Annotated in this window: 49 protein-coding genes and 3 pseudogenes (1 of these 52 only partly in view); 16 read left to right on the top strand and 36 right to left on the bottom strand. The window is 40.0% G+C overall.

The genetic code is table 11. From position 1 onward, the window contains the following. The 4 genes from NCWK1_RS11145 to NCWK1_RS11130 form a co-directional block, all read right to left on the bottom strand. On the bottom strand, positions 1 to 1,102 hold the start of the coding sequence (locus tag NCWK1_RS11145; protein ID WP_245894879.1) for a CHAT domain-containing tetratricopeptide repeat protein. It extends 1,709 nt beyond the left edge of the window; only the first 1,102 of its 2,811 coding nucleotides appear in the window; the start codon lies at positions 1,100 to 1,102; its stop codon lies beyond the left edge, outside the window. Between the two features lie 7 nt (positions 1,103 to 1,109). Then, positions 1,110 to 1,472, bottom strand: coding sequence for a hypothetical protein (locus NCWK1_RS11140; RefSeq protein WP_103124752.1), 363 nt, complete (start codon positions 1,470 to 1,472; stop codon positions 1,110 to 1,112). 172 nt (positions 1,473 to 1,644) lie between these two features. After that, entirely contained in the window at positions 1,645 to 2,385 is a 741-nt protein-coding gene (gene rph / locus NCWK1_RS11135) for a ribonuclease PH (protein WP_096584761.1), read from the bottom strand. A 64-nt stretch (positions 2,386 to 2,449) separates the two neighbouring features. Next, positions 2,450 to 3,016 carry an adenylate kinase family protein gene (locus NCWK1_RS11130; RefSeq protein ID WP_096575625.1) on the bottom strand — a complete coding sequence of 189 codons (567 nt, stop codon included), beginning with the start codon at positions 3,014 to 3,016 and terminating at the stop codon, positions 2,450 to 2,452. A 352-nt stretch (positions 3,017 to 3,368) separates the two neighbouring features. On the opposite strand from NCWK1_RS11130, the gene NCWK1_RS11125 reads away from it, so the two are divergent. Continuing rightward, entirely contained in the window at positions 3,369 to 3,905 is a 537-nt protein-coding gene (locus tag NCWK1_RS11125; RefSeq protein WP_096575623.1) for a P-loop NTPase family protein, read from the top strand. Positions 3,906 to 3,987: 82 nt separating this feature from the next. Next, positions 3,988 to 4,557, top strand: a complete 570-nt coding sequence (gene dcd, locus NCWK1_RS11120) for a dCTP deaminase (protein WP_222838781.1) — start codon at positions 3,988 to 3,990, stop codon at positions 4,555 to 4,557. A gap of 122 nt (positions 4,558 to 4,679) precedes the next feature. Here the strand turns inward: dcd and crtC are convergent, their stop codons facing one another. The 3 genes from crtC to NCWK1_RS11105 form a co-directional block, all read right to left on the bottom strand. Next, positions 4,680 to 5,603: a cyanoexosortase C gene (gene crtC / locus NCWK1_RS11115; RefSeq protein WP_187308119.1), complete on the bottom strand. Its 924-nt coding sequence runs from the start codon at positions 5,601 to 5,603 to the stop codon at positions 4,680 to 4,682. Positions 5,604 to 5,876: 273 nt separating this feature from the next. After that, positions 5,877 to 6,305 (bottom strand): hypothetical protein, encoded by a 429-nt coding sequence (locus tag NCWK1_RS11110; protein ID WP_096575617.1) that lies wholly within the window; start codon positions 6,303 to 6,305, stop codon positions 5,877 to 5,879. Between the two features lie 490 nt (positions 6,306 to 6,795). Then, the gene (locus tag NCWK1_RS11105; RefSeq protein WP_103124750.1) at positions 6,796 to 7,461 is read right to left on the bottom strand and encodes a helix-turn-helix transcriptional regulator; all 666 of its coding nucleotides are present in this window, start codon (positions 7,459 to 7,461) and stop codon (positions 6,796 to 6,798) included. 113 nt (positions 7,462 to 7,574) lie between these two features. Here NCWK1_RS11105 and NCWK1_RS11100 point away from each other — a divergent pair, with 113 nt between their 5' ends. Beyond that, positions 7,575 to 8,228, top strand: coding sequence for a DUF3386 domain-containing protein (locus tag NCWK1_RS11100; RefSeq protein ID WP_103124749.1), 654 nt, complete (start codon positions 7,575 to 7,577; stop codon positions 8,226 to 8,228). A gap of 528 nt (positions 8,229 to 8,756) precedes the next feature. On the opposite strand, the gene NCWK1_RS11095 is transcribed toward NCWK1_RS11100, so the two are convergent. After that, positions 8,757 to 9,434 (bottom strand): response regulator transcription factor, encoded by a 678-nt coding sequence (locus NCWK1_RS11095; RefSeq protein WP_015113911.1) that lies wholly within the window; start codon positions 9,432 to 9,434, stop codon positions 8,757 to 8,759. 1,186 nt (positions 9,435 to 10,620) lie between these two features. On the opposite strand from NCWK1_RS11095, the gene groES reads away from it, so the two are divergent. From groES to NCWK1_RS11070, 5 genes and pseudogenes are all read left to right on the top strand, one after another. Beyond that, positions 10,621 to 10,932 (top strand): co-chaperone GroES, encoded by a 312-nt coding sequence (gene groES / locus NCWK1_RS11090; protein WP_096575611.1) that lies wholly within the window; start codon positions 10,621 to 10,623, stop codon positions 10,930 to 10,932. Positions 10,933 to 11,030: 98 nt separating this feature from the next. Continuing rightward, positions 11,031 to 12,668 carry a chaperonin GroEL gene (gene groL / locus NCWK1_RS11085; RefSeq protein ID WP_096575609.1) on the top strand — a complete coding sequence of 546 codons (1,638 nt, stop codon included), beginning with the start codon at positions 11,031 to 11,033 and terminating at the stop codon, positions 12,666 to 12,668. 155 nt (positions 12,669 to 12,823) lie between these two features. Then, positions 12,824 to 14,833 (top strand): DEAD/DEAH box helicase, encoded by a 2,010-nt coding sequence (locus NCWK1_RS11080; RefSeq protein WP_096575607.1) that lies wholly within the window; start codon positions 12,824 to 12,826, stop codon positions 14,831 to 14,833. Positions 14,834 to 14,870: 37 nt separating this feature from the next. Further along, positions 14,871 to 15,677: pseudogene (locus NCWK1_RS11075) on the top strand (Rpn family recombination-promoting nuclease/putative transposase). A 133-nt stretch (positions 15,678 to 15,810) separates the two neighbouring features. Beyond that, entirely contained in the window at positions 15,811 to 16,665 is an 855-nt protein-coding gene (locus NCWK1_RS11070; RefSeq protein ID WP_103124748.1) for an SMI1/KNR4 family protein, read from the top strand. Here NCWK1_RS11070 and NCWK1_RS11065 read toward each other — a convergent pair. The 4 genes and pseudogenes from NCWK1_RS11065 to NCWK1_RS11050 all read right to left on the bottom strand — a co-directional run bounded on the left by NCWK1_RS11065 (position 16,655) and on the right by NCWK1_RS11050 (position 20,234). Then, positions 16,655 to 17,713: pseudogene (locus tag NCWK1_RS11065) on the bottom strand (IS630 family transposase). The gene NCWK1_RS11070 and the pseudogene NCWK1_RS11065 overlap by 11 nt on opposite strands. 277 nt (positions 17,714 to 17,990) lie before the next feature. Next, positions 17,991 to 18,518 carry a hypothetical protein gene (locus NCWK1_RS11060; protein ID WP_103124747.1) on the bottom strand — a complete coding sequence of 176 codons (528 nt, stop codon included), beginning with the start codon at positions 18,516 to 18,518 and terminating at the stop codon, positions 17,991 to 17,993. Between the two features lie 26 nt (positions 18,519 to 18,544). Next, on the bottom strand, positions 18,545 to 18,991 hold the full coding sequence (locus NCWK1_RS11055; protein ID WP_096575599.1) for a Tse2 family ADP-ribosyltransferase toxin: 447 nt from the start codon (positions 18,989 to 18,991) through the stop codon (positions 18,545 to 18,547). A 166-nt stretch (positions 18,992 to 19,157) separates the two neighbouring features. After that, entirely contained in the window at positions 19,158 to 20,234 is a 1,077-nt protein-coding gene (locus tag NCWK1_RS11050; RefSeq protein ID WP_103124746.1) for a PIN/TRAM domain-containing protein, read from the bottom strand. A gap of 249 nt (positions 20,235 to 20,483) precedes the next feature. Between NCWK1_RS11050 and hemW the strand changes: the two genes are divergently transcribed. Beyond that, positions 20,484 to 21,665 (top strand): radical SAM family heme chaperone HemW, encoded by a 1,182-nt coding sequence (hemW, locus tag NCWK1_RS11045; protein WP_103124745.1) that lies wholly within the window; start codon positions 20,484 to 20,486, stop codon positions 21,663 to 21,665. 53 nt (positions 21,666 to 21,718) lie between these two features. Here hemW and NCWK1_RS11040 read toward each other — a convergent pair whose 3' ends face one another. Continuing rightward, positions 21,719 to 22,276: a DUF2808 domain-containing protein gene (locus tag NCWK1_RS11040; RefSeq protein ID WP_187308118.1), complete on the bottom strand. Its 558-nt coding sequence runs from the start codon at positions 22,274 to 22,276 to the stop codon at positions 21,719 to 21,721. 618 nt (positions 22,277 to 22,894) lie between these two features. Between NCWK1_RS11040 and NCWK1_RS11035 the strand changes: the two genes are divergently transcribed. Then, the gene (locus NCWK1_RS11035; protein WP_096575593.1) at positions 22,895 to 24,484 is read left to right on the top strand and encodes a glycoside hydrolase family 57 protein; all 1,590 of its coding nucleotides are present in this window, start codon (positions 22,895 to 22,897) and stop codon (positions 24,482 to 24,484) included. Between the two features lie 56 nt (positions 24,485 to 24,540). Here NCWK1_RS11035 and NCWK1_RS11030 read toward each other — a convergent pair whose 3' ends face one another. The 4 genes from NCWK1_RS11030 to NCWK1_RS11015 form a co-directional block, all read right to left on the bottom strand. After that, a complete protein-coding gene (locus NCWK1_RS11030) occupies positions 24,541 to 25,365 on the bottom strand; it encodes an SDR family oxidoreductase (protein ID WP_096575591.1) in 825 nt (274 codons plus the stop codon). Between the two features lie 130 nt (positions 25,366 to 25,495). Continuing rightward, positions 25,496 to 27,283 carry a sensor histidine kinase gene (locus NCWK1_RS11025; RefSeq protein WP_103124744.1) on the bottom strand — a complete coding sequence of 596 codons (1,788 nt, stop codon included), beginning with the start codon at positions 27,281 to 27,283 and terminating at the stop codon, positions 25,496 to 25,498. A 348-nt stretch (positions 27,284 to 27,631) separates the two neighbouring features. Further along, entirely contained in the window at positions 27,632 to 28,384 is a 753-nt protein-coding gene (locus NCWK1_RS11020) for a pentapeptide repeat-containing protein (protein ID WP_103124743.1), read from the bottom strand. Between the two features lie 72 nt (positions 28,385 to 28,456). After that, positions 28,457 to 28,951, bottom strand: coding sequence for a hypothetical protein (locus NCWK1_RS11015; RefSeq protein WP_096575585.1), 495 nt, complete (start codon positions 28,949 to 28,951; stop codon positions 28,457 to 28,459). Between the two features lie 602 nt (positions 28,952 to 29,553). On the opposite strand from NCWK1_RS11015, the gene aroF reads away from it, so the two are divergent. Both aroF and NCWK1_RS11005 read left to right on the top strand, forming a co-directional pair. After that, a complete protein-coding gene (gene aroF / locus NCWK1_RS11010; RefSeq protein ID WP_096575583.1) occupies positions 29,554 to 30,426 on the top strand; it encodes a 3-deoxy-7-phosphoheptulonate synthase in 873 nt (290 codons plus the stop codon). A 532-nt stretch (positions 30,427 to 30,958) separates the two neighbouring features. After that, positions 30,959 to 32,452, top strand: a pseudogene (locus tag NCWK1_RS11005) (ISNCY family transposase). Positions 32,453 to 32,488: 36 nt separating this feature from the next. On the opposite strand, the gene NCWK1_RS11000 reads toward NCWK1_RS11005, so the two are convergent. Next, on the bottom strand, positions 32,489 to 33,064 hold the full coding sequence (locus NCWK1_RS11000) for a Uma2 family endonuclease (protein ID WP_103124742.1): 576 nt from the start codon (positions 33,062 to 33,064) through the stop codon (positions 32,489 to 32,491). 120 nt (positions 33,065 to 33,184) lie between these two features. Between NCWK1_RS11000 and NCWK1_RS10995 the strand changes: the two genes are divergently transcribed. Next, positions 33,185 to 34,696, top strand: a complete 1,512-nt coding sequence (locus NCWK1_RS10995; protein ID WP_103124741.1) for a hydroxysqualene dehydroxylase — start codon at positions 33,185 to 33,187, stop codon at positions 34,694 to 34,696. A 151-nt stretch (positions 34,697 to 34,847) separates the two neighbouring features. Then, on the top strand, positions 34,848 to 35,654 hold the full coding sequence (locus NCWK1_RS10990; protein WP_103124740.1) for a carbonic anhydrase: 807 nt from the start codon (positions 34,848 to 34,850) through the stop codon (positions 35,652 to 35,654). A 154-nt stretch (positions 35,655 to 35,808) separates the two neighbouring features. Here NCWK1_RS10990 and NCWK1_RS10985 read toward each other — a convergent pair whose 3' ends face one another. The 17 genes from NCWK1_RS10985 to NCWK1_RS10905 form a co-directional block, all read right to left on the bottom strand. Beyond that, positions 35,809 to 36,270: an orange carotenoid protein N-terminal domain-containing protein gene (locus tag NCWK1_RS10985; RefSeq protein ID WP_103124739.1), complete on the bottom strand. Its 462-nt coding sequence runs from the start codon at positions 36,268 to 36,270 to the stop codon at positions 35,809 to 35,811. A 548-nt stretch (positions 36,271 to 36,818) separates the two neighbouring features. Continuing rightward, positions 36,819 to 37,586, bottom strand: coding sequence for a phycobilisome rod-core linker polypeptide (locus NCWK1_RS10980; RefSeq protein WP_096575571.1), 768 nt, complete (start codon positions 37,584 to 37,586; stop codon positions 36,819 to 36,821). 111 nt (positions 37,587 to 37,697) lie between these two features. Continuing rightward, positions 37,698 to 38,411, bottom strand: coding sequence for a phycobilisome rod-core linker polypeptide (locus NCWK1_RS10975; RefSeq protein ID WP_096575569.1), 714 nt, complete (start codon positions 38,409 to 38,411; stop codon positions 37,698 to 37,700). Between the two features lie 253 nt (positions 38,412 to 38,664). Further along, complete coding sequence (locus NCWK1_RS10970) at positions 38,665 to 39,408, bottom strand: phycobilisome rod-core linker polypeptide (protein ID WP_103124738.1); 744 nt, start codon at positions 39,406 to 39,408, stop codon at positions 38,665 to 38,667. Positions 39,409 to 39,559: 151 nt separating this feature from the next. Continuing rightward, positions 39,560 to 40,399: a phycobilisome rod-core linker polypeptide gene (locus tag NCWK1_RS10965; protein WP_103124737.1), complete on the bottom strand. Its 840-nt coding sequence runs from the start codon at positions 40,397 to 40,399 to the stop codon at positions 39,560 to 39,562. Positions 40,400 to 40,439: 40 nt separating this feature from the next. Then, complete coding sequence (locus NCWK1_RS10960; protein ID WP_096575563.1) at positions 40,440 to 41,039, bottom strand: HEAT repeat domain-containing protein; 600 nt, start codon at positions 41,037 to 41,039, stop codon at positions 40,440 to 40,442. A 72-nt stretch (positions 41,040 to 41,111) separates the two neighbouring features. Further along, a complete protein-coding gene (locus NCWK1_RS10955; RefSeq protein WP_096575561.1) occupies positions 41,112 to 41,942 on the bottom strand; it encodes a HEAT repeat domain-containing protein in 831 nt (276 codons plus the stop codon). A 10-nt stretch (positions 41,943 to 41,952) separates the two neighbouring features. Beyond that, positions 41,953 to 42,195 (bottom strand): phycobilisome linker polypeptide, encoded by a 243-nt coding sequence (locus NCWK1_RS10950; protein ID WP_015113941.1) that lies wholly within the window; start codon positions 42,193 to 42,195, stop codon positions 41,953 to 41,955. Between the two features lie 50 nt (positions 42,196 to 42,245). Further along, positions 42,246 to 43,106, bottom strand: a complete 861-nt coding sequence (locus NCWK1_RS10945) for a phycobilisome linker polypeptide (protein WP_096575559.1) — start codon at positions 43,104 to 43,106, stop codon at positions 42,246 to 42,248. 156 nt (positions 43,107 to 43,262) lie between these two features. Then, complete coding sequence (cpcA, locus tag NCWK1_RS10940; RefSeq protein ID WP_015113943.1) at positions 43,263 to 43,754, bottom strand: phycocyanin subunit alpha; 492 nt, start codon at positions 43,752 to 43,754, stop codon at positions 43,263 to 43,265. Positions 43,755 to 43,831: 77 nt separating this feature from the next. Then, entirely contained in the window at positions 43,832 to 44,353 is a 522-nt protein-coding gene (locus NCWK1_RS10935; RefSeq protein WP_015113944.1) for a phycocyanin subunit beta, read from the bottom strand. Positions 44,354 to 44,916: 563 nt separating this feature from the next. Further along, complete coding sequence (locus tag NCWK1_RS10930) at positions 44,917 to 45,531, bottom strand: HEAT repeat domain-containing protein (RefSeq protein WP_245894878.1); 615 nt, start codon at positions 45,529 to 45,531, stop codon at positions 44,917 to 44,919. A gap of 141 nt (positions 45,532 to 45,672) precedes the next feature. Then, the gene (locus NCWK1_RS10925) at positions 45,673 to 46,446 is read right to left on the bottom strand and encodes a HEAT repeat domain-containing protein (protein ID WP_096575555.1); all 774 of its coding nucleotides are present in this window, start codon (positions 46,444 to 46,446) and stop codon (positions 45,673 to 45,675) included. A gap of 120 nt (positions 46,447 to 46,566) precedes the next feature. Continuing rightward, a complete protein-coding gene (locus NCWK1_RS10920; RefSeq protein WP_096575553.1) occupies positions 46,567 to 47,403 on the bottom strand; it encodes a phycobilisome linker polypeptide in 837 nt (278 codons plus the stop codon). Between the two features lie 136 nt (positions 47,404 to 47,539). Continuing rightward, positions 47,540 to 48,028, bottom strand: a complete 489-nt coding sequence (locus NCWK1_RS10915) for a phycocyanin alpha subunit (protein WP_096575551.1) — start codon at positions 48,026 to 48,028, stop codon at positions 47,540 to 47,542. A 73-nt stretch (positions 48,029 to 48,101) separates the two neighbouring features. Then, on the bottom strand, positions 48,102 to 48,620 hold the full coding sequence (locus tag NCWK1_RS10910) for a globin family protein (RefSeq protein ID WP_096575549.1): 519 nt from the start codon (positions 48,618 to 48,620) through the stop codon (positions 48,102 to 48,104). A gap of 782 nt (positions 48,621 to 49,402) precedes the next feature. Beyond that, positions 49,403 to 50,341 (bottom strand): RluA family pseudouridine synthase, encoded by a 939-nt coding sequence (locus tag NCWK1_RS10905; RefSeq protein WP_103124736.1) that lies wholly within the window; start codon positions 50,339 to 50,341, stop codon positions 49,403 to 49,405. A 1,203-nt stretch (positions 50,342 to 51,544) separates the two neighbouring features. Here NCWK1_RS10905 and NCWK1_RS10900 point away from each other — a divergent pair. After that, on the top strand, positions 51,545 to 52,645 hold the full coding sequence (locus NCWK1_RS10900; RefSeq protein WP_103124735.1) for a response regulator: 1,101 nt from the start codon (positions 51,545 to 51,547) through the stop codon (positions 52,643 to 52,645). Between the two features lie 19 nt (positions 52,646 to 52,664). Here NCWK1_RS10900 and NCWK1_RS10895 read toward each other — a convergent pair whose 3' ends face one another. Beyond that, complete coding sequence (locus NCWK1_RS10895; protein ID WP_479691898.1) at positions 52,665 to 53,927, bottom strand: ABC transporter substrate-binding protein; 1,263 nt, start codon at positions 53,925 to 53,927, stop codon at positions 52,665 to 52,667. 272 nt (positions 53,928 to 54,199) lie between these two features. Here NCWK1_RS10895 and hsdR point away from each other — a divergent pair, with 272 nt between their 5' ends. After that, positions 54,200 to 57,544, top strand: coding sequence for a type I restriction-modification system endonuclease (hsdR, locus tag NCWK1_RS10890; protein ID WP_103124733.1), 3,345 nt, complete (start codon positions 54,200 to 54,202; stop codon positions 57,542 to 57,544). Positions 57,545 to 57,671 lie beyond the last annotated feature (127 nt).

Raw genomic sequence — 57,671 nt, 5'->3', positions numbered from 1 at the left:
GAACAATATCACCCTTTGCTTGATATAGAGAAGCCAAATTAGTCAAGTTAATGGCCACATCAGGATGTTGTTTTCCTAATACTTTTTCAAAAATGGCTAAAGCGCGGAGATGCAGAATTTCAGCTTGTTCATATTTACCTTGTGAACTATATAGTGCAGCCAAATTATCTAATTTATTAGCAACATCAGGATGTGATTTACCTAATATGTTTTCACTAATAGCTAAAGCACGGAGATACAAAGGTTCTGCTTTGGTAAATTTTCCTTGGGCATTATACAGTGCAGCCAAATTATTTAAAGTAATTGCAATATCAGGATGTGATTTACCATAAACCTTTTCATAAATGCCTAAAGCACGTAGATGCAGTGATTCTCCTTGTTCATATTTTCCCTGAGAATCATAAAATAATCCCAAATTATCTAAAATAGTTGCAAAATCAGGATGTGATTTACCCAGCAACTTTTTATAGATAGCCAGTGAGCGGAGATACAATAGTTCTGCTTGTTTAAATCTGCCTTGTAGACGATACAATCCAGCTAAATTATTTAAGCTAATAGCAACATCAGGATGTTCTTTACCATACAGCTTTTCATAGATAGACAAAGCACGCAGATGCAACGGTTCTGCTTGTTCATATTTGCCCAGTTTTCTATACAGTAAAGCTAAATTATCTAAGCTAGTAGCAATCTCACGATGTGATTTACCCAATAACTTTTCTTTGATAGCTAGTGAGCGGAGATACAGAGGTTCTGCTTGTTGATATTCTCCTTGTGCTTGATATAGTGCAGCCAAATTATTTAAATTAGTGGCAACAATTAGATTTTCTTGACCAAGCACTTTTTCTCTAATAGCTAATACATGTTTAGCTAAGGGGATAGCAGTACTGTATTTTCCTTCCTGGTATAACTTAATAACTTGTTGATTTAGTTCTTCAGCGTCCTTTAAGGCTGCTTGTTGCTCTGCGGAATATGTGGGGGTTTGCTGTTGCGCTATCCCTTTGACTGGAATACTTAACAGTAATCCTGGTGTTATTCCCGCCACCATTATCCAAGGTGCAAGACACACACCCGCAGCATTAATTGCACTGAATAACTTTTTCACAATTAACTCACAAGCATTTTGGTTCAGTTATGACATCAATCATGTCCGCTCTAAGAACCTTTTGCCAAGCTTTTGTTAAAAAACCAAAAACTCTCTCCTTACTCTCCGCGCCTCTGCGCCTCTGCGTGAGAAAACTCCACAAAATTTCTTGACACTTTAACCTCAAAGGTTCACTTTTCACCCTCAGAACCTCAACCTTCAACCTCAAAGGCTCAACTTTCACCCTCAGAACCTCAACCTTCAACCTCAAAGGCTCAACTTTCACCCTCAGAACCTCAATCTTCAACCTCAAAGGCTCACCTTTCAGCCTCAGAACCTCAACATCCAACCTCAAAGGCTCACCTTTCAGCCTTTTAACCTCAATGTTCAACCCTAAAGGCTCACCTTTCAGCCTTTTAACCTCAAAGTTTGAGTAAAAAGACCGAAGTATCTAGAGAAAGATGGTGCGTTACGGCTAATTTTCACTCTTTTAAGTTCCAAAATCTTTGTATAGCCGTAACACACCCTACTTAATATTTACTTTATAAATAACCTCTCACACTTCATACTTCAAAAAGATTTTCCCAGCCAGGAATAGCTTCGCGTTGAGCAATTAGTAATTCTTGAATGCCTTTTTCGGCAAAATCTAGCAGTTGATTCAATTGGGTACGACTAAAACTACCTTCTTCTGCTGTTCCTTGAACTTCAATAATTCCCAAATGATGATCCATCACGACGTTGAAATCTACTGTAGCTGCTACGTCTTCTGGGTAGTTTAAATCTAAATATGGCTCACCTTGTAATAAACCTACAGAAATTGCCGCCACTTGTCCAGATAAAGGCGATCGCTCTAACACCCCGCGCTGTAATAATTGGGAAATTGCCTGTGCTAAGGCGACAAAACCACCTGTAATGGCTGTGGTTCTCGTTCCTGCATCCGCTTGCAACACATCAGCATCCACCGTAATAGTCCGTTCTCCCAAAGCCTCAAAATCTATTGTTGCCCTTAAGCTGCGTCCAATTAAACGTTGAATTTCTTGAGTCCTACCAGATAATTTCAACAATTCTCGTTCTTGGCGCTGCTGGGTGGCTGCGGGTAACATCCGGTACTCAGCCGTTAACCATCCTTTACCACTTCCAGCTAAAAATCTCGGCACTCCCTCAGTCACAGTAACATTACAAAGTACTTGAGTATCACCGCATCTAGCCAGCACCGAACCAGGCGCAAAACGAGTAAAACCAGACTGAAAGCTCACAGGACGAAGCTCGTAAGGTTGTCTGCCATCGGGACGCTGCCATACCATTGGATTTGCCTCACAATTTTCATCTAGAATACTGCGTGAAGTATGAAGTGTGAAATTTTGTTTTTTAGCCTTTTGATTCAGCACTCGTCAGCAGATTGAGGATAGTTTGCTCTACCATATCAGGTACTTGATCACCGTTGATTGTTAATAGGCGGCGGCGACGGTCGTAATATTCTAAGATAGGGATTGTGCGATCGTAAAATATTTCCACTCGACGTTGGACAATTTCGGGTTGGTCATCTGGTAGAGAACGGCCTAGAGAACGGCTGACCATGATGGCTTGCGGTACTTGTAAATAAATTGCCCAATCTAACTTTTGTTCTAAAGTCTCCAATAAAAAATCTAGTTCTTCCGATTGAAAGGCCGTGCGGGGATAACCTTCTAAAATCCAACCACCAACAACATCAAGTTTTTTCAATCGCAGCCGCATTAATTCAATCATCATTTCATCGGGAACTAGCTCACCTCTGGCTACATAGGGTTGTGCATGGCGACCGAGTTCGCTATAGTTAGCGATCGCTTCTCGTAAAATTTCACCTGTAGAAATCTGAGGTATATCAAAGTGTCTACCCAGCCTTTGCGCTTGAGTGCTTTTACCTGATCCTGAACCTCCCAGAATCACTAATCTCACTTAATTTCACTCCTCATCTGGTAAAATTCATAACATTCTACTTTGTTTTGCCCAAACCAATAGTCTAGATCACACTCGGCTATTTTCATTTATTGCTCCTAAATTTTGCGATCGTGTTGCGACTAGTTTCATCCAAAAAATGAAAATGTCAATATCTCATCCCAATTTTGGATTTTGGATGATTTTTTTGTTCTAACCTTGTCCCTTTGACCTTCTTTTCCCTACACCCTTTATTTCCCTATTCCCCCTTCTTCCAGAACACGCTTGTCAAAATCAGGTTAATCATATAAATAGATTTGAACAACTCTCAGCAGAACTTATTTATTTTTTTGTAATTTTCTAAATTTTCCTTATGGTTGCCCAGTTAGAATCTCCCAGCAGCAATTCGTCACTTTCCTCACCAAACCCAGTAGAAGGACTCGTACAAGTTTTTACTAGCGCTCACCGTAACTTTTTTACTACGGTGATGGCTCAAGCCTTGAGAATTGCTGGTCAAGGCACATCAGTATTAGTAGTACAGTTTCTCAAAGGCGGTATTGGTCAAGGACAAGATAAACCAATTCAGTTAGGACAAAATCTCGACTGGATACGCTGTGATTTACCCCGCTGTATCGATACACCACAACTAGACGAAGCCGAAAATCAAGCTTTACAACAGTTGTGGCAACATACTCAAAATGTCGTCTACGCAGGTAAATATGCCCTAGTTGTTTTAGATGAGTTAAGTTTAGCCATTAACTTTGGTTTAATTCCCGAAGCCGATGTGTTAGCTTTCTTAGCAAAACGTCCGCCCCACATCGATATCATTCTTACAGGGCCAGAAATGCCCAAATCCCTGTTAGATGTCGCCGACCAAATTACTGAAATTCGCCGCAGCCACCGACCCTAAAGGACACTGTTCACGATATTCTAGTAGTTCGGTTGGAATTACCTGTGAACTTGTGATTAAGAACGATAAATGGATTACGGAAATGGCTCAAAAAGGCATGATTTCACCTTTTGAGCCAAGCTTAATCCGAAAAGTACAGAAAGAGACATCCGTAGATGCTCAACCCGTTATCAGCTACGGTCTTTCTTCCTATGGCTACGATATCCGCCTCTCCCCCGCCGAGTTTCGGATTTTTCGCCACATACCAGGAACTGTGGTTGACCCCAAAAACTTTAATCCCCACAATTTAGAGTCAACACCACTACATACAGATGTAAATGGCAGTTACTTTATTTTGCCTGCTCATTCTTATGGATTGGGTGTGGCTTTAGAACGGCTAGAGGTTCCCGATAATATTACAGTAGTTTGTATAGGTAAAAGTACGTATGCACGCTGTGGTATAATTGCAAACTTAACTCCTGCGGAAGCTGCGTGGCGCGGGCATTTAACTCTAGAATTTTCCAATTCTTCTAGTGCAGACTGTCGTATATATGCCAATGAAGGTGTAGTGCAGTTACTCTTTTTAGAAGGAGAACCCTGTGCAATTAGTTACGAAGCAAGACAGGGTAAATATCAAGATCAGTTAGAGATTGTCACTATAGCTCGCGTATAGTTGAAATTCAAAACCACAGGTTATAGTTAATTTTACCTGTGGTTTTTATGTTTATTGTGTGCGTAGACACAAAGCGGCTTGTTGTTATACATCGCATCATTAATATTGAATCTGTTGCCTGATCATCGCAGCTTAGGTTTGTGAGCAAAATCCAGTAACCGCATTTGAATAAGCAGGTAATAGAATACTATAAACATAGCTGCGGAAAAGATTTGTCCTCCCCAGCCATGATGCCAAAACTCAAATGATCTTCCATCCCAATAAGCAACGACAATTGCCAGTAATGCAATCCGAGCAGTGTTAAAACTGAAAGCTACAACACATCCCAAAAAGCTGATTGTTAATGTTTGAAAGACTTTTAGTCTGTAACCCATACCTATTAACAGACTAGTCATCAGCATCAAGACAATCAAATCAAATCCGTTACAACCCCATCCTATATCTACGCCACCCGTGGGTAATTTTACTAATGTTCCATCTAAAATACTGGGATAACCTATGGCGTGAAGTGCTAAATTAACACTCCAAGCTTGAATGTGATCCATTGTTCTTTCTGGAGTCAAGGCTTGCCATATATATGATGCTACAAAGTAAATCCCCGGATATATACTTGTAACCATCAAAAAAATTGGACGTTGATAGCTTTTAAAGAATTGTATTCCCCAAGAGCTAAGGGCAATACCTGCTAAAATTCCTAACCAAATTAATGCTTGAGACCAACCTTTATGCAGACTAAAAGGGAAAATGCCAAATCCAAATAAAATCAAACTATGGCCGATTCGTCGCTCTATTGCTACCGGATTTAACTTAGCAATTTGAGGTTTCTGTTCCCATAACTCCTGTAATGCTAAATAAGCAGCAGTAACTGTCAATAATGGAAATGTACTACCACCAATCAGGAAATTTATTAGTGTCTTTAACCAAAAAAATAAGTAGTAATATAAACCTACAAATAAACCACACAAAACTATTAGACTATGTTTTTTTACTAAATAAATTAATAATATTTTCTTGATTGTATAAGCATATTTTTTATAGATATTCAAAGGAATTAAAACCTCCTCTTTATTAACTATTAATTAGGCAAAGTAAAATACGGTTTTAGCCTAATGCACAGTAATCTGTAGTAGTGAGTTAGCCGTAGGAGTTATATTTTTTCTGACAAATCAGATCGAAAGTATGCGCCTAACACACCCTACAAAAATGTTATTTTTACTTTATGAATAGACTCTTCCTTGAAAGTTTAGGCAGAATATAAATTTGCTCCAGTGATAAATTAATCTACTTCTCACTGTTTACCCTTGGAAGTAATCAGTCATTTATTTCATTTCAATTTGCTTTGAAGCTTGACGATTTTTGCATATTAAGCCTATACCTAAAGCAGCTAATCCTGGTATTAAAACAGGAACAGGTACTTGTTTTTGGTTATATCCTTGCTTTGTATCTATTGGTTTTGAGTTATTTGGTTTACCTATATTTGTTAGCTTGGGATTGCTTGGGTTATTTGCATAGGTATTACTATTACCTGAATTTTGGCTACGGGAACTATTTGAACTTCTAGCCCATGTTGGCCAGGGTATAAACCCTAAAATCCATTGCATTTCCAAAGTTCCTGACCGTCTTGAATTTATCTGTTCGGTTTGAGTTGGTTTGTTTTGAGCTAGTGTATGAGATTGAGGAACAAATACCATACCTGTAGCTATAGAAGTAGTGACCGCTATGCTTGCACATACGGGTTTAAATTTCATAAATTATTTTTCTCCTCAAAAATGTTTACTGAATAAGTATTTAGATTTCTTTAGTCAGAATTTTTACAAAAATATTAATTACTATTCATCTATCTATTGATATATAACCGCCAATTTATGACTCACTCGGTAGTTATACAGCAGGTTGTAGGTTTGTTGCCCAATTTTTACTTCTTCCTAATTCTCAACTGCTATTTTTTTCTTTAATGCTATTTTTTGCTACTTAATTTATTTGTAGCCTTTTATAGAATTTATACTGAATACTGGACTCTATTTTCTAATTCTATGTAATCAACACCTCCTAAGAAGAGAAAATCTAGAGTCAAAACTTATAAAATATGACGTGAATTTTCAAACATTGTTGCCAAAGGTTGCGCCTGTGTCCAAAAAAATAGTTTTAGTCAGTAATTATATTAATTCTCTGCAAGATTACTGACTATAGACAAGAAAATAAGATTATGCCTACTAACTGCGATCGCACATCATGACTCTAAGAAACCAAAACATCCTGTAATTTCGCCACCATCTCGGCTCGTGCTGATACTTCTAGCTTGCGAAACATCCGCTTTAAAGCCTGTTTCACAGAGTTTTGCGTAATCCAAAGTTTTTCACCAATTTCTGCGTTAGTTAAACCTTGCGCCACCAATTCCGCAATTTCTAACTCCCGTGGTGTCAAGCGGCTAACTAACGGTGAAGTTGTGGGTTTTGCCCTTAAAGTTGCAATTTTGGCTGACAAATGCAAGCATACAGCACTCAAGTCAGCTAAGTCGTTGCCATCAAAAGCAGGCTGGCCGCGATCGCGTGCTAAGTGTAATGTACCAATCAACTGACCATCGCAAACAATTGGCCCAGTCATCACATGTTCGTGGTCAGAACGAGAGCAAAAATGTTTCCAGTCTCCAGGTGATAATAACAATTGCTCATGGGCGGGAGCGTGACGCTCAACTACATAGCGCCCAACGGGATTACCCTCTAAACATACAGAAGGAATAGCCGGAATATTAATTTCTGTTGCTGCTTGGTCATCTAAAAGATAGATACCCCAATGCTGTACGCCAAAATGCTCGCTAATTTTATCCTTCAGAGCTAGATGTAGCTCTTGCTCATTACGGACAGTAGCGATCGCACCAAATACAGCATGAAGAGAATTAGCCATAAGTGTACCCAAAGTGTACCCCATTGGGGACTATGCTCTACTCAACAATTACTTCTATGCTAATACCAGCAACAATAAAACGCTATTATCACTGGATACGCTAGGAGAAGCACATGACAGTTACCAAACTCTCTGCTCAGGAACTTTTCCGAGCTGCTTATGAAAACCGTTACACATGGGATAACAATTTCCCCGGTTATACCGCAGATGTTACCTATAAGTATGACGATAAAGTTACTACAGGTAAAGTAATCATCAATGCTGATCTCAAGGCGGAAGTTCTGGGAGTAGAAGACGAAGCCGTAAAAAAAGCCATCCACGGTCAAGCTTGGGAAATCGCTATTCACCGCATCCGTCGCAGCTTTGAAGATACCCACAGCGAAAACACCTTTAGCTATGGTGACACTGACTTAACTGATGCAGTGGAGATTTTAGTTGGTGGTAAAGGTTCTGGCGATAAATATAAAGTCCGCAATAACGAAGTTTGTCTGGTTCACCGTCAAATTCATGGCATTTTCGTCACTATCAACACCTTCAGCAGCCACCAAACTGGCGAAGGTTACTTGTCTCACACCTACGATTCTGTTTACCATGACCCCAAAACTGGCGAACAAAAGGGTGGTAGAAGCGAATTCACCGATGAATATGAAAAAGTAGGCAAATACTTCATTCTCAACCGTCGGGAAATTCGCACAGAAACCAACGGACATCTAAATATTCAAGAATTTATTTTCTCGAATATTCAGTTGTTGGAACCTGCTGCTTAAAAAAGTTTCTGTCCCCCTCCCACCTGGAGAAGTTGATTAAACTAAAAGCGATCGCACTGGTGATGTTAGGGCGATCGCTTTTAATATTTGGGTAGAGTGATGCAGTGAATTACTTGCAGGATTCACCATTTTCGCGCTCTTGTTATGTCTTAGCACTAATGCGCGTCACAAAGAACTATCTTCCACAGCACAGGATAAAAATCATGAGATACCCCAAGGAGGGTAGATGCAATCATGTCATTTGTCCCGTGCATTCAATAACTATTAGGCAGTAATAATTGCTGAAGTCACTTGTCCTGGGATGACTGGATTTTTCAATGGGGTGCGCTGCTGCTGAGATTGGCGCATTTGATCAGAATTTAGCTGCTTTCTTTTCTCACTGGCTAAAAGCAGTTTTGCCAACGGGAAGCATTTTATCTACCTCAATTTACTCTCAGGAGATATTTTTCTCGTTAGATGTAAGCAAGCTTTCAGCTATCAGCGGCCAGTGAAACAGTCAAAAGCTGACGGCTGAATGCTGAAAGCCTTTTAAGCCATTTGATTTTCAATCGCCCACCGCGCTAATTCAGTGCGGTTGTGGAGATTGGTTTTGCCCAACATATTGGACACATGGCTTTCAACGGTACGCTGACTAACATTTAATTCTTCAGCAATTTCTCTGTTCGCTAAACCCCTAGCTACAAACTGGACTACTTTCAGTTCGGTGGGAGTTAACTGCACATCAAAGGGAACCTGAATACGGGAACCGTTTTCTCCGCCTTTGGCTTGGTGTTCCTTCCAACGGATAGTTTGTTTCAGCGAAGATTCTACTTGTGCAACGAGTTCTTCTGGTTCAAAAGGCTTGACCATATAGACATCAGCACCTTTATTTAAACCTTTCACTCGGTCTGCACTTTGCCCTTTGGCTGACAAAAACAGCACGGGAATCCAACTAGTGCGTTCATTTTGCCGGACTTGTTCTACAAAAGTGTAACCGTCCATTTCCGGCATCATTACGTCACAGATGATCATATCTGGAACGTCATGCTCTAGAATTTCTAGAGCCTCACGTCCATTTTCCGCAGTGACGACTTCATATCCTCTAAATTCCAAGTAATCCTTCACCAGCAAGATGAGGTTAGGGTCGTCATCAATTAGTAGAAGGCGTTTGTGATCTTTCATGCTGGGCTCTTTCATAGCAGTGGCACTTGTCGCGCTTCGGTCCATCAAGGTCTTGAATGGTTATCCTTAATATGGTGGATTTATCGAGATGTTGTCTTTTTTCCCACTTAACTTGCCTTTGCTTCCTCGAAGTCTCAAAAGCGGTTATCACCTTATTTAAGACCACTAGCTCATCGGCAAAAGTCCGGTAAGGATACGTAGAGCAGTAGTAATTATAATGCGCTATTATATATCGCTTTGAAAGTGGCGGGTGAAAAAACACTGATTAAATAATAATCGTCTGCCATTCACTAGTAAGTATTGGCTTCAGATGACCCTAGCTTTATAACAACTCGCACTTTCATCAGCGTACTGCTTTACTATATCCTGCGGATGTGAAGCCTTATCAGATGTTAACAAGCAAGTAGGGGAATTTCCGGCAAAGATGGGTTAAAAATGCAAATTCTTCTACCACCATGATGCCGATCAAGTATGTTTGGATGATCCTCTCAATAACTTGCAAATTTGCTTGGCGATACCAGACACCACCATCCGAGCAGACAACCATTATCTGTCTAGAACAACAAAGTGGCAAGCAATTGTCTTGAATTGTCAAGATACAGAAGGGTAAACTTTCATAGCTTTTAATCAAGTTTTAGTTCTTGAAGTAGCTAATGGAGGCCTTCCCAGAACTACCCACTAACTTGCTGTTAACCGTAGTTAGCAACAATGTGGTCAGCATACATAAAAATATGTCGCTGATTTTTGGCAATTCCTAAAATTTTTACACAATTACTTAAGGTTTTCTTGTTGTCTACATGTTTAATGGCTGTGTCGATGTGATGGTTTTTTGAATCTTGGTATTGTTACTCATGATTCAGATCCCTGTTTACTGTTCTATAACAATTTCCAAGCTTTGCAAATAAAGTTGACCATATAAAAATATTCGTAACTTACTGATGAAAATCAGAAAATTAAACTTAATTAGGTACTTATACTTAAGTGAACTTCCGATTACTGAAGGTGGGGAGTGGGGAAATGAGCAGAGGGGCAGGGGTGTAGAGGTGTAGAGGAGATGGGGAGTACTTTGCAGTAAAGCAAAGAGAAATTTTTATCCCCTCCGCTCCCTTGCTCCTCTGCCTTCTTCCAACAGTTCGGGAACCCGTACATCAGAAAATGTTGCCATTGCAGGCTTTACTTCGGTAAATTAGCACTCAGGAGTTGAGAGTGCTAACTCTGGAGAAAAAATTTTATGGCAGCTGTATCTTTAAGCGTATCTACAGTTAAACCTTTGGGCGATCGCGTTTTCGTAAAAGTAAGCGCATCGGAAGAAAAGACCGCTGGTGGTCTATATTTGCCTGACACCGCCAAAGAAAAGCCCCAAGTAGGGGAAGTTGTTGCTCTTGGCCCTGGCAAGCGTAACGATGACGGTAGTCGTCAAGAGTTGGAAGTCAAAGTTGGCGATAAAGTGCTGTACTCCAAGTACGCTGGCACAGACGTGAAACTCGGCACCGATGAATACGTACTGCTTTCTGAAAAAGACATTCTAGCAGTAGTTAGTTAGTCAAAAAGTCAATGGTCAACAGTCAATCGTCCCTAGACAAATGACAAATGACAAATGACAAGTGACACACATCAAATGACACAGGAAGATTAACAACTATGGCAAAGCGCATTATTTACAACGAAAACGCACGTCGCGCTCTAGAGCGAGGCATGGACATTTTAGCTGAGGCTGTAGCTGTAACCCTCGGCCCTAAAGGTCGCAACGTAGTTCTAGAGAAGAAATTCGGCGCACCGCAAATCGTGAACGACGGTGTGACCATCGCTAAAGAAATTGAATTAGAAGACCACGTTGAAAACACTGGCGTTTCTTTGATTCGTCAAGCTGCTTCTAAAACCAATGACGCTGCGGGTGATGGTACTACAACCGCTACCGTGTTGGCTCATGCAATTGTGAAAGAAGGTTTACGGAACGTAGCAGCAGGCGCTAACGCCATCCTGTTGAAGCGCGGTATCGATAAAGCCACCATATTTTTGGTAGAAAAAATTGCCGAACACGCTCGTCCTGTAGAAGATTCCAAAGCTATTGCTCAAGTTGGTTCTATCTCTGCCGGTAACGACGATGAAGTCGGTCAGATGATTGCTCAAGCAATGGACAAGGTGGGTAAAGAAGGCGTAATTTCCCTAGAAGAAGGGAAATCCATGACCACCGAATTGGAAATCACTGAAGGGATGCGCTTTGACAAAGGCTACATCTCTCCTTACTTCGCCACCGATCCTGAACGGATGGAAGCAGTATTTGATGATCCTTATTTACTGCTAACCGATAAGAAAATCGCTTTAGTACAAGATTTAGTACCTGTTCTTGAGCAAGTTGCCCGTCAAGGCAAACCCTTGGTAATTATTGCTGAAGATATTGAAAAAGAAGCTTTGGCAACCTTGGTTGTTAACCGCCTGCGTGGTGTGCTAAACGTAGCTGCTGTGAAAGCTCCTGGATTTGGCGATCGCCGCAAAGCTATGCTAGAAGACATCGCTATCCTCACTGGTGGTCAACTCGTCACCGAAGATGCTGGTCTGAAGCTAGAAAACACCAAGCTTGATGGTTTAGGTAAAGCTCGCCGCATCACCATCACCAAAGACAACACCACAATTGTTGCTGAAGGTAACGAAGCTGGCGTTAAAGCTCGCATCGAACAAATTCGTCGTCAAATGGACGAAACCGAATCTTCCTACGACAAAGAAAAACTCCAAGAACGTCTGGCTAAATTGGCTGGCGGTGTAGCTGTAGTCAAAGTTGGTGCAGCCACCGAAACCGAAATGAAAGACAAAAAACTGCGCCTCGAAGACGCTATCAACGCTACCAAAGCAGCGGTAGAAGAAGGTATCGTTCCTGGTGGTGGTACAACTCTGGCTCACCTCGCTCCTCAACTAGAAGAGTGGGCTAAAGCTAATCTCAAAGATGAAGAGTTGACTGGTGCTTTGATTGTCTCTCGTGCGTTACCAGCACCTCTGAAGAGAATTGCTGAAAACGCAGGTCAAAATGGCGCTGTCATTGCTGAACGCGTTAAAGAACAAGAATTCAACGTTGGTTTCAATGCTGCTACTAACGAATTTGTAGATATGTTAGCAGCTGGTATCGTTGACCCCGCTAAAGTAACTCGTTCCGCACTGCAAAACGCTGCTTCTATTGCTGGTATGGTGTTGACAACCGAATGTATCGTTGTTGACAAACCAGAACCCAAGGATGCTGCTCCTGCTGCTGGCGCTGGTATGGGCGGTGGCGATTTCGATTACTAATACTCTGTAGTCACATAAATAAAAAACAGCTGCTTCCGCAAGGGAGTGGCTGTTTTTTTATTAGCGATTTCGCAGCACATAGGAGAATTAATACTGTATTAAGCAGTGTGCTATAAATAGCATGAACTTCTATACAATATTGCTGCATTTTAATTATGGCTTTAATGCTTCCAGAGTCAATTTCATTAAATTATAGCCAAGGTGAAATAAATTTATTTCAATTACTTAGTAATCAGCTGCCAGATGATTTTCATGTTTGGCATAAACAAATTATTTATGGTAAAAATATCGATTTCCTTATTCTTTCTCCTAATTTTGGAATACTTATCATTCAAGTTATTAGTTACTATCCTAATCAAATCGCCAATATAAACATAGATAATAAGTCTATAAGTTTTTATAAAGAAAATCAAGATAAAAATAATGTACAGCAGTCTCCCACTCACATATATTTAGATATTCCTAATAGAAAAACACGTAAACGTTCACAACCAGTTCAGAAAGTATCTGAAATTTATCAATACTCTTGGTATCAAGAACAAGAATTTTTAAACCACATCATTCTTCAACTACAAAATTATCCAGCTCTTAAGCAAGATGATATAGATAATATCAATAAATTAGCTTTACCTGTTGAATATAGTATTGTTTTTTCTAATATTACTGAATCTCAAGCACTAGAAAAAAATATCAACCAAATTTTTCCACAATTTCAAGCAATATATAGGGATGAGTTACTATCATTTCATAATAATATGAACTTATTATCTAGATTAAAAAAAATTTTTACTCATCAATTTTATTATCCCTACCTTACTTGTGATCAAATTAGCACCATCAAAGCTGTTATATTTCCTGAAATTGCTATCAAACTTGTACCAGCATCTTCTCACAGTGTTGCTGAAGGGGTTAAACTCCAGAATGGAAGTTATGTGTATAAAACCTTAGACTATCGCCAAGAACGTATAGTTAGAAGTATAGGTCAAGGACACAGAATCATTTATGGTGTTGCAGGCTCAGGAAAAACTTTAATACTTCTATCTCATGCTAAATTATTATTAAAAATAAATCCTAACCAAAAAATTTTAATTCTTTGTTTTAATAGAAGTCTTTCTGGTTATCTAAATTCCTTACTTGATCAAGATATAAATAATCACTATTTCACTAGAATCATAAGAGTTTTAACCTTTTATTCTTGGTTTAGTTCAGAAATTAAAACAGTACCCTCTAAAGGTGGTTTTTCTACTGATTATTATGAGCATATTTTAGGGGAAATACTTTTTGAAAAAATTTCTACCTTTTCGGATTCCGATAAGTATGATGCAATTTTAATAGACGAAGCACAAACATTTCATCCTACTTGGTTTAAGTGTTGTGTTGCTGCTTTAAAAGATCAAAATAATGGAAATTTAATGATTGTTGCAGATGGAGGACAATCTATTTACAAGCGACAAAATTTTACTTGGAAATCAGTAGGAGTAAAAGCAGTCGGTAGAACCATTAATAAAAAATTTCAACTTGATAAAAACTATCGAAATACACAAGAAATATTAAGTGCTGCATGGAGCATATTTCAAGATAGCAACAATATTAATTTTGAGAATATTAATGATAATATTTTTACTGATAAAACTTTAATCTTTGATATTGTTAAACCTCAAGATGCTATACGTCATGGTTTATCTCCTATTCTACATATTGAAGAATCAGACAATCAACAATTAGCATCTATTATAAAAGTAATTAAAGAATTAAAGGCAGACGGTTTATGTTTAAATGAAATAGCTGTAATATATAAAACGGCAGATGATAATAAAAAAATATTAATTACTGAACTCATTCAAAAATTAACAAGTATAGGAATTGAAACGTATTGGATTTCTAACAACAGAGAATCTGAAAAGCAGTATAGTATAAACCAGTCAGGTATTAAAATTGTAAGTGGAATGAGTGCGCTTGGTTTAGAATTTAAAGTTGTTTTAATTCTTTGGGCTCAGGACTGGGAATTTAACATACCTGCACTATCTGAAAATGATGTATTAATTGCTAGAAAACTTTATGTAGCTATGACTCGCGCCCAAGATATATTAAATATTTTTGGCTCTGGTAATTCTAAGCTAGTTCAAGAATTGCAGAATAGTGGAAACTTTATAGTTAGATATTAATAATAAAATAGTTATCAAATAAGCCCAGAATAAAAACTTGAGTTACGATAACGCTTGTAAATATTTAGCCGAGCAGTACCCAGCAGAGTTTGTACGCTGGTTATTAGGTGTAGAGCCACAACAAATTGAAGTATTAAAAACTGAACTAACACTTGAGCCAATTCGCGCTGATTCTGTAACATTTCTGCGTACAGATAATCGAATTTTGCATATTGAATTTCAAACTATAACAACTTCCACTCCTGCGCTTAACTTCCGAATGCTTGATTATTCTGTGAGGTTGAAGCGTCAATATTGATGTCTTGTAGTGCAAGTATTGATATTTCTCCAAGAAACTACTAACGAAGTAGCGTTCACTGAAGAATATCGAGACGACACAACAATTCATTACTATCGTGTTGTGCGCTTGTGGGAGCAAGAATCAACACAATTTTTGTCAAATCCTGCATTTTTACCGTTAGCACCTCTCACTCGAACTACCTCACCCCAAGGATTGCTTGCACAAGTAGCTGAACAAGTCGCTACAATTTCGGATAGGGAAGAAAGACAAAATATTGCTGGTTGCGTAGAAATTTTGGCGGGTTTACGGTTTGAAAAAGATTTGATTCGTCAATTGTTAAGAGAGGATATCATGAAAGACTCTGTAATTTATCAAGATATTGTTCAAAAGGAAGCATTGAAACTAATTAGCCGTTTATTGAAACGTCGTTTTGGTGCTCTCAACACATCATTATTGGATAGGGTTCGTAGTTTATCTGCTGAACAATTGGAAGAATTAGGAGAGGCGCTATTAGATTTTTCGGAAGTGGCTGATTTGGAAATTTGGTTAAATCAGCAAAATTAGGTTTTATAAATATATGAAAGCAGCTACTTTTTGAAGGTAGCTGTTTTTTATTAGAACTGCAAAGGCGCAGAGGACACAGAGTAGTAAGTAAAGTTACACTTAAAGCTAATTTTGCTATGAGTGTTTACGTCTTATGTCAGAGTTAACAGATGCTTTAGATAGAGTTGTCAATTGGTTGCAACGACATAAACCATTGTACGCATCTGCTCTACAAACTGGGCTTTCTGATGAGGAGATTGAAGAAAAGGTCAAAGATTTACCGTTTCGCTTAACGAGAGAAGTTTATGAACTTTATCAATGGCGTAATGGCATGATTGATGAAGATAGTAGTTTTTTCTATAATTACCGATTTCTGCCATTAGAAGAAGCTGTAGAAGTACAGAAGATAGTGTTAGATAATTATGGTTTTGTATTGCCTTTTGGCTGGTTCCCTATATTTGAATTTGAAAATGATGGTTTTGCTATTATAGGTGCTGAAGAAATTACAGAAAACTCGCCGATACTGAATTACACTTTGAGAGATGAGATACGGTATAGCAGTTTAACTAACATGATGCAGTGTATAGCTGAATGTTATGAAACTGGTGCTTATTATATAGATGAAAGTGGTGATTTTAAAAAAGATGCTATTTTAGCAAATTCTATATTACAAAAGTATGAACCAGAATTACACTATATCGCCGAAGCTAGATTTGAAGTAATTAATGTTCCTGATGGTTCTCAGGTAATAACTAAGTATCACTCTGACGATCATATTTTAGAAACTAGTGTTATTAGCAATAAAGGAAATATAAAAGAATTAACACGTTATTTTCAAGGCAGAGTCGTTGAACATAGAACATCAAGTTATGAAGTCGCGGATTTTTATAGTTATCGTTGTGACGAATATTGGTTGAATGATTATGTAAAAGATGAAAGATTTGAAGTTGAGTATCAATATAAATGTGTGATGAGTAAAATTGAGCGAAGATATAGGACTAGTATTTGATTTTTGAAAATGATCCGTACATCTGGAGAGACGGAAAATCAAAGAGAGTGTTTTTAATGAACCACTCAAACATCCACTTAAGATGAGAAAATGTTGGGATTAAAGCACAAAAACGTCGCACCCAAGTTTTTGCTTGCAACCAAACATCTTCTATGGGGTTTTGGGAGGGACAGTTAGGAGCAAAGCGGACGCAATAAATTTTCCATTGCTCTAGAGGTAAACCTTGGTTAATAGATGCTAAAAAATTTTGAATTTCTTTTGAACGATGATAACTAGCTCCATCCCAAAAAATGAGTAATTGTTGGTTAGGTGACTCTTCTAGTAAATAGCTGAGATAATCAATCGTATTTTTTGAATTAGCTGTATCGTAAGTTTTCAACAATAAATTCTTATCTAGATAGTCAACTGCTCCACCCTGAAGTTTGTTTATCTCGTTCGTTACTAATTGGAATGCTTATTTCTTGGTCAGTTCTACCCCAAACATATCCAATGCTATCTCCCCAAAGTAAATGACACTCATCTAATAGCAAGACTCTCAATAGACCGGCTTCTATATCTTCTCGGCGGCTTGCCAACAGTGATGAAATCTCTTTTTTTTTGCGGCGACTGCTTCTTCATTAACTTTTAGATTTGCAGAAGAAGTCTTCTTCCATCCTTATCCTGCTGCATCAAACAAGTCATAATAACTCCGTTTTGATTCATAAATTACATCATATTCAAAAGCCAATTTATACTCAAGTTCGCCAAGTTCCCAACATTCCTTTGTTTGTAACCAAGCTAGTACTTCTTCTCTTTGTTGAGTATTCAGGTGGCTTTTTCTCCCTTTGTGTTTCAAGCGCAGTCCTAGAATTCCATCTTTCTCATAGGCTTGTTTCCATATTGTGATTGAACCAAGTGAAACATCTAAAATTGTTTGAATTTCCTCATACTTGTAGCTTTGATAAACCAGCTTCACTGCCAATGCCTTTCTTACTTCCCGCGCATCTGGACGTTCATCTATAAATTCTTGTAGTTCTGCTATTTTAGATTGTAGCTCCTGGTTTATCATTGTTAGCTATTAGACAAGACTGTTTCTCAGTATTATCTCGTAGTCTTTTTCAAAAATCAAATATGATTCCTATATATTAATGGAATGTTGAAACAGGAGATTATTCATCCAGATAAACCGCGCGATCGCACTCTCCTTATCTTTACTTTAATTTTCACATTATTGATTCTACCAATTATTAATTTTTTCGCAATTATATTTGTTAGACAAACAAATCGTGAGCGAAACTAAATATAATTCAAATTATACTCTTTATTTGATCAATCAAAGCTTAAATTCAACTTATAACCAAAAGCTCATCGAGCTTGGTTTTTAACTCTGGCGATACCATCAGAGGATTATAAATTTCTCCCTGATAAGGTTGCCATATATAACCAAAGCTAAATTGTCGAAAAATAGGTAATATTTCTACTTCTCGCTCAATTATTTGGGATAAAACTAATCCAGGAACAGATAAATTAGGTAAGTCTTCAATTAATTCACTATATGTTCTGAATTCATCAACTTCTACACCTACTAAGGCATAACGAAATGCAGGAGCAGTGCGTAGTTTTTGATATAGTAAAATACCCAAATCTGTCATTAAATAAGCACTTTCTGGGCTATTGATTCCTACTTCACTAATATTATTTGGGTAAACACGACACCACCAATTGCTTTCTATATCTTGAAAGGTGTCTACTTGAAATAGGCATGAACTACCATTTGAGAGTATCAATATTTGCCCCATAAAATGTTGAGCTAATTTATGAGCAGTGCTTTCATCAGAACCACATTCTGCTGATAAACTAAATATCCATGCCATATTTTTAGCCTCCTGTCCTCATTGTTTTAATCAACTCTCTGCCAATAGTTTTTGGTATTTGCTAACGCTAATTCGTACCTTTCTAAAAACATTGTAACTCTCGGTACAATGCTAACGTGGGTTGGGCTATCTTGAATAGCTTGTAAATCTCCAGTAATATCACTATCATCAATTTGCCACAGTGGATCTTTTCCAGTTCCACCAAATTGTTGAGGTTTACGAAATGCTGGTAAAGCTTCAATAGATAAAGAAACGGACATTCCCTTTGTATCTTTGATGGCGACAGTAACAAGCTCTCCTCGAACCTCACGTTCTGACTCTGCTAACAAATAGCCTTGCTCATCAAGATAACCTATAGGCATTTGCTCAATGTTTATATCAATACCTGGTCTAATTCCTAATAGTCTGGCACTTCGACCTATTTTGGGTTTGCCATTTTGCGTTGCCATCCCACGATAGTAGAGTTTTGCCATACACGAATAATGCAAAATTTAAATATAATCAATATGCGTTTTATAGATACACCTTTCACAAAAAAATCATGAGCGAAATTGCTAATAAAAAATAATCGGTGCAGATTCTCTACACCGATCGCACTACTTGTGCATAATTTAATTGTGATTGAACCTGACATTTCCCTCACGCTATGGCTGAAGCTTGGGGTTTAGCAAAAATCATGCGTCCGGCGGAGGTTTGTAAGGCGCTAGTGACTACTACCCGCAGTTCACCCCCTACATAACTACTACCTTCTTCCACAACAACCATTGTCCCGTCATCTAAATAACCAATACCTTGACTTGGTTCTTTCCCTTCTTTGAGAATTTTCAGGTCGAGGTTGTCACCGGGTAAATAAGTAGGACGGACGGCGTTGACTAAATCGTTGACGTTCAACACGGGTACTTTCTGCACGCTGGCTACTTTCGACAAGTTGTAGTCGTTGGTTAGCAATATCGCGTTGATTTCTTGGGCAAAGCGGACTAATTTCGCATCGACTGTTGCAATATCATCGTAGTCAATGGGGTTAATTAAGATGCGATCTGGATAATCTTCTTTAATACGGTTGAGAATTTCTAAACCGCGTCTTCCCCGCACCCGCTTTTGGTCTTTGCTGGCATCAGCTACTTGCTGCAATTCCTGTAATACAAATTGTGGTACGATAATTGCCCCTTCTAAAAACCCTGTTTCTAGTAGTGCTTCAATACGACCATCAATAATACAGCTAGTATCTAAAACTTTGGTATTTGCAGGTTTTAATGTACCTTCTGCTACCATTGTTTCCACGGTGTTGGGATTAATTAATCGCAACAAGCCTCGCCCGTGAGTGTCTGCCAAATTCATGCCTGTAACGGCTAAAATAATACTGCCAACAACTGCTACCAAGGGTTTGATAAAACTAAAGTCGGGTGGTATGGGTAGCAAAAATAGTGGAGCCAGCATTAAGTTTGCTAGTAGTAAGCCAATGACTAATCCAATGGCACGCGTTAAGATGACTTCCAGTGGCATTTCGCGGACTTGTGCTTCTAGGCGGCGATAAGTCGTCTGGAAACTCAGTCCAACTGCACCGCCAATAATAGCGGCAAAGACGGCAACAGTGAGGCGTAAAGCTTCTAGGTTGGTCACTCGATCTAGGGTGCCATCAGGTAGCAGATCGGTGCTGTAGAAACCTATGCCTGCTGCTGCCAGAATGAATGAGAGAATAATAATGGCATCAAGCATGGTTGTTTTGTTTTCCTGCAATTGTTTTACCCGATAAAGTCAAATGCTTTTGATTTCATCGCTAAGACACAATAATGAATATTGACTTAGACTAAGGTGTGAAGCAGGGAATATCTGCAAATATTATAACTAAAGACCTTTATTTTAATATTTTGCATGGTTTTGTTGTAAAACGATAAAAAACCATAAATAAACTCATTATTTTGGCAATTTGTAATTCTTTGTTAAGTTAAGTAATTATGTCTCAAAATGAAATCAGCACTTGATATTTCTGGCATTGTTGGTTCTGCTTATATACATATACCTTTTTGCAGACGGCGGTGCTTTTATTGTGATTTCCCGGTGTCTGTTGTGGGCGATCGCTTGCGGGGTGAAACATCGGGTACAATCTCCCAATATGTAGAAGCTTTATGCCAAGAAATTGCCATCACCCCTAATTTTGGACAATTTTTGCAGACAATTTTTTTTGGTGGTGGTACTCCTTCGCTGCTCTCAACTGAGCAGTTGGCAAAGATATTAGAATCGTTAGAGCAACGTTTTGGGATTGCGTCGGAAGTAGAAATTTCGATGGAGGTAGATCCGGGAACATTCGATTTGGCGCATATTACAGGCTATCGCAATTTGGGTGTAAATCGGGTAAGTTTGGGTGTACAAGCCTTTCAAGAAGAATTGTTAAAAGTTGCTGGGCGATCGCACTCAGTTAAAGATATCTTTGCAGCTATTGAATTAATTCACAAAGTCGAGATTCCCGAATTTAGTATAGATTTGATTTCTGGGCTGCCACATCAGTCTTTAGATCAATGGTCTGACTCTTTAGTAAAAGCAGTAGCTATTAACCCGACGCATATATCTATCTACGATTTAACCATTGAGCCAGGAACGGCTTTTGGACGCTACTACAAATCAGGAGATAATCCTCTACCTACAGATGAAACTACAGTCAAAATGTACCAGATGGGTCAGCAAGTATTGACTGGTGCAGGTTATCAGCATTATGAAATTTCTAATTATGCGCGACCTGGACATCAGTGTCAGCATAATCGAGTGTATTGGGAAAACCGCCCTTATTATGGTTTTGGGATGGGTGCAGCAAGTTACATACAAGGAAAACGCTACACTCGTCCGCGCAAAACTCAAGAATATTATCAATGGGTGCAAGCTGGCAGCATAATTAATTGTGAAGTCACACCACCCGCCGAGGTATTGTTAGAAACTTTAATGTTGAGTTTGCGTTTGGCTGAGGGTGTATGTGTTTCTAGATTAGAAGCAGAGTTTGGCGAAGGAAAAATAGCGGAAATTTTTCAATGTTTGCAACCTTATTTTGCAAAAGGTTGGGTAAAAGTTGCAGCAGGAAGGTTGCAATTAACTGACCCCGAAGGGTTTTTATTTTCTAATGTAGTTTTGGCTGATTTATTTAATAAATTGGATTAACGCGTAAAAAGTAGAGGCGCAAAATTTTGCGTCTCTACACATATCCCCATTCTCTAACCTTCCGAGTAAGTGTCTTTATAAAATTGCAGACGACCTACACCTAGAAATTGACCAATTGTTTGCTGTCCAGAGGGAAAGGCTTTTACACCAAATAAGTAGACACCATCATTGAAAGGATTACGATAAGTCCGCAAACCAATCGTTACTGTTTGGTCTGGTGGTACAGGATTAGCAAAGGTGACTGTGAAGTTTTGTTTGTCGTTGGTAACTACAGATTTGACTGCTAACTTTTCGCCACGGCGATCGCGTGTACCCACAAAAGCAACGGTATCATTTGGGTTAAATTCAATTTCTTCTGTACCTGTGACTTGAGTAAAAGTCAACTGTTGCAACGATTCTCCGGCTGCTGCTGGGACTTTCACGGTGAAGTAGTATGTAGTATCAGACACACTTGTTTCATTGTGTGGCGTACTAGCACTGATGAGAGTTGGTGATTGAGCAAAAGCGATCGCACCACTACCTAAAGTAACTGCATTCGCTGCAAATTGAGGTAAGGAACAGATGCCTACACCAATGAACAGCGTGCTTAAAAAGCTGCTGACGTACTTCATATTTTTATTTTTTGTCTAACTCGTTAACTCAGGAAATGGGTGTCATCACCCATAACTAACTCTCAGCAACTGTCTATAAATTTGCTGAGAAATTCCTCGTTGTCTTTAGTGTTTTTTCAGTATAGCAATTATTTTTTTATGTTAGTAATAGCTAAAAAGTGAGAATAAATATTGTATTTTCTCAGCAGTATATGGCTCACAAAACGATGGTTTTAGGGGTGTTCAGTTATGTACAAATAGCCAAACTACCTCTATCTTAAGGGAGTTTATTCAAGTGAGTTTACTTGAATTACATACTATTTGATGAGAATTAAAAAGTAAGATTTTTCTTCCTGTAAAAACTAAAAATTGGCAAAAATGTAATTACATAACAGTAACCTCAATACTGTTATCTGAAGTCTAATAGATTAGTTGAAAATTCCCTTTTGACAGAGAATTTCCTCAACTCCACACCCCTACCCCCTTGGTTATGGAGTGCAGTCGAAATATGCACTGCATCTCCTAATCCAACTTTCTCCATACAATCAGGCTACGACGATACCCAGAAGGTCTTAAAATATTGTTAATTTCTGCTAGACCCCTCGACCTTAAATTTACAAGTATCACCCCAAAATTACTATGGCTATTGGCTACGTCGCGCTTGTACTTCACGCACACCTGCCCTTCGTTCGTCACCCAGAAAGTGACTATGTGCTGGAGGAAGAATGGCTTTATGAAGCCATTACCGAAACATATATTCCTTTACTAAAAGTTTTTGAAGGCTTAAAGCGAGACGGCATTGACTTTAAAATCACAATGAGTATGACACCGCCTTTGGTGTCAATGCTGCGCGACCCCCTGTTGCAAGAACGCTATGATGCTCACTTAGCCAAATTAGAGGAACTTACAGAACTAGAAATTGAGCATAATGCCCAAAACGGCCATGTTCGTTATTTGGCTGAACACTACGCCACTGAGTTTAACGAAGCGCGGGAAATGTGGGAGCGCTACAACGGTGATTTGGTAACTGCTTTTAAACAATTCCAAGACAGTAATAATTTAGAAATTATTACTTGTGGCGCTACCCACGGCTATTTGCCATTAATGAAAATGTATCCTCAAGCCGTGTGGGCGCAAATTCAAGTAGCTTGCGAACACTACGAACAAACCTTCGGTCGTCCACCTAAAGGTATTTGGTTGCCGGAATGTGCCTACTATGAAGGGCTGGAGAGGATGCTGGCTGATGCTGGGCTACGTTACTTTCTCACAGATGGGCATGGTATTCTCTACGCTCGTCCTCGTCCCCGTTTTGGTAGCTATGCGCCGATTTTTACAGAAACAGGTGTTGCAGCTTTTGGTAGAGACCATGAATCTTCACAGCAGGTATGGTCTTCTGAGGTGGGCTATCCTGGTGCAGCCGAATATCGAGAATTTTACAAAGATTTGGGCTGGGAGGCAGAATATGACTACATCAAACCCTACATCATGCCCAATGGTCAGCGAAAAAATACAGGGATTAAGTACCATAAAATTACCGGGCGGGGTTTAGGGTTATCAGATAAAGCACTATATGATCCTTATTGGGCAAGGGAAAAAGCCGCCGAACACGCTGCCAACTTTATGTATAACCGCGAACGGCAAGCTGAACATCTTTACGGAATTATGCAGCGTCCGCCGATTATTGTTTCGCCCTACGATGCAGAGTTATTCGGACATTGGTGGTATGAAGGCCCTTGGTTCATTGACTACTTATTCCGTAAGTCGTGGTATGACCAAGGTACATATCAAATGACTCACTTGGCAGATTATCTCAGAGCAGAACCATCGCAACAAGTGTGTCGTCCTTCCCAATCGAGTTGGGGTTACAAAGGTTTTCACGAATATTGGTTAAATGAAACAAATGCTTGGGTTTATCAGCATTTGCACAAAGCCGCAGAACGGATGATTGAAATTTCTAAGCTGGAACCTGCGGATGAGTTGGAATGGCGGGCGTTGAACCAAGCAGCACGGGAAGTTTTATTAGCGCAGTCTTCGGACTGGGCATTTATTATGCGAACAGGGACAATGGTTCCTTATGCTGTACGCCGGACGCGATCGCACCTGATGCGGTTTAATAAACTCTATGAAGATATCAAAATCGGGAAAGTTGACAGCGGTTGGTTAGAAAAAGTCGAGTTAATGGATAATATCTTCCCGGAAATTAACTATCGCGTTTATCGTCCTTTGTAAATTGATTGATAGAGATGTTGCAATGCAACGTCTCTATATTTATCGATAACTTCAATTCAAAAAATCATCTGCGGATGAATTAATTGATATCCCGCATTTTTGATTTTTTGATTGGATACTATGGCATTATATGGGCGGTTACTTTTGAGGGAACTATCCCATTGCACGTTAGGCAAATTGTGTTTGGTAAATAAAGTATCTAGTAATTCTCGGCTGCTTAAATGTGCATCATCCACCAAATTATAAATACCTTGTAAGTGTTGTTGACGGACAAATTCAATCGCACCGACAATATCATCAAGATGAATCCAATTCGTGACATCTTCGCCATTACCGGGACGAGTTGTACCAGATGCGCGACTAAAGATTTTAATCAGTTCTCGATTAGTTCCATATATCCCGCCCAAGCGCAAGATGCAAACTCGCAATTTCTCACTGGCGGCTGAGAGTAAAACTTTTTCTGTCTCTCTCAGAACTATTCCTGAACTATGAGTTGGCTCTACTGGTGTATTTTCATCGACTGTAGCACCATTGCGATCGCCATAAACAGAATAACTACCTGTATAGATAATTTGCTTGATTTTAGGTAGTTGCGGCAAAAGCCCAACTAAAGTTTTGGCAGTTTCTAAATAAGTTTCTTCATATACATTTGCGCCTTTTGCACCCACACTAAGCAACACTACATCTTGATTTTGCAAAACTGATTGCAGTGTTTGAGCGTCGTTTCCTTTAGCAATTACGACTTTTTGCGCTACCGTTTGTAGTTCTTGGATACGTTCAGGGGTAGTTGTGGTAGCGGTAACAACAAAAGTCATCTTTTGCTGCCAATATTTAGCTACTGCATAACCAACATAACCACAACCAATGATGGCAATATTCATTGATAAGTTTTCTCTTACTTGACTCTTATGGGCTGTATTTTTATTAATTGTGACATAAATAATATTACGTCTTCTAGAGTCACAAAATATCTATTATTTTAAATAGTGGAGATTTATGATTCAATATTGTTTATGTGCTATATTTCGCTGAATTATCATTAGCATTTGGACGCTTGATAGGTAATGCGATCGCAAATGTGGTTCCTTCGCCAACTTCCGATTCACAAGTTAGCTGACCGAGATGTTTTTCTACGACAATTTGATAGCTAATTGATAAACCTAAACCTGTACCTACTCCAATAGGTTTAGTAGTAAAAAAAGTTTCAAATATCTTTTGTTGATACTCTGGAGAAATCCCGGAACCATTATCAGCAATTTTTATTTGTATCCACTCTTCATCGAGACATTGGGTAGTTATAATAATTTCTTGAGATGCTTCTTCATTCTCTGACTCTTCTAAAGCATCAATGGCATTCGATAAAATATTCATAAATACTTGATATAATGCACCACCATAGCCTTCAATATTGGGTAATTCTCCATATTTTTTAACTACAGCGATTCTTTTTTTTAAACGATTATTCAGAATTAATAATGTACTTTCAATACAAGCGTGGATATCTACTGCATGAAATTCAGTTTCATCTAAACGAGAAAAGTTTTTCAAACTTAAAACAATTTCTTTGGCGCGTTTAGCACCAACTTGCATAGATTGTAATAATTTTGGCAAGTCTTGTTTGATAAAGTCTAAGTCAATTTCTTCAGCTAACGCAACTAGTTCATCATCTTGGATTTTAGCTTGGTAAGCTTCAAGTAGCATTAATAAATTCTGAAAATAAGCGTTAGTATGCTGAAGATTCCCATACATAAAGTTGACTGGGTTATTGATTTCGTGTGCTACTCCCGCCAACATCTGTCCGAGACTAGACATTTTTTCATTTTGAATTAACTGTCGAGATGCTTCGGCTTTCTGCTCTGCTAAAAGAGTATTAACTCGTTGAATGAGTTGATTGAGAGAGTCGGCTAACATCCCCACTTCATCGGCTGTGGTAACTGGTGCTTGCAAACTAAAGTTAGATTCTTGGGTAACTTTTAATGCGATATCGTGAACCGCTTTGAGTGGACGAGCGATCGCGCGACTGGTGTAGTGAGCTAGTACAATAGCGATCGCCACCGATAACAGCATACTGATGATAATAATTCTGTCTCGCACTTTCTCTGTAGCGAGTACAGCTATTTCTTTGCGTTGAAAACTCCCCTCGGAAGCTTCTAGTAATTTATCTAAAGCATCTGTACTTTCATGTAATTTAATATATATATTGCTCTGAGTTAAAGTTAACAGTTGTTTTTTTGTTATGGCTATATTTTCAGCTTTTAAATTAGATGTATCACCTTGATTTAATACTGCCATTATTTGCTGGCTATAAACTATAGAACTACTTTCATAAGTTTGCAAAAAATCAGATATCTTTTTATTAGGATACCGATTGGCATAAGTTTTCAGTTCTGACCAAAGTTCTTGGAGTTCAGTAGAATGTTGTATTAGATGAGTGCGTTCTTCTTGCCAATGTGCTAAATCTGTAAAAACTAAGATTTTTCCTTGATGCGCTTGTAATTCTAATAAAACAGCATGAAGATTACGAATTAGCTGACTTTCTTGCCATTTTTCTTGTTTTTGAATTATGGCTTGTCGCTGATAGTAATCTCCGAGGATAAACCCTGCTACTGTTCCCACAACAGCAACGCTGAGAGCTAAAGTATAGCCCCAAGCAATTTTTTTACTGATACTAAGATTATTTATTAGCCCAATAATCCAACTTTGATGATTTAATAACGATTGAGTTACAGACTCTTTTGTAGAGAAATTATTAGTCTGATTATCTTTCACAGAAACATTTTTAGTCTTGGCAGATCGCATATATATTTGTTATCCCCACACAAATGGCTTTAGCCTAACTTAAATATCTAGTGTCAGCCATACTTTCTTAAGCTAATGTCAGCCGGAAAAATGCAGGAGATGCAACAAAAATATTGATTGCTACATTTTCTGTGATAAATCTCAATTTGAAATTCGTTGAAATACTTAAGTTTTATCTATAAATCCGATGGGATGCAGAGACATTCTTTATGTCGGGACGGAACATAAAACAGGAAAAAACGCTGAAAGTTTGCTCTAACTTCGCCAAAATCAATAATATTTTGATCTAGGTTCGCCATTTGTCAGACTTAGTTAAGACAGATAGCGATCGCACTTATTGGTGAATTATTAACTATGAGTGTTACCATCTGGCATAATTGCACCTGCTAAGTTAGCACCAATCAGTTTAACTAGCAAGCGATCGCCCGAACGAATACGTGCGCCGGTTAAGTCGGCTCCCCGCAAATCAGCGCCACTGAGATCTGCACCAATTAAGTTAGTATTACGTAAATTTGCTTCTCTGAGGTCAGCTAAAAGTAGGTTAGCCCTAAATAAATTTGCTTCTGACAAATTTGCACCTCGGAGTATAACTTTGTGCATAAAACTATCACTGAGGTCAGCACCACTTAAATTGGCATAACTCATGTTTCTCCCAGATAAATCTTTGTTACTTAAATTTGCCCGACTGAAATCTTTACCACTCAAATCTGAACCTGGTTTTGGTGGTTGCGGTGTGGGTTGCGGTGATCTTTTGGGTTCAGGTGACTGATAGTACGACGTGTGATGATGCTTCCCATTTGGTTCAGGTGACTGGTAATGCGGCGCGTGATAATGATTCCCATTTGATTGAGGTGACTGATGGTGCGGCGCGTGATGATGCTTCCCATTGCTAGAATTGCCGTTAACAGAGCGCAATTTATCCCGCGCTTCATTAATTGCTTTGAGTTTTTCTTGAGCTTTTTGTTGCAAGCGGATATTATCTTTGGGAAGGCGATCGGGATGCCACACAAAGACTAAATCTTTATAAGCCTGGTTTACTTCGTCAAGTGTTGCTCCAGGCTCTAATTCTAAGACTCGATAATATCGCTCCAACTCATTCATAGGATGTTGTTATTAGTCAATAATCAGTTGTCAATAGTCAATGGTTATTGTCCCTTTTTATCTGTATCCCCGTCATCTTCCTATTTCTCCATTTCGCCATCGATTTATAGCTCGGAAATATGCTGCAACAGGAATTTGATAAACCTCAACAATAATCCACAAAACGATGGATAAATGTGACAAAAAAGTTAAGATAGTCCAGATGTATGGTATCCAACTGAGGGGAGAATCCACAGATGGGGGGAAGTAAAAAGCGACGATGCCAATTAAAGTTGTAGGCAGAAAGACAAAAGCCATCGCTGCTATTCCATAACCCCAACCCAATTCCACACCTTCTAACTGGGCTTCTGTCCAACTAAAGCCATTCCACCGCCAAACTAAAGGCGGTTGCCGCGAAGGCATTTTGATTTGCTGCTGCTCTAAATTGACAGTAAAAATCTCTTGGCAGAAATCACAAGCCATAGTCTCCATTAATGGCATCTGTGAAATCTTACCTACTCGACAAACTGGGCAAGGGTAAACTTCATGAGCATCAAAAGATTTGCTGAAGATTTTGGAACTGGGCATCATAAAACTGAGTTTTCCGCAAAAGTATATGTGTTCGTGAAAAGTTGCATAACCAAGCTTGTCAGGGCTGAGGAGAACTGATTCTCTTTATTTTCATGCCCTTGAGCTTATTTTTCAGTTACCAACCTGCCACAAATCTCCATTCCCAGAGTTGTAATGAGTCTATCGTTTTTTTGATGTTGTGTGGTGCTTGACGCAAGCGATCGCTTTTGTTATTGTGAAGCTCAAGGAAGCTACATATTTAATTTTGTATCTCAGCGCAGTATATATGTTCAGCCACAATTACTACTTTTATTTTTGGCGTAAGGCGGTTCACCGGGAGTGAGTCACGTTTCCGATTGGAAACCGCCCGATGAACCGCAGAAGACCACTCTGCGGTTTTTTTGTTTTTAGGAGTATTGAGCATGATGACTAATATCCACAACTGGTTTTACAGCTTTTACTTTTGGCCCAAACCAAATTCCGGGTAAATAGCGTCATGCCGATTTGTCAGAACGCGCCCGGAACTCTCAGGTTCCGGGCTTTTTTATTAAATTCACGCTAAAGACTTTCCTCATTTCAGACTTTAGACTTCATACTTCATACTTTCGGAGAATTCAACCATGATTAACGCCAAACTTGCCGCACAATCTCATTCTGATCACCAAACAATTGTTAAACTCTCAGAGACAGTCGCCTTCGGTGGTGAAGAATTAGTAATTATTGGTGGCCCTTGTACCGTCGAAAGCTTAGAACAAATGGAAACAGTTGCTCAAAAGCTATCAATTTCATCAGTGCAAGCCTTACGCGGTGGTGTTTACAAACCCCGCACCTCACCTTACGCTTTTCAGGGAATGGCAGAAGCCGGATTAGAAGTTTTAGCGAGAGTGCGATCGCTCTACAACATGCCAGTAGTTACAGAAGTTATGGCAATTTCTCAAATTGAAGTAGTCGCCGCCCATGCTGATATGCTGCAAGTTGGCAGTCGCAATATGCAAAACTTCGACTTACTCAAAGCCTTGGGACAAGTTGATAAACCAATTCTGCTCAAACGTGGTTTAGCCGCCACCATTGAAGAATTCGTTATGGCTGCTGAATACATTCTCAGTCATGGAAATCCCAATGTAGTGCTGTGCGAACGCGGCATTCGCAGTTTTGATGATTACACCCGCAACGTCTTAGATTTAGGTGCAGTCGTAGCCCTCAAGCAAATTACTCATTTACCCGTAATTGTAGATCCTTCCCATGCCGTCGGCAAAAGAGAACTAGTCGCACCCTTAGCCAAAGCGGCTGTAGCTTGTGGTGCAGATGGATTGATTATTGAATGTCACCCAGAACCAGAAAAATCTGTTTCCGATGCCCGTCAAGCACTATCTTTAGAAGACATGGTGAATTTAGTGGATGCTTTAAAGCCCGTAGCAACTGCCGTAGGACGCAGAATATCAGAGAACAAAGGGGTAGGTTTAACACCTGCCCCTATTTGTTGCGCGGCTTAAGATTTTCAACGAACCTCACAAGACACAGAGGAAACAGAGAAATGAGAGTTTGATTAATACTCTCCACACCTCTGCGCCTCTGCGTGAAACAAAATTGATTATGAAATTGACTGTTAAAGATTTGTTTGCTTGGTTGTTGTAGTAAAAGTATGTATGACATGAAACCTTGTCGTCACGACACGAAACCTTGTCGTCACAACACGAAACTCTGTCGTCACGACATAAAACCCTGTCGTTATGAAACAAAACCTTGTCGTGACGACACTAAACCTTGTCGTCACGACATGAAACCCTGTCGTTATGAAACGAAACCTTGTCGTCACGACACAAAACCCTGTCGTGACGACACGAATTTATGCGATAAAAAAACTAGAAGCGCAAAGTTTGCTAGAGAGGGTCAGATATTCAAGTAAACTAGGGAACACAGAGAATATGTGGTGCATGAATGGCAAGAAAAAGCCCTCAACCAAAAGCGACATCATCTGAAGTACTAGAATGCGTGCAACAGAATTGTCCGAGTTGCGGCAAACCCATGTGGAATGAGTACAACAATCTGCGACGTGTGAGAACTCTTAAAGGAGTGATACAACTACTGTTGAAAATTCGCCGTTGTCAAAATAGATCTTGTGAGCGTTACAAAATTAAGTATCGACCAGAGCAGGAAGGTTCGTGGGCATTACCACAACAGGAATTCGGGTTAGATGTGATTGCACTGGTAGGAGCGTTGCGCTATCAAGAACACAGAAGCATACCTCAAATTCATCAACAACTTCGTAATCGCGGTGTAGAAGTAAGCGAGCGAAGCGTTATTTACCTGTTAGAAAGATATGACGAATTGGTCGCACTGTGGTTAAGTGACCACTCAAGACTTAAAGCCATCGCCAAAAAACAAGGGAGATTGATATTAGCAATTGATGGGATGCAACCGGATGTTGGGCATGAAGTACTATGGGTGATTCGAGATTGTTTATCAGGAGAAATAATACTTGCAAAAACCTTATTATCGTCAAGAAATGAGGATTTGGCCGCTTTACTATTAGAGGTGAAAAATACTCTTGATGTAAAGATTGATGGGGTAATAAGTGACGGACAACAGTCAATTCGCAAAGCTGTGGAACTGGCATTACCTGGAATAGCTCATGGCTTATGCCATTTTCACTCTTTTATTGGAAGCAGCCAAGGTGATTTATGAAGCGGATAGGCACGCCAAGAAGGAACTAAAAAAGCAGGTTCGGGGTATACGCCAGATTGAACGTAGTATTAATGAGTGTGACCAAGCTACGTCTGAAGTTGTTCGTGGATATTGTTTAGCTGTACGTGGCTCCTTGACGAATGATGGTCGTCCACCCCTAGACGCTTCTGGATTAAAACTACAAGAACGTCTAAGTTTAATTGAAGCAAGTCTAGAACGGGTGGCTAAAAAAGGGGCTTACCAAAACCCTTAATCAAGCTCAAACAAATTGTTTCCAAAGGACTGGAACAAACAGCATCTTTATTTGCTCCAATTACTGTTGCTTATAACTGGATTTATCAAGCCGCAGAGATTCTGAACAACGAAACTGGCCTTGATGCAATTGAAGTCAAACAAAGTTTTCAATCTTTACTCGATTCCATGTCACATCAGAAAGGTAAAGCAGATACTTTAGAGCCTGGTATTACTCATTTCTTAAAGATTACTCGTAGTTATTGGTCTGGACTTTTTCATTGTTATGAGGTTGAAGGTTTACCTCGAACCAATAATGACCTTGAACAGGCTTTTGGTGTTTTACGACATCATCAACGTCGTTGTACTGGTCGTAAAGTCGCTGCTTCATCAATTGTAATTCGAGGCACAGTTCAATTAGCTTCAGCCATTGCTACTGCACTTCATTGTTTTACAGCCCAGGATTTGGCTCTCTTTTGCGTACAGAATTGGCAACAATTACGCTCTGATTTACGCCAACATCAACTTCATCGCATTCAACAACTTCGATTCCGTCGAAATCCTGAAGCTTTCTTGGATACTCTTGAGACGTTACTTCTCTAGCAAACTTTGCTCTTCTAGAAAAAAACAGCAAATTTTTTAACTACATTCAAATACAACACCGCGATAAATTTCCGCCATTGGTAACTCAACCCCAACTAACTCCAAAGAAATCGAAGCCTCTAAACCTTTAAAATCACTCAGCAACCAACCTTGCGTTTGCTTGGTATAACGTTCGACAAAAGGCTCATCTTGTTCAACTAATAAATATTCGCTAAAACTAGGAATGGCGCGATACATCCGAAATTTATGTTGTTGGTCATAATCTGCGGTGGTATGAGATAAGACCTCAACAATTACAGTAGGATTCAATACTTCATCTAAGCGTTCTTCATTTAGTTGTGGTTCGCCGTCAAAAACCATTACATCTGGATATACACCCCGCCGATATTCAGGAATCCATAGGCGTAAATAGCTGTTAATTGGTTCAAATTGAGGATCCCGCAGCAAAAATTTGAGAAAGGCAAATATATTGCCCCCGATACGGCTATGTTTGAGTGTTCCTCCTGGTATGGGTACAATTTCTCCATCTCGATATTCGCTGCGTCCTTCCGCTTTTTCTTCGATTGCGCGATATTCATCCAAAGTGTAGCGGTGCTTGATTGTAGAAACCATATTTTGTAAGCCGCATCGTCTTCAAGACAATAAAACTATTTTGTCATAGAAAATATCCATCTCCGCCTGAACGCAAGTTCGGATACATTAATTGATGGGTGGAAACAATCGGAGAGCAAGATGGTAGAAGCGTCACAACAAAAACGTGTGGTAGTCGTTGGTGCAGGTTGGGCTGGTTTAGGCGCAACTTACCATTTAGCCAAGCAAGGGTATGATGTAACACTTTTGGAAGCAGGCCCTTATCCTGGTGGACTTGTTGCAGGTTGGAAAACCCCAGGCGGTAAATCTGTAGAAGCCGGTATTCATGGCTTTTGGTATCCTTACAGAAATATTTTTGCCCTGATCAACGAATTAGACATTAATCCCTTCACTACCTGGACTCGTTCTGCTCAATATTCACCCGCAGGTTTAGAAGTAGAATCACCAATTTTTCAAGAATTACCTCAACTACCTGCACCTTTAGGCACATTTCTCTATACTCACTTTCAACGCCTGCCATTAATTGATCGTCTCAGCGCCTTACCTTTACTATATGCGGTAGTTGATTTTGACAATTCTGATGCAGCTTGGCGGCGTTATGATTCTGTGACGGCGCGGGAATTATTTAAAGATTTTGGTGTATCTGCCAGACTTTATCGTGATGCGTTTGAGCCAATGTTGTTGGTGGGCTTATTTGCCCCTGGTGAACAATGTTCTGCCGCTGCCACATTAGGAATGCTTTATTATTTTATTCTGGCGCATCAACCTAATTTTGATGTGGTTTGGTGTCGGGGAACTGTAGGCGAAAAAATCTTCCGTCCTTGGGTAGAAAAAATTGCCAAAGCTGGTGGCAAAGTATTACCAAAGCATCGTGTAACTGATGTAATTGTTGATGATAATAATCGCGCTACTGGTGTGGTTTGCGGTGAGCAAGTATTTGATGCTGATGCTGTAGTTTTTGCTGTTGGTATCACTGGGATGAAGAAAATTGTTTCCTCCAGTCCCAGCTTACAAAGCCGGAAAGAATTTCAGAATTTAGGTAATTTAGGGGCAATTGATGTTTTGGCAACGCGGTTGTGGTTTGACCGCAAAATTGAGATTCCGCGTCCTTCTAATGCTTGTTTTGGCTTTGATACAACTACTGGATGGACATTTTTTGATTTAAATGCTTTGCATGATGAATATCAAGATGAACCAGGAACAGTAATTGAGGCTGATTTTTATCATGCTAATCAATTTTTAAATTTAAGTGATGAAGAAATTATTCCAATTGTGCAGAATTATTTAGCAACTTGTATACCAGCATTTAAACAGGCGAAAGTAATTGATAGTAGTGTAATTCGCTTGCCAAATGCGGTAACGCACTTTGCGCCAGGTAGCTATAGTTCTATGTTGCCAGCTAGGACAAGTTTTGCCAATGTGTTTATGAGTGGTGATTGGATTATTAACCGTCACGGTTCATGGTCGCAAGAAAAAGCTTATGTCACAGGCTTAGAAGCAGCAAATTTTGTCATGTCTTATTTAGGTGAAGGTCAACCTGCTGAGATTTTACCTGTACAAGAAGATGAAGTGCATATCAAAATTGGGCGATCGCTCAACGAAACAGTCCGCCAAATAAGTAAGTCTATCTTGCCTAATTTTTGGTTGCCATAACCCAAAAATTAATCAAAGTTCATTAGGGTGTGTTATGGCGTTAGCCTAACGCACCGATAAATAGTCTACTGCATGAGATGTTTTGATAGTTTTTTGTACTTTATAAATTAACCTTCTAATCAACGCTGTTAATCACAAATCCAAAATTAGTATGAGTAAGATTTTCAACAGAAGGCGACTACTAAAGTTATTAGGTATGACTGCGTTAGGAACATCTGTTTCTAATTGTGTAACTTCCCCAGCCGCAGCTACAACAAATTGGGGCTATATCGGCAAACAAGGGCCAGAATATTGGGCTAAACTTTCACCAGATTTTGAACTTTGTTATACAGGTAAAAGACAAACACCAATTGATTTACAAGTCAGTAGTGTCAAAAGTTTAGATAAAAATAATCAAGATTTATTGGTAGTTAAATATCAGCCAACGCCTTTAAATTTAATTAATAATGGCAAAACGATTCAAGTTAATTATCAACCAGGAAGTTTTATTGAGAGCGATCGCCAAATTTATCATCTGCTTCAGTTCCATTTTCACCACCCCAGCGAACATCACATTAACGGCGAAGAATATGATATGGAACTGCATTTTGTTCACCGCAGTCAAGCAGGCGATTTAGCCGTAGTTGGTGTATTCTTAAAAGCTGGAGATTTTAACCCCAATCTACAAACAATTTGGGATGCCATACCCCAAAAACCAGGAGAAGAAAACCGACTCAAAGATAGCATCATCAACGCTTCTGTACTTTTACCAGCAGAACGCAGATTTCTCACCTATTCTGGTTCTCTCACCACTCCACCCTGCTCAGAAAACGTGAAATGGTACATCATGGAAACTCCCATCCAAGTATCTAGGGAACAGATAGCTAAATTTACTCAACTATTTCCTGATAATGCTCGTCCAATTCAAGCCTTAAACCAGCGTGTAGTTTTTGAAAGCACCAATGCTGAGAAAACTTAGTCGAGGCGTAGGTTCCGCTTTTTCTCAAGTTACGGCGGTTCGCTCAGATATTTTTTGGCGATCGCAATTACTATAACAGGATTTGCCGAAATAGCTTTTGCGATCGCTCAGGAAAACTCGACTATTCTTCTGGGTGCGTCGTTAAGATAGCTGCTTATTGCTTCGCACCCATTTCTAAGACAACACTCCGCATAAAATCAATGCGCTGTTCCAAATCCAGGTTTTCCACGCCTTCGACAAAATCATTTGTTTCTTCTGGTAATTCATAGTCAGAAGGTACAGTAATAATCTGATCACTTTCCATACCCTGTGCTAGGCGTAACCACAATTCCAATTTGCCACTAGAATGTAAAGCGGTGTAAGTACGACTAATATCACTGTTTGCACAGCCGGCGATATCACGTTGCGCTTGCAATTGCTGTTCTTTTGGCAAAGCCAGGATTTGATCATAAACAGCATTAGCTGTATCTACTTCAGCATTATCGTTTCCTGATGGAAGCAATTCATCTTTGATATCGAGATAGCCAAACCACAATAAAGCTAATTGTGTATCAACATCAAACTGGCGAAATTGTTCTACAGCTTGTCTGGTGCTTTCGTCGGTTGCGTAAGTCATAAAATATCTCCGATCGCTTGAATTAAACTCAGTAATGAAAATTACTCAGGATAGTTAGCTGTCGCTCACTCTCAAAATCCTATAAATCAAGCGTTTTGCTTTAACCCTACTGGAGACATAAATGAGTTTTGCCGCTTTTGACAGATGTAAATCATACACGAGCAGCTAATCAATAACGGATTACACTCAAATAGAAGAGTGCGATCGCTCGTACCACAGGTTTAATTATTTTTAAATGTAAATATAATTATGAATCATGAAAATATATAGCGGTAGTCAGATATGTTAGGACAACTTGAAAGCTCGAATGCCAGGAATAGTAAGACTTTTCCTTCTGCCTCCTGCCTCCTACTGTAGTATGAGCAGTAGAATTTTCTATTGCATTGCGCTACTCACTATCCGAAATTTTTAGTATTCAAAATAACCACAAAAACTACTGGGTCTAGCTTCCACTCAATGCAACATCCAACTACACATCAGCTGTTGGTTATTACATCAACGCAAAAACTAGACCCAGTATAAAATTTTAGACAACTAGATTTTCAATCTTAGCGTCTGTTACCACCACGGTAAGGCACTGCGGCTAGGTAATCGATATCAAAAGACGAGAGTCTTTGGCCATAGTTACCACTTGGATTGATGGCTGCTGCCAAATCTGCAAACTTGCGTGGGTCGCCTTCTGCAAGCCGTTTTTCTTGGGACTTGCGGCTGTAGAATTTCTCCAAAGTAAAGCGCCAGTCGGTTTGAACTGTACCTGCTTTTTCTTGGAAATCTTCGCCGTAGCGGGGTGTAACCAAGTTGTGTGGACGGTCTACCAAGCGTTTGCGTTGGTAGGGTACGGTGTTTTCGCCAAAGCTTTGGGTATATTCTTCACTGTCTAATAACGCATCAACGAAGCCACTAAAACCTTTGGTGCCAATCACAATTGACCAAGCGATTTCTTCTTCTTTGTTATAAGAAGAACGACCCAATAAGCGTTTAAGGGCAATGTCAACTAAACGATAGTTATTGTTGACAGAAACAACCAAACGATAGAAAGCCTCAGACTTGGCTAAACCACGGATAAAGTCACGCACAGAGATTGCGCCAGTTTTGAGTTGAGATTCTAAAGTTACTTGGCGGTTGAACTTGAGAATTTCATGTTCGCTGAAAACTTGGCGATAAGCTGCCCAAATGATGCTTTGGATATCAGTGTAAGAACTGACATCTTCTATACGATAGATATAGGGTGTATTTTCATTTTGGTCAGCAACACCAAAGCTTTTAACACGGTGGTTTTGACTGCTGGGTTTGTATTCAAGTAATGGCAGAGCCATGCTGCTTTTTTCCTCTTATTAAAAGATTACACAGAGATTTAGCTGGTGATAAATGAGGAGGTTTGATAACTCAAATCCTCACTCATGCTTTATCTATTGTCCCGCATTAGGTTAGAAGCCAGTATTAATTCCTAACCAATTTAGTACCAGCAAGAGAGTTATTCCTGCGGACATTACCAGTAATACGGCCAATAGTGCAGTCCCATCAAGTTTCTTGCCAGATATATAAGACCAAGAATAATCACGCTCGGTGTTAACAATACCTGCACGTTCTCGATAGTCAGCACCATAGCGGGGAGTAAAGCTGAATGGTCGTTCTACGGTCATGCGTTTGCGCTGATAGGGTACAGTGTAGTCACCAAAAGCTTGAGTGTATTCTTCACTGTCAATCAGAGCATCAACAAATCCATTCCAACCGCGAGTGGCGATGTGAATAGACCAGGCTATTTCTTCTTCCCGATTGTAAGGAGCGCGACCTAACAAACGTTTCAGACACATTTCTACCAGCCGATAGTTATTATTGGGTGTGACAACCAGCTGATAAAATCGCTCTGATTTGGCCAAACCTCGGATAAAGTCTTTAACCGTGATTGACCGATTTTTAAGTTGGGTTTCTAGGGCTATTTGGCGGTTAAATTTAAGAATTTCCTGCTCGTTGAAGACTTGGCGATAAGCTGCCCAAATTAGTCTTTCAACTTCACTAGGAGAGTTGGCTGTTTCTATACGGTAGATATAGGGTGTATCTTCGTTAATATCTGCCGTACCAAAGCTACTAACTCTTTGATTTTGAGTTGTGGGTTTGTATTCGAGTAAAGGTAATGCCATACTAAAGACCGCCTTGAGAATAAGGTTGGCATCTTATACCCAGTCCGTCTGTACCATTTGGGATTTTAGATTTTGGATTTTAGATTAAGAAACTGCTTTCTATGTCTGAAGTCCATTATTTATCCAATTGGTATTAGTTACCTTTAATTAATAATTTAGTAACTAGACGGAAAAACATTTAGAAGGTTGTTAGTTGGCTATTGCAAACTTTGTATCCTTCTTATACCTTTATCAAACCACTGAAAAAAAGCCCTTACCGCACGGGGAAATTAGCGCTGGAACTGATGGATACGGGAATACCTTGGGGTGTGGTATCTCTGGTGGTGTCGGGAATTTTGATATTGGCTAGGTTAACCGGTGTATAGGTGACGGTTCTAATATTGATGGAATTAGCCAAAGCCAAGAAGTTTTTGATGTCGCCTTCTATATAGCGAGCATCTTCTAGTTTGTCGCGCCAGTAGTTACCGTAGCGAGGGGTAACTAGGTTGAAAGGTCTATCTTTATAGCGGCGGCGTTGGTAAGGAACTATATTTTCGCCAAAGTTGGTGAGATACTCTTCCGAGTCGATTAAAGCGTCAACAAAACCGTCCCAACCAGCAGTTGCTATTTTGATTGACCAAGCAATCTCTTCATCTTTATTATAAGGCGCACGGCCTAAAAACCGTTTGAGGGCAATTTCTACTAAACGGTAGTTAGAGTTGGTCTCAATGACTAAAGTCCGAAAAGCTTCAGACTTAGCCAAGCCTCTAATAAAGTCGCGTACAGTAATGGCGCGATTCTTCACCTGAGATTCTAAGTTGCCTTGGCGGAAGAATTTCAGGATTTCGTGTTCGCTAAATACTTGCCGATAGGCTGCCCAAATTAATTCTTGAACATCACTATTCTCAGCGCAGTTTTCTATGCGATAGGGTCTAGGAGTATTTTCGTTAGGAATTTCGTAACCAGAAACACGCTGGTTTTGAGAACTGGGTTTGTATTCGAGTAAAGGTATTGCCATAGTTTTAGGATTTGTCCTTTGTCATTTCAACAGTGCTGAGTGCTGAGTGCTGAGGAGCCACTGCGTTGCGGAGGTTCCCTCCGTTGTAGCAAGTAGCGTTGCTGAGTAAAAATTCTCTTACTCCTGCCTCCTGCCTTCTGCCTTCTGCCTCCTAAGTTGTGCGGTTTCCTGGAAGATAACGGTAAGGTAGAGCAACGGCTGTGGGTTTAACAGTTGGTTGGGGTGTACCAGTTTCACGGCTGTTGTCGGGAATCTTCATGTCTCTGATTTGGGAGACAACGGAAGCGGTTACACGTTGATAATTACGTTCGTTAGTAATTATGTTCCCAGCCATTGCCATGAAGTTGCTAGGAATGACGCGGCGAATTTCTTCTTTGCTTGCATAACCTGTGGTACGCGCACTGTAGAAGGAACGACCACCAAGGAAGTTGAGGGTCTGGCGATCGCGCCAGTAATTGTTGTAGCGTGGGTTAACTAAGTTGAAGGGTCTGTCTTTGAAGCGACGGCGTTGGTAAGGTACGATGTCGTCACCAAAGTTTTGTTGATATTCGTCGCTGTCTAGCAATGCGTCGATAAACCCATGCAAGCCCTTGGTGGCAATGACAATTGACCAGGCAATTTCCTCATCTTTATTATATGCAGCCCGTCCCAAAAACCGCTTCAAGGTAATGTCTACTAGACGGTAGTTGGAGTTGATGTCTGCTACTTGAGTACGGTAAACTTCCGACTTACCTAAGCCACGAATAAAGTCTCGGACGTTAATTGCCCGATTCCGCAGTTGTGATTCTAAGAAAGATTGGCGATTGCTTTTGAGAATTAGTTGTTCGCTGAAAATTTGCCGATATGCTGCCCAGATGATGGCATCAATATCTTTATCGTCAGTGGCAGCAGATAAGCGATAACTAATTGGGGTGTCTTCGTTAGGTACTTCGTAACCTTCTACCCGCTGGTTTTGAGAACTTGGTGAATATTCCAGTAATGGTATTGACATATTTACTTTTACCTTGTTTTATGGTAGATAAACAAGCTTATTAACGATAGGCTAGTTGTACGCGAGCGCGGACTGCTTTTTCGGTATCTGTTGTGAGCATTTGGTTGAGTCTGGCAAAAATAGGCTGTTGTAAATCGCTATTTTTTGCCAAGGCTTGTAAACCAACAACAGCAGCATACCGAATTGACCATTCAGAGTCTTGAGAAATAAATATAAGTGTTTCTAAGGCTCTTTTGGGCGCTGTATGGCTGGCGGGAAAATCTAGCATAGACCAGTGCAAGTTTCCTAAACCTTTGGCAGCAGCACGGCGGACACTAGGGGCAAAGTCTGTAGCAGCGGCACTGATTAATAAATCTAAAGCACGAGGGTCAGCGATCGCAGCTAAAGTGCGAATCGAATAAGCCCGCGCGCCATAGTTATAGTCATCAATTTGAGATATTAGCTGTGGTACTGCGATTTCTCCCATTTCTGTGAGGGCAGTTGCAGCTACCCCTGCGGCAACTGGGTTGTTATAACCAAACACAGCAATTAGGGTAGGAATTGCAGCTATATCTTTTGTTGCTGCCAAGTTCTGCACTGCTGTCACCATTTTTGCTGGTGTGACGGCTTCGGCGACGGCACGAATTAGTTCATCAGTCATTGGTCAATGATCAATGGTCAATGGTCAAGAGTCAACAGTCATTACTTTTGACTATGAACTATTGACTCTTGACTATAAAAGTGCATCCATCAAATTCATTACCCGAATTGCGTCATCTGAGACAGCAAGCTCTTCTAACTCGTCTGTCAGTTGATGCTCTAGCAATCCTTTAAGGGCAATAAGTTTGAAGCTGTTTTCGACCTGAGCTTGAGCGATCGCTTCCGCTGCTGCCAAATACCCAATTGCACCCAAATCCCCTAAGACAACGCGACGTAACTTCAGATCGCCAGATGCCAACATCTGCACTAACCTGTCTCCGTAGATGGGGTTTTGTGTGAGTTGGTACATGGCTCTGGCGGCGGCGCATTGTACTCGTGGTACTGGATGCTCTAGGAAAGGCTGAATGAGTGGAATTGCCTCAGTAGCGCGAATGGCTCCCAAGGCTTCGATAACTGCTTCGTAGGGCTGGGTTAGGTGGGGTAGTCCCTCTACTTGCACGGCCTCGGCAACACCACCATCTAACATTTTGATCAGTGCTGATGCAGAAGTGCGATCGCGCAGCATTGCTAAGGATTGGGCGGCGGCTTCACGCACATAGAAGTCAGAACATTCTAGGCATTCAATTAAGCTCTTTACTGCTCTAGCATCGCTTAACTTACCTAATGCTCTAGCTGCATTGCGGCGTAGTGGATAACCTCCGAGTTCTGTCCTATCAGCTTCATCGTTTAATGCGGCAATCAAGGCATCCACAGCATCGGCTCTGTTAACCCGGAACTTGCCCAGCCACCAAGCTGCATAATAGCGGAGACTTAAATCTGGTGATTGCAGGTTAGCGATCGCTAACTCTGGTGTGAGCTGTGGCGTGTTCTGGGCGGGAAATTCTTCCCCACTGGGTTCTATCATTACCAGGGGATTATTCCTCTTCAGCAGTTAATGGCTCAATCTTGATGATTTTGCCGCCCAGACGGGTAATTCTTTGGTATTCTTCGTTCATCCGGCTGTATGGCACTGTAATAAATACACTACCGCTATTGCGGATATTGTATTTATTTCTGTCAGTTTCGGAGTTTTGCCGCAAGCCTACAACTTCGTAACGAAATACCCGGCTAGCAGATGAAGAAACGCTACTAGCACCCAGTGTGGTTTGACCGAACATTACTTCTATATCTCCTGTTTGGTTGTAAACTCTCTATTGCAGCAAACAATTTAAGCTGGTGTAACACTGGCTATTTTGCCACCTTGCTTATGAATTTGCTGAATTTTTTCAGAAAGCCGTTCGTAAGGTACGATAAAAGCTGTGCTGCTTCTTCTCACGCTCGGATAGCCGGGATTGCGAAGTCCTGTAACTTCAATGCGGTAAACACGATCTGCTTGTCCGACAGCGTTGCCTAAGTTCCGCTTGGGAGCTAGATCTGCGGTGGCACGGAAACTCCAGTTGTTATTAATGCCGGATGGGCCAACTATTGAGGAAGCTAGATTGCTGGCTAATTCCCGCGCTAGGCGTGATTTTTTCCCTTCTACTTGGGCGCGATCGCTATTGGCATAGCCTCGGTATAAACGGAATATCCGGTTAAAACCTACTGTTTTTTGCCCAGGTTGAGTTTCAAAACCACGATAGTAAGGTACGATGCTGTCGCCAAAGTTGTTTTGATACTCTACCGAATCAATGTAAGAGTCAACTTCAGCGTCGTAACCTTTGTTTTGGTACAAGTCGAGGTGATAAACAACTTCTGACTCATCGTAAGGAGCGCGACCCAACAAATGTTTGTAGTTGAGTTCGATCAAACGAGTTTGGAAGCTGTTATAGAAAAACTTGGTTTTGTAGAGTTCTGATTTGGCAACGCTACGCACAAACTCCCGCACTGTCAGGTTTCCATCCCGCAGGAGTGATTCTGCGCTTACGAGGCGTTCTGATGCCATGATGTAATCATTACCCAAAACTTGCCGATACACGGCACGAATCACGGCTTCGACTTCTTCTTTGCTGGCGTTGGGGCGCAGTTCAACTCTACGTGCTTCGCTGTATGGCTCTGTCCCTAGCCTAGATGCTGCTGTTGTAATTGCCATTTTCTATCCCCCTATTGATGTTCGACTGCTTCGAGCCGACTGCTTGCTGAAATAAAGCCTTTTATTTATGCCCACATAAAAACTATGCCCGGGGCTAGATCCAACTGCTAGGTGATTCCATCCAGCACTTGCATCCCTCCCCGGGCAGAAAACTATCTAGCTGAGAGCGTTGATAGCGTAGTCGATGTAGGTGTTAGCTTCGTTAGCAGCTTGACCAGACAAACCATGATTAGCTTTGATGTGCTTCAGAGCTTCTACGTACCAGCTAGGAGACAAATCAAAGGAGCTGTTGATTTCAGCCAAACCAGCAATTAAGTACTCATCCAATGGGCCAGTACCACCAGCAACTAAGCTATAGGTGATGATCCGTAGGTAGTGACCAACGTCACGAGCGCACTTAGATTTACCACGGCTGTCAGCAGCAAAGTTAGGGCCGGGTGTTTGGGTGGTGTAGGGGAATTTTTGGTAAACAGCTTGGGTTGCACCATCGATCAAGCGTTGAGCGTTGGAGGTCAAACCACGAGCAGCTTCTAAGCTGGCAGCAGCACGTACATAACGACCGTTAACAGCTTGCAATTCGGTGTTGCCTAAGAAACGTCCTTGGGTGTCAGCAGCTGCGATAGCTTCGGTAATTGGTGTTTTAACCATCTTTTCAAATCTCCTTGGTATTTTTTAGTCTTTTTACCTGGTTGCCTGATACTTGCGTATGAGACTTTTGACTGCTATTAACCAACAGCAGCAGCAGCACGATCAAAGTAGCTTGCTACTTCGGAGATCAATGCACTGCAATCACCTTTAGTGATACCGTTGGGATCGTTAGCGATCGCAACAGCTGCATCTTTCATCTTCTGAACGCCAACAGCTACAGAAGAACCAGGTGTACCTAGAGCGTTGTAGGTTTCACGCAAGCCGTTTAAGCAGCGATCATCCAGGACACTTGCATCACCAGCTAAAATAGCGTAGGTTACATAGCGCAAAATGATTTCCATATCGCGCAAGCAAGCAGCCATACGACGGTTGGTGTAAGCGTTACCACCAGGAGCGATCAATTGGGGTTGCTCTTCAAACAAAGCACGAGCAGCGTTGGTAACGATAGCAGAAGCGTTGCTTGTAATGCGGTTAACAACATCTAAGCGCTTGCTGCCTTCTTTAACAACGTTAGATAGAGCATCTAGTTGTTCGTTGCTTAAGAACTCGCCTCTAGCATCAGCTTGAGAAGTTACCTTGGTGAATACATCTAATGTCATGGACTCTAATCTCCTAATTCCTTAGTTGAGAGATGTCTCGATTAAAACTGGTAATGTTTTATCAATTTTGGTCGGGATGGAACATAACAGACCAAGTATCCCTTTGTATTTTTGCTGCCCCTCAAATTTGCCTGTTGCTTCATGAAAAAAAATTATGAGAATCAGGTTCGGTTTTATGAGAAACGAGCAAACTTTACGAATTGACTGCCTTGTTTATGTTCTGTCTGTTATTTACCCCTCCAGCTTATGTTTATACAACGCTATAGATCCTTTATTTGTTACAAATTATGAATAAATAAGTTGCAGTCATAAGAACCCCCTCAAATCCTTTACATACAAGGGCTGTAACTGAGAAAAGTTAAAATTTTTCGTTACACAACTTCATGATTGCCAAGTTTTTCCGTAAATATGGCGGGTTTAATATTTTCTTAATTTTCTTACAACCCTTACCAAGCAACATATTGCCGTTCTACATCACTTTTCGCATCCGGATGGTTATTGTAAAGAAACATAAAATAAATATTTCGCAACATTTTTGTGAGTGCTTGGTTGAAAGTCCAAGGTTAAGAGTTAATTATCAATGGCGACAAAGCTAGGGCGATGCGCGATCGCACTACCTGATCGGCTTCTCCCGCGATCGCATTTTGTAAAGCCGCCTGAGCTTCGGGGGTGGCTATAGCTTGTAAAGACACCGCAGCCGCATAACGCAATCCCCAATCTTCAGGGGTAAGCAAAGCCCAAGTTAGTTTATCTTGCACCCTAAAAATTACTTCCACATCAGGAGAATTAATCGCAATGTTTCCTAATCCTCGTGCAGCAATCCGGCGCACATTCCCTTGGCAATGATTGGCGACAGTTGTACCTAAAACTTCCGCTAATACATCCAATGCGTCTGGAGAAGCAATTTGAGCTAAAGCCTGAATAATATGAGCTTGCAAACCTTGATCACAAGAAGCTTTGTAAGCAGTAATTAACGGTTTTACTGTCGAATTTCCTAGCTTGACTAACGCCTCTACAGCAACAGCCCTCACAGTTGGATGATGATGACTCAAAACGGCAATTAAGGCATTGATAGTCTCTAACTCTGGTGTGTCACTAACTGTGATTGCTGTAATTGCTGCAATTACGGTTTCTGGTGTTCCGGCATGATTTATTTGTGAAATTAATTGCTCATTCATAAAAAACCGCATGACAAAAAGGACTGGTGATAAAAGTAAAAAAGTAAAAGGCAAAAGGAAAAAAAGCTATAAAAGTATTTTGCCTTTTAACTTTTTATTTTTGACTTGTAATTACCAATCTTAAAAATTTATTTTTAAATTTTAAAGTTGAATTAGTAAATCATCTATCGCTTGAAAAATTAACAAAGCTGTTTTTTCTTCATAATTATGACTTTCCAAAAGTGTTTCTAAAATTCGCTTTAAGTTCAATAGCTTCAAACTATTAGGAACCTGCGCCGTCAAGATTGCTTGTATAGCTTGTTGATGTCCAACTGCACCTAAGTCAAAAACCGCAGCCCAACGTAAATACATATTGTCGTGGTTGAGGTTTTTAACAATACGTTCGATGTATTGGGGTTGTTGAGTCAACAGATACATATATCGAGCCGCAGCACATTGCACTCGTTCAGAAGGATGTTTCAAAAATGCTTCAATTTGCGGCTGTGCTGACCAAACTTGGAGCGTTGCTAATGCTTCAATTAAAGCCTCATAGGGTTGTTCTTGAGTGCTTTGCAAAAGATTGAGCAAAGGATTTATGGCTTTTTTGTCACCAATAGCAGCTAAAGCAGCGATCGCCGCTTCCGTAAAACGCAAATCTTCGTCACACTCTAACGCTGTTACTAACGCTGGTACAGCTTGGGGATTTTTCAATTGTCCTAAAGCGCGTGCAGCTTGACGGCGTAACGGATAACCCCCCCCTGGAATACGATAGCGTTCATCAAATAAAGCATCACATAACGCCATACAGCCTGCTTGTATTTGATGTTTACCTAACCACCAAGCGGCATAATAGCGAATTTGATTATCATCACTAGATAATGCGGCGATCGCTGTTTCTGGCGAAAGAATTGGTTCGGTTGTGTTCGTGGTGGTCATGATGAAATAAAGGTGTAAGGGATTAAGGGTGTAAGAGTATAGGAAGATTTTCTACACCCTACACCCCTACACCCCCACACCCAGTTTCAAGGATTATCCGCTGAAATTATTCAGCACTTTTTACACTTGGGAAATGCTGACTATTTTACCGCCACGCTTGTGAATTTCTTGATATATAGCCGAGAGACGTTCATAAGGTACGGTGTAAGTCTGACGGCTGCGGCGAACTGCGGCTTGAGAACCGATTTTACCAGCGATCGCTTCAACAACGAACATCCGACTATCTCCTTTGGCAGCCGAACTAATTAAAGTTGGTGCTTCTGAGACAAAACCTGTACCTGCGGAAGTTGGTGGCAAAATTCCATTAGCCAAATTCAATGAAACTTTAGTCCGCAAGCGAGAATTTCTCCGCCCCATCTGAGCATTATCACTATTACCGCAACCGCGATAAAGTTCTAATATGCGATTAAAACCTACAGTTTTCATTCCAGGAATTGATTGAAATCCTCGATGATAAGGAACAACAGAATTCCCAAAAGCATTGTCATATTCTGAGCTATAAATGTAAGACTCAATATCTGTATCGTAGCCACGACCAGCATATAAATCTACATGGTAAGCAATCTCTGATTGATCATAGGGCGCACGTCCCAATAAGTGCTTATAGTTTAATTCAATAAACCGCACTTGAGAGTTTTGATAAAAAAAGCATTCTTTGTAAAATTCAGATTTTGCTAAAGTCTCGACAAATTGTTTTACACTAATTTTGCCATTACGCAATAAAGCTTCGGCACTAGTAAATTTTTGGCTGGCATATAATCCTTGACGACCAAAAATTTGTTGATAAGCAGCCCGAAATACTTTTTGTAATTCGTCTTCACTCCAATTTTGGCGTAGCTCTACTTTAATACCGATTTCGTCTCTAATGCCTAGCCGTTCTGCAACTGAAGCACTCATTTTGACAATCGCTCCTTTTTAAATCTCTGTTTGCCATAAAATTGGGTCTTTGGTAGTAGAAAAATACCGCATGAAAGTAGAAAAAATTTCTACTTATTGGGCAATTATCTATTTCCAAAGACCCAGAAGTTTTGTATTAGCTTAATGCGTTAATTGCATAGTTGAGATAAATGTTTGCTTCACCGGCGACATCACCATTTAAACCATGATTATCGCGGACGAATTCGAGAGCAGCTATATACCAACTAGGAGATAAACCCAGAGCGCTGTTGAGTTCGCTTAAGCCAGCAACTACATATTCATCTAAAGGGCCAGTACCGCCAACAACACAGCAATAGCTGATGGTGCGGAGGTAGTGGTCAATATCGCGTACACACTTGGATTTCCCTTCGGGTGTAGAAGCATATTGAGGGCCACTCATTTGAGTGGTGTAGGGGAATTTTTGATAAACATGATTTGCTGCTGCTTCTGACCATTTTTTGCCATTATTTGTAAATGCTTTAGCAGCTTCTAAACCAGCACGAGCGCGGTTGAAACGACCAAATACTGCTTGCATTTCAGTATTGCTGAGATAAGAACCACGCAGATCAGCAGCTGCGATCGCTTCAGTTAAAGGCGTTTTCATAATTCTCCTAATCTCCTCGATTTTTGACTAATGACTAACAACCAGTTTGAGAAAGTTTGAACCAACAAATTTATTAAACAACAGCACTTGCAGCGCGATCAAAATAGTTGGCTACCTCAGCAATCAGTTGATTACAATCACCTCTGGTAATACCATTGGGATCATTAGCAATTGCAATAGCAGCATCTTTCATTTTTTGAATTCCTGAAGCTACAGCATCACCAGGAGTACCCAGAGCTTGATAGGTTTCACGCAAACCATTCAAGCAGCGATCGTCCATTACACTAGCGTCACCTGCTAATACAGAATAGGTGACATAACGCAGAACAAATCCTAAGTCACGGATACAAGCAGCTTGATTGCGATTATGGAAACAAGCACCACCAGCATTAAAAATTTGGGGACGTTCAGCAACTAAAGCACGATAGGCATTAGCCACAATTGATGAAGCGTTACCATTGAGTCTGTTCACTATATCTAACCGCTTATTACTATCAGCAACCATTGCTGATAATGCGTTGATTTCATCACCGCTTAGATATGAACCTTTTCTATCGGCTTGTTCAACTACTTTGGAAAAAGCGTCAAGCATTTTCTATTCCTCCTAAAGGTCATTCATTGCAGATTATCAATGCGTTTTATAGCAATTAATCAATTGAAAAAAAATTTATTGCATCACACAATAGCTATTTCAACTTATGATTTGAAATAACAATATTTGGCGGCAATCAAATATTTTAAAAAACAGCTAATTTTGCTGGTTTTTTAATTGCTTTTAAAACCTTGTTCGTATTTTATATATTGGTTGAGTTCGTTTATTCTTAAGTTTTGTAAAATAGTGTTACTCCATACAGCTTTTTAGCTAAAGTGTTGCACTACAAAGCTTTTGCTAATACTGACGAAATATTTGCTTTACAATTAAACATTTTTAGACATTTTACTTCATATAGTCTCTCAGTTTTTTTGAGCTTAGTAACAAATACAACTTATATATCAAGAGTCTCTGACAGTATGGCGTGCGGAAGTATATAACACAGCAGGAATCAAGCTACTGTTGAATACAAACTAAAAGTTGAACATTAAAGCTTTTTAACTTTTAACTGTTGCTTTTTGACTTCTGTGTAGTGTTAGTAGTTTGTTTAAAATTTGTTAGAGAAATTTTGTTACTTATGTCACAATGTTTTATTTTTATTTAGCTAATAAAAATAATTTAGATTTTTCATCCCACATATATTCTTAATTTCCTTATAACTTTTGGTTTACAAGCGTTTCATGCCGTATTCTCACCACTTACTGCCATTTTGGAAAAAAACTTCTGTGTAAGCTTTTGTAAAGCTAATTGAAAGAAAGTCGGACAATTCTTTATATTCTTTTTTAAGAAGAGATTGCGGCTCTGCGGCGAAGAACTTCTAATAAAGTTGTCAAAGTCGCCGGAGGTGTTGCTGTCACCTCAATCCAATCTTCAGAAATGGGGTGCTGCAATTTTAGTCGCCAAGCGTGTAATGCTTGTCCGGGAAGATTTACGCCTACAGAACGACCAGAACCATAAACAGGATCACCAACAATGGGATGTCCGATTTTGGCGCTATGAACCCGAATTTGATGAGTGCGTCCTGTTTCTAATTGAAAGTGAATTAATGTGTAGTTACCCAAGCGCTCTAATACTTGCCAGTGCGTAACTGCTGCGCGTCCACCTTCTTCTACAGGGACAACGGCCATTTTCTTACGGTCTTGGGGATGGCGACCAATAGGGAAATCTATCTTACCACTTTCCGTTTTTGGCGCACCATAAACTACGCCTAAATATTCTCGACGTGCAGTTTTTGCTTGAAGTTGCGCTTGCAAATGTTGATAAGCAATGTCAGTTTTGACAATAGCGATCGCACCTGTTGTATCTTTATCTAATCGATGCACAATTCCCGGACGCTGAACTCCACCAATACCGGGAAGGTTAGGACAGTGCGCCAACAAAGCATTTACTAGTGTGCCATCAGGATGTCCCGGTGCGGGATGGACAACTAAACCCGCAGGTTTGTTAAGGATAAGTAACTGGTCATCTTCATAAAGAATATCTAGGGGAATCTGTTCTGCTTGTAGCTCTAGGGGTTGCGCTTCTGGTATTTGTAGTATGATGCGATCGCCTGCTTTCACATTCACCTTCTTAGATGTGCAGACTTTATCGTTAACTTGCACATTACCCTGTTCGATGAACTGCTGAATGCGAGAACGAGAAATATCTGGTAATTCTTCCGCAAGATAACGGTCTAAACGTTCACTATTTTCTGAAACTTGTAAATTAAATTCTGTCTGCATCGAGAATAAGGGTGTAGGGAGTAGGGATACTGAAGGATGATGACTTGGTAAGCTGAAACCTCAGACTAGCCTGCGGCTTGCCGCTACGCGTCTACATATTTCACACTTCATACTTCATACAGTTTCCGGGTAGATGATGTCACGTTTGGTAGAAGAAGGTAGCTGAGTCACCATAAGCGTAAGTCCAATTTACACAAGTGGCATAGTTAATTTTAGCTTAATAGTTCAATAGTCAAAATTTATAACTTTGTGCTGTTAAATTGGGAGATTTTACTTTGCATATTTCTTCACTCAGATAGATTGCCACATTTAAAATGTTTTAAATTATCTCCAGCCTGCGTAACATGATTAATTACTGTACTTCTTTTATCTCTCCGGATACTCTGCTTAATTTTAGACACTTGAAATCTTTAAATAAGAATTACATTTATATCTTCATAGTTTGTTTATCATAAAGCTAATACATTTTAATCTGGAGGTAGAAAATTAGATTAAACTACCATCAAGCATTAAGCTAAATTTAGATACTGTGCTTGTATTAACTACATTTTTTGAGTTTTTCCACAAGCTTTGGTTTATGGAACTCAGATATAGTGCTGAGTCAATATTGATCGACATATAAAAGCAAAACTTGTTTTTAGTGCTGATGCCGAAATTATATTGTGCAAGTGTTGTCTAGAGTAAATTTTCAACTTTTCACTGAGGTGTTTTCGCTACGGAGTCTTAGTTAATACATTTAAAGGTAAAACGCTTTTGAGTAAGTATATACATAAATTAAGGCATTTACCATTAAAAAGCTATATTTTCAGACAAGCCATACTTAAAACGATGACAATTTTGCTACTGATGGGTTGGAGCCAATACTTCTAAATGCAAAATATGCTGTACTGTTAAACTAGCCAAATTATTGCCAGCGAAGAAAGCAAAATTGACATTTGGATACTGTTTACAGACAACCAATTCAGTTATTTTGCTATTGAGCAATAGCTTAGTTTGGTATTTTTTAGTTAGGTGTAGTTAGGGTGGCAATATCTTATCAGAAATTGACTACTTTAGAGTTAGGGGTAAAGAATCTCTGTACTAACTAAAATGAGACCGCTATATTTAGCGCAATAGCATCTCTAAAATATTTTACTGTGAATGCCGACTAGGTAATTCACCAATTTGCCTTGCTGATATGTACTTATATTTAAAAATATTCCGATGAAAACCCTCCCTATTAGTAGATATAGATTCTTTCAAAAAATCCAGCCATTATCTCTGTTGAAAAAAATCACCAGTAAATCTGTGACTGGTTGTTTACAAGTGTTTAGCACATCAGGTGCTTGGTCAATATATATAGACGAAGGTAAATTAATTTATGCGTGCTACTCCGAAAAAATGTTCGAGCCGCTTTACCGGAATTTGCAGCGTTTGAGTGAGCAAATTTCGACTTTACCTTGTGGTATTGACGCTCAACTTAGAGCCATATTTGAAACAGGCGCTGGTAGTCAAACCATTCCCAACCCAGATTATTTAGCAATTTGCTGGTTAGTTAATCAAAAATATATTAGTCCAACAGAAGCAGCCTTACTGATAGAACAATTAGCCTTAGAAGTTCTAGACTCATTCTTGAACTTAGAAGAGGGGAGTTATGAATTCATCCCCGAAAGCTTTTTGGATGATATGCCTAAATTCTGCCATCTAAATCTCCGCTTATTAGTCGAACGATGTCAAAAGCGAGGAAGAGATGGGGTTTATCAAGATAGTTCGCCATATACAGAAAGTAGCTCGGCTGGGGTGAATTACCAAGAGTTGCATTCGTCATTTCTGCACACCAAGCCGAAAGCTCAACCCAAACCTGAACCACAATTACCTAAAATTAACCGCTATCCATCACAGCCTGCTAACCCTGGCCATCATAATTATCAAACTAATTCTTCTCCATCAACAGAGAAAAAAATCTACACCATATTTTGTATTGATAATAGTCCTGCTTTATTAAATGTCATTAAAAATTCTTTAGATGAGCAAATATTTTCTGTACTGGGGGTTACAGATTCTTTAAAAGCTTTAATGGAAATTCTCCGCACTAAACCAGACATTATTTTATTAAACGTAGATATGCCTGATTTAGATGGCTATGAGTTATGCAGTTTGTTACGCAAGCACGCATATTTTAAAAATACACCCATCATTATGGTGACTGAAAAAGTCAGCCTCATCGATAGAGCGAAAGCTAAAATAGTCAGAGCTTCCGGCTATTTAACCAAACCTTTTACCCAAGGGGATTTGATGAAAATTATATTTCAACATATTATGTAATTTCAGCGCGTGTCCTCCATTATTTTCCCCAAATTAAATCTAAACGTTCTTGGGCTTTTTTTAGTGCTGCTTGGGGAGATTCACCCATCAATGAAGCCTCAATGGCTCGACCAAGACTTTCCGATAGACGATTATATCCAGCTAAAGTAGGTCGAGCGCGTGCCACACCCATTTGCTCTAAAAAAACTTTCATCCAAGGTCTTTGGTTAATATATTGTTGATAAGCTGTGCTTTGAGCAGTTTTGAGATTAACTGGCAAAAAACCTGTACCAATTGCCCATTCTGTTTGAAATTCTTCACTTAAAACATATTCTAAAAATTGCAGTGCAGCTTTCTTTTTCTCTGGTGTGGTCTTCATCAAATAAAAATTACCTGTACCTGTGACAGTTGCTTGATCAACATCACTAGGTATAGGAAAGACTTGATAATCTGTCTTAGACTTGGTGATATAAGTCCAAGGCCCAGTGATTTGCATAGCTACACGTCCCTGAAGAAAAGCATCTTCTTCATAACCTCGTTCTGGAGGAGAAAGAATCGCTGAACCATCTTTTAATAAGTCTTGCCAAAACTGTAGAGCATGAATTGCTCCAGGATTATTTAAATTAGGCAAACCATTACGGATAACCTCACCGCCACCACTAAATAAAAAGGGAAACCAACTAAAAACAGTCCATTCTCCCTTACCCATAGGCAGCAACATACCATATTGTTCTGGTTGGTTGTCACCATTGCGGTCTACAGTTAATTTTTTGGCAACTTCTCGCAATTCTTGCCAAGTTTTAGGCGTGTTGGTAATACCCGCCGCTTGAAATAGGGTGGGACGGAAAAAAATACCTATATTACTTGTGTAGAGTGGTATTGACCACAAATGACCATTTAATGTTAATTCTTCTAAAAGATTAGGGCTAATTTCTGACTTCAGAGACAATTTATCTAGCCAGTATTCTAAAGGCACAATTGCTCCAAGTTCAACAAACTGACCAGTAACTTGCGGATAAAATGAGAGAATATCTGGAGGTACTTGAGCAACAACTGCTGTAAGAATTTTTGGTAATTGTTGATCCAGTTGACCAGCATAAATAGATTCTACTTGGACATCAACATGAGTCTGATTAAATTTATCTACTAACTTTTGAAATACATCCCGATTTACTGGTGGATTAATTCCATGCCATAGTGTTATGTGCGTAACTTGGTTATTTTGTGATTCTTTTGCTTGACAACTCGATAAAAAGATGAGGCTGACGCTTAAGATCACGATCAAAAGAGGAACTCGCCAGATAGAACGAAGAAACTGGTGAATAATTTTAACCACGGCAGATGGAAAGATAGTAAATTGTTATATAAGAAATTATCTAGTGCAGGATCAATATGTGCAAACAGTTAATTCGTAACCTATGCTGCACAATCATAAATACTTAAGTTGTAGCAGGGTTCCGGCTATCATAAATCACCCAGTGCAGGTTGAAACGGAGAAGTTATAACTGTAAGAGTTACTTAGGTTTTATAAGTAACTCTAAACACTATCATTAGGGTGCTTTTCTCTAAGCCAATATGCCGGAATCGTTAAACTTCTCATTTCTTGCAGCTCATGATCAACAACTTGTGCGCTTGGGTGCTTTAGCAGAGCGATATTTTGTTGATGACCCCAATACTTGTTTAATTAAGTTGCGGCAGTTTGGTGAATTGCTGGCGCAACTAGCAGCAGCCAATATTGGACTTTATGAGGTAGCAGATGAACGGCAGATTGATTTACTCAATCGGTTGCGCGATCGCGGTTTAATTAAAGGTGAAGTAGATCGTCTGTTTCATGAGTTGCGAAAAATTGGTAATCAGGCGACTCATGAGCTTTCTGGCAATCACCGCACAGCATTAAGTGGGCTGAAATATGCTCGTGCGTTAGGAATTTGGTTTCATCGCGCTTTTGGTGGAGGTCGCAATTTTGATCCAGGTGCGTTTATTCCTCCACCTGACCCAACAATAGAAACAGAGACACTCAAAGCAGAATTAGCACGCTTACGAGCAGAAGCGCAACAACATTTAGCAACGGCGGAAACTGAAGCACAACGACGCACCGCAGCCGAAGATTTAGCACGGGAAGCCCAAGCCAAAGTGCAGGAGGTGTTACAACATTTAGCCCAAATTCAAGCCCAAGCTCAAAACCAGTCCCAGCAAACAATTCAGCAGACAATCACTCAAGCCCAAGCTGCTGAAAGTGGAGTGCTGCTGGATGAGAGAGAGACACGCCGACTGATTGATACTCAATTACGTGCAGCTGGATGGGAAGCAGATTCCGAAGAATTGACTTATCAAAATGGTGTTCGTCCTCACAAAGGCAAAAATTTAGCGATCGCAGAATATCCCACCGCTAATGGACGCGCTGACTATGCCTTATTCTGTGGTTTGCAGATTGTCGGAGTAGTGGAAGCCAAGCGTCAAAGTAAAGATGTTTCTGAAGGGGCATTAAATCAAGCCAAACGCTACAGTGAAGGTTTTCAAATTGCCGGAGAAATTTTTGGTAGTGGTTCTTGGCAAAACTACAAAGTGCCGTTTGTCTTTGCTACCAACGGTAGACCATATTTACAGCAACTTCAAACTAAGAGTGGAATTTGGTTCTGTGATTTACGCCGTCCAACTAATTTGCGGGTATGCCTTCCCACATGGCACAGTCCGCAAGGGTTATTAGATGCCTTAGCTCAAGATATTGACCAGGCCAATACTCGTTTAACTCAGGAAGGTTTTAACTACGGGCTAGAGTTGCGTGATTACCAAATTCGTGCCATCCAAGCTGTAGAGTCTGCCTTAGCAAGGGAACAACGGGTATTACTGTTAGCAATGGCAACAGGCACAGGCAAAACTAAAACTTGTATTGCTTTGGTTTATCGCTTACTTAAAACCAAGCGATTTCGACGCATTTTATTTCTGGTTGATCGCACTGCACTAGGTGAACAAACTGACAATGCCTTTAAAGATTCCCGCATGGAGAACCTGCAAAGCTTTGCTGATATCTTCGAGATTAAAGGCTTAAAAGACACAGAACCAGACAGGGATACCAAAATCCATATTGCTACGGTGCAGGGTATGGTTAAACGAGTTCTTTACCCTGCCGAGACTGCATCTGTCATTACACCAGACCAGTATGATTGCATTGTGGTGGATGAGTGTCACCGGGGTTATTTACTAGATCGAGAATTAAGCGATCGCGAATTAGAGTTTCGGGATTTTAATGATTATGTATCAAAATATCGTCGAGTATTAGAGCATTTTGACGCTGTAAAAATTGGTTTAACTGCAACTCCCGCACTGCACACCACACAAATTTTTGGTGAACCTGTTTACACCTACAGTTATCGAGAAGCGGTGATCGATGGTTGGTTAATTGACCATGAAGAGCCAATTCCTATCAAAACCAAATTATCAGAAAAAGGGATAGTTTGGAAAGCTGGTGAGCAGATGGAGTATTTTAATCCCCAAACTGGACAAATAGATTTAGTTCATGCACCGGATGAGGTGAGAATTGAAATTGAACAGTTTAACCGCAAAGTAATTACTGAAGATTTTAACCGAGTTGTCTGTGAAGCCTTAGCCCAGCACATTGACCCATCGCTGCCAGAAAAAACTTTAATTTTCTGTGCTACCGATGGTCATGCAGATATTGTTGTTAAGGGGCTTAAACAAACGTTTCAGGCTAGATATGGCAGCGTAGAGGATGATGCAATTGTCAAAATTACAGGCAATGCAGATAAGCCATTAGAGTTGATTCGCAAGTTCCGCAATGAAGTTAATCCGAAAGTTGCTGTTACTGTAGACTTACTCACTACAGGTATTGATGTTCCTTCAATTTGTAATTTGGTGTTTATTCGTCGCGTTAATTCCCGCATTCTCTACGAGCAGATGTTGGGAAGGGCGACTCGTCTCTGTAATGATATTGGTAAAGAGGTGTTTAGAATTTTCGATGCGGTGCGATTATATGAAGCGATCGCTCCTGTCTCTAGTATGAAACCTGTGGTGGTTAACCCCAATATTTCCTTTACTCAATTGGTGCAAGAGTTAGAAACAGTCAAAAATCCTGATGCTTTAGAAATAGTCATTAACCAACTACTGGCGAAAATTCAGCGCAAACGCAGACATTTAAGCCCTAACAGTCAAGAACAGTTAGAAGCGATCGCCGGAATGCCATTATCAAATCTAGTTTCCCACCTCAAGCAAAGTACACCACAGCAAGTAAAACAATGGTGGGAACAAAGAAAAGCGATCGCTCAAATTCTGGATCGTCGAGATAGTGGAACTGCACCAATATTGGTTTCCCGCCATACTGATGAGTTAGTCGCAATTGAACGGGGTTACGGCAATGCTGAACGTCCAGAAGATTATTTAGATAGCTTTAGAGCTTTCTTGTTAGAGAATATGAACAAGATTCCTGCTTTGGCAGTTGTTACACAGCGTCCTCGTGAGTTGACTAGAGCGCAACTTAAGGAACTGCGAATGCTACTAGATACAGCAGGATATACAGAAACTAACCTCAAAACTGCATGGCGAGAAATGACCAATGAGGATATTGCTGCTTCCATCATTGGCTTTATTCGCCAAGCCGCCTTGGGTGATGCTTTAATACCCTATGCAGAAAGAGTGGATCGAGCTATGAAGAAAATTCTGGCAAGTCAACCTTGGACTTCTCCGCAACGCCAATGGTTAGAACGGATTGGTAAACAGCTGAAAGCGGAAACAATCGTTGATCGGGGAGCGTTGGATAAAGGGGAATTTAAAAGCCAAGGTGGCGGATTTGAAAGGCTTAATAAGGTTTTTGGCGGAGATTTAGAGCATATTGTAAGCCAGATTCATGAAAGCATTTGGAATTACCCCACCCTAACCCTCCCCTTGGAAAGGGGAGGGAATTAGATTACTCAGTTTTCCCCCTTTATAAGTTGCTAATTGAGCGTGACTAGCGGCTAAGTCAACGGAGGGAATTAGATTACTCAGTTTCCCCCCTTTATAAGGGCAGGGCTGTTTCATTCCCTAAAACAGG

Source organism: Nostoc cycadae WK-1 (assembly GCF_002897135.1).
In the GTDB taxonomy this organism is placed as follows: Bacteria; Cyanobacteriota; Cyanobacteriia; order Cyanobacteriales; family Nostocaceae; genus Nostoc_B.
The sequence above is the reverse complement of the archived record's forward strand: the minus strand, read 5'-3'. Positions and strand labels throughout refer to the sequence as shown.

Bases quoted from the DNA above. Each gene is read 5' to 3' on its own strand.
- NCWK1_RS11000 (WP_103124742.1), bottom strand. From the start codon at position 33,064: ATGGTTTCTACAATCAAGCACCGCTACACTTTGGATGAATATCGCGCA.
- NCWK1_RS10915 (WP_096575551.1), bottom strand. From the start codon at position 48,028: ATGAAAACGCCTTTAACTGAAGCGATCGCAGCTGCTGATCTGCGTGGT.
- NCWK1_RS10975 (WP_096575569.1), bottom strand. From the start codon at position 38,411: ATGGCATTACCTTTACTCGAATACAAACCCACAACTCAAAATCAAAGA.
- NCWK1_RS10900 (WP_103124735.1), top strand. From the start codon at position 51,545: ATGAAAACCCTCCCTATTAGTAGATATAGATTCTTTCAAAAAATCCAG.
- NCWK1_RS11030 (WP_096575591.1), bottom strand. From the start codon at position 25,365: ATGAATATTGCCATCATTGGTTGTGGTTATGTTGGTTATGCAGTAGCT.
- hsdR (WP_103124733.1), top strand. From the start codon at position 54,200: ATGCCGGAATCGTTAAACTTCTCATTTCTTGCAGCTCATGATCAACAA.
- NCWK1_RS10960 (WP_096575563.1), bottom strand. From the start codon at position 41,039: ATGACTGATGAACTAATTCGTGCCGTCGCCGAAGCCGTCACACCAGCA.
- NCWK1_RS11070 (WP_103124748.1), top strand. From the start codon at position 15,811: ATGTCAGAGTTAACAGATGCTTTAGATAGAGTTGTCAATTGGTTGCAA.
- NCWK1_RS11025 (WP_103124744.1), bottom strand. From the start codon at position 27,283: ATGCGATCTGCCAAGACTAAAAATGTTTCTGTGAAAGATAATCAGACT.
- NCWK1_RS11080 (WP_096575607.1), top strand. From the start codon at position 12,824: ATGGCTTTAATGCTTCCAGAGTCAATTTCATTAAATTATAGCCAAGGT.
- NCWK1_RS10935 (WP_015113944.1), bottom strand. From the start codon at position 44,353: ATGACATTAGATGTATTCACCAAGGTAACTTCTCAAGCTGATGCTAGA.
- rph (WP_096584761.1), bottom strand. From the start codon at position 2,385: ATGGTATGGCAGCGTCCCGATGGCAGACAACCTTACGAGCTTCGTCCT.
- NCWK1_RS10925 (WP_096575555.1), bottom strand. From the start codon at position 46,446: ATGACCACCACGAACACAACCGAACCAATTCTTTCGCCAGAAACAGCG.
- NCWK1_RS10930 (WP_245894878.1), bottom strand. From the start codon at position 45,531: ATGAATGAGCAATTAATTTCACAAATAAATCATGCCGGAACACCAGAA.
- NCWK1_RS10980 (WP_096575571.1), bottom strand. From the start codon at position 37,586: ATGGCTCTGCCATTACTTGAATACAAACCCAGCAGTCAAAACCACCGT.
- NCWK1_RS11060 (WP_103124747.1), bottom strand. From the start codon at position 18,518: ATGGCATGGATATTTAGTTTATCAGCAGAATGTGGTTCTGATGAAAGC.
- NCWK1_RS10990 (WP_103124740.1), top strand. From the start codon at position 34,848: ATGAGTAAGATTTTCAACAGAAGGCGACTACTAAAGTTATTAGGTATG.
- NCWK1_RS11040 (WP_187308118.1), bottom strand. From the start codon at position 22,276: ATGAAGTACGTCAGCAGCTTTTTAAGCACGCTGTTCATTGGTGTAGGC.
- NCWK1_RS11035 (WP_096575593.1), top strand. From the start codon at position 22,895: ATGGCTATTGGCTACGTCGCGCTTGTACTTCACGCACACCTGCCCTTC.
- NCWK1_RS11105 (WP_103124750.1), bottom strand. From the start codon at position 7,461: ATGGCTAATTCTCTTCATGCTGTATTTGGTGCGATCGCTACTGTCCGT.
- aroF (WP_096575583.1), top strand. From the start codon at position 29,554: ATGATTAACGCCAAACTTGCCGCACAATCTCATTCTGATCACCAAACA.
- NCWK1_RS10910 (WP_096575549.1), bottom strand. From the start codon at position 48,620: ATGCTTGACGCTTTTTCCAAAGTAGTTGAACAAGCCGATAGAAAAGGT.
- hemW (WP_103124745.1), top strand. From the start codon at position 20,484: ATGAAATCAGCACTTGATATTTCTGGCATTGTTGGTTCTGCTTATATA.
- NCWK1_RS11020 (WP_103124743.1), bottom strand. From the start codon at position 28,384: ATGAATGAGTTGGAGCGATATTATCGAGTCTTAGAATTAGAGCCTGGA.
- NCWK1_RS11110 (WP_096575617.1), bottom strand. From the start codon at position 6,305: ATGAAATTTAAACCCGTATGTGCAAGCATAGCGGTCACTACTTCTATA.
- NCWK1_RS10955 (WP_096575561.1), bottom strand. From the start codon at position 41,942: ATGATAGAACCCAGTGGGGAAGAATTTCCCGCCCAGAACACGCCACAG.
- groL (WP_096575609.1), top strand. From the start codon at position 11,031: ATGGCAAAGCGCATTATTTACAACGAAAACGCACGTCGCGCTCTAGAG.
- dcd (WP_222838781.1), top strand. From the start codon at position 3,988: ATGGCTCAAAAAGGCATGATTTCACCTTTTGAGCCAAGCTTAATCCGA.
- groES (WP_096575611.1), top strand. From the start codon at position 10,621: ATGGCAGCTGTATCTTTAAGCGTATCTACAGTTAAACCTTTGGGCGAT.
- NCWK1_RS11125 (WP_096575623.1), top strand. From the start codon at position 3,369: ATGGTTGCCCAGTTAGAATCTCCCAGCAGCAATTCGTCACTTTCCTCA.
- cpcA (WP_015113943.1), bottom strand. From the start codon at position 43,754: ATGGTTAAAACACCAATTACCGAAGCTATCGCAGCTGCTGACACCCAA.
- NCWK1_RS11050 (WP_103124746.1), bottom strand. From the start codon at position 20,234: ATGCTTGATGCCATTATTATTCTCTCATTCATTCTGGCAGCAGCAGGC.
- NCWK1_RS10995 (WP_103124741.1), top strand. From the start codon at position 33,185: ATGGTAGAAGCGTCACAACAAAAACGTGTGGTAGTCGTTGGTGCAGGT.
- NCWK1_RS11100 (WP_103124749.1), top strand. From the start codon at position 7,575: ATGACAGTTACCAAACTCTCTGCTCAGGAACTTTTCCGAGCTGCTTAT.
- NCWK1_RS10945 (WP_096575559.1), bottom strand. From the start codon at position 43,106: ATGGCAATTACAACAGCAGCATCTAGGCTAGGGACAGAGCCATACAGC.
- NCWK1_RS11095 (WP_015113911.1), bottom strand. From the start codon at position 9,434: ATGGACCGAAGCGCGACAAGTGCCACTGCTATGAAAGAGCCCAGCATG.
- NCWK1_RS10920 (WP_096575553.1), bottom strand. From the start codon at position 47,403: ATGAGTGCTTCAGTTGCAGAACGGCTAGGCATTAGAGACGAAATCGGT.
- NCWK1_RS10985 (WP_103124739.1), bottom strand. From the start codon at position 36,270: ATGACTTACGCAACCGACGAAAGCACCAGACAAGCTGTAGAACAATTT.
- NCWK1_RS10970 (WP_103124738.1), bottom strand. From the start codon at position 39,408: ATGGCAATACCTTTACTCGAATACAAACCCAGTTCTCAAAACCAGCGT.
- NCWK1_RS11015 (WP_096575585.1), bottom strand. From the start codon at position 28,951: ATGCCCAGTTCCAAAATCTTCAGCAAATCTTTTGATGCTCATGAAGTT.
- NCWK1_RS11055 (WP_096575599.1), bottom strand. From the start codon at position 18,991: ATGGCAAAACTCTACTATCGTGGGATGGCAACGCAAAATGGCAAACCC.
- NCWK1_RS10905 (WP_103124736.1), bottom strand. From the start codon at position 50,341: ATGCAGACAGAATTTAATTTACAAGTTTCAGAAAATAGTGAACGTTTA.
- NCWK1_RS10965 (WP_103124737.1), bottom strand. From the start codon at position 40,399: ATGTCAATACCATTACTGGAATATTCACCAAGTTCTCAAAACCAGCGG.
- NCWK1_RS10950 (WP_015113941.1), bottom strand. From the start codon at position 42,195: ATGTTCGGTCAAACCACACTGGGTGCTAGTAGCGTTTCTTCATCTGCT.